Source organism: Ruegeria sp. BI7, from assembly GCF_056537925.1.
Map to the genome: position 1 here is coordinate 1,187,145 of NZ_JBQFSK010000001.1, position 57,459 is coordinate 1,244,603.

A 57,459-nucleotide genomic window follows, 5' to 3' on the forward strand; every position below is an offset into this window, starting at 1 on the left:
GTCTCTTCCGTACCTAGCCGTAGTGCAGACCATAGGCCGAATTTAACACGCGTGTAAATCACTCTGGGACGTTCAGGGCAGCAACACCGGAGTCCGGTCGCCACTGGCGTAACGGCGCAACACTGCAGGATAAAGTTTATGCTCCCAAACCAGCACACGAGCAGCCAAAGCGTCGGGCGTGTCACCGGCTTCGATGTTTACCCGCGCCTGCCCCAGGATCGGGCCGTCATCCAGCGCTGCCGTAACCTCGTGAACCGAACATCCATGTTCGGCATCCCCGGCCTCGATCGCGCGGGCATGGGTGTTGAGGCCTTTGTATTTCGGCAGCAGTGAGGGGTGGATATTCAGCATCCGCCCCTGAAAGCGGGAAACGAAATCACCGGTCAGAACACGCATGAACCCCGCAAGACAGACAATATCCGGTTGCGCCTCTTCCAACGGCTTCAGCAGCTCTGCTTCAAACGCAGCGCGGTCGCCCTTAAAGGGGCGGTGATCTACCGCAGCCGTCGGGATGCCACGGTCCGCGGCCTTTTTCAGCCCGCCGGCCGTAGCGTCATTCGACAGAACCAGACACGTGCGTGCCGGGTGATCGCCGACCATGCTGTCGACCAGCGACACCATGTTGGACCCACCCCCCGAAATCAGGATGGCGACGCGCTTGTGACTCACAACAGTTTGCCCGAATAGGCCATGCCGGGCGTGTCGGTCACGGTGCCGATGCGCGCAACCGTTTCTCCGGCCTCGGCCAGCAGAGCGGCCAGTTCATCGGCGCAGTCTTCGGCGCAGACAACGATCATGCCAATGCCGCAGTTGAAGGTCTTCAGCATCTCGGCCTCGACGATACCACCAGTTTCCGCCATCCAGCGGAAGACGGCCGGCAGGTCCCAGGCGTTCAGGTCGATCTCGGCACCCAGCCCCTCGGGCAGCACGCGCGGCAGGTTTTCGGTCAGACCGCCGCCGGTGATATGGGCCAGCGCGTGTACGCCCCCTGCCCGGATCGCCTGCAGAGCGGGTTTCACGTACAACCGCGTCGGCGTCAGCAGCGCCTCACCCAGCGACCCGTCGCCAAAGGGCGATGCCGCATCCCAGCCCAGACCCGAGATTTCAACCAGCTTGCGCACCAGCGAATAGCCGTTGGAATGCACCCCGTTCGAGGCCAACCCCAGTAGCACGTCGCCCCGCTGCACACCCGCAGGCAGGTGCGCGCCACGCTCCATCGCGCCAACCGAAAAGCCAGCCAGATCGAAATCGCCATCGGGATACATGCCCGGCATCTCAGCCGTCTCACCGCCGATCAGGGCGCAACCGGACTGCACACAACCCTCGGCAATACCTTCGATGATCCGCGCGGCGGTGTCGGTGTCCAGCTTGCCGGTGGCAAAATAGTCTAGGAAGAACAGTGGCTCGGCCCCCTGACAGATCAGGTCGTTGACGCACATTGCCACCAGGTCGATACCCACACCGTCGACCACACCGGTATCAATGGCAATCCGCAGTTTGGTGCCCACACCGTCGGTCGCGCCCACAAGAATCGGGTCCTGATATCCGGCGTCTTTCAGATCGAACAAGGCACCGAACCCGCCCAGACCGCTCATCACGCCCGAGCGGTTGGTGCGTTTGGCAGCAGGCTTGATCCGGTCGACCAGAGCGTTCCCCGCATCAATATCAACGCCTGCATCGGCATAGGTGATTCCGTTCTTGCCCGTCGTCATGGCCAGCCCCTTATGAATGGTTCCCGCGCGGGTTAGTCGATTGTTGGGCATCTTGCAACGGTCAGGCTTGACGCGGCCGTTCACCGTGATACTCAAAGCGCTCAGGCGGGCCTGTAGCTCAATTGGTTAGAGCAGAGCGCTCATAACGCTTTGGTTGCGGGTTCAAGTCCTGCCGGGCCTACCAAATCACCGCAAAACTGGTTTTCAGAAGGCAAGCAAGGGAACGCTGTTTCTGTGGTTGCTGCGTGATCCAAAGTCGGATCAGATCGAACCAGAACAACACGCATTACTGATAGACCAGAAATCACTTGCCCGGCCGGTCAATCGTATCAAGAAGCTAGATACCCCTAGAACCCAAAGATCCCGCGCCGACCTGAAGGATACTTAAATGGCCTACACTGAGCGCAGTTGGGGAAAAATACGATGCGGATTACCTTAAGAACTGAATTAACAGTGCCCGCGTTGCCCAAATCTGGGATGGCGAGCAACGCGGGCCATAGTCTGGTCAGGGGTTGCCCAGACTAAAGGGACAAAAAGGATACGCGGCAACGCAGGCGCTGGATCACTCGCTGCTTTCGATGCTCAGTAGGATTTCTAATTTGGAGGCTCACCAAAATAACCACCAAGATAGGCTATTACCGAGGCAATTACGCCAATCACGATCACAATAGATATCAATGCGCCGCTACTTCTTGAGTAATAACCGAGCGTCAAAAGCCCAACGACAAAAATGCCAACTAAAAAATATAATACAGTGTTGTCCATTGCTAATCCCCGACCGCGAAAAACATTTCGTCACTATAAGATAAAAAATCGCCTCAAGTTTAGTGGATACAAAACGCCATACTCGACTGCAGAGCCTTCACATGCATTCCCTAAAAAAAACCGCGTTGTTCGGAGATGTACCTTTACAAACAACGCGGCGACAGTTTGGGGTAGTGTAGGCTATTCGGAGCACGTCAGGGATTGGACCAAATGCCCCGGATTACGATGGCTCCCCATCATTGGGGGGAGGCAACGTCACTCTTTGGGATCAGCCGCTTCGGCTTTTTGGAAAACGGCTAACGTTACAAACAATCCACCAATCAGCAGCATGTGGCCCACCGCTGTGATTCCGAAAACGAAATAGCTGCCAATCATAAGTGAAAAAATTGCACTCCACATCCACGCCAACATCTGCATCAGCATATGCGCTGTAGATAGAGAGTATTTCTTGAGTGGGTTCTTGGTCTCATCCATTACCGAATCCCACGTCGATTTTACGTCGAAACTATTGGTCATGACTTCCTCCCATTACAAAAGGGATACGGGTCGATCGGTGCTTTAGACCAAAAATTTGCATCATCTTATCATCTGCAATATCTCATCAGCGTGATCTGTGATCGCGCGACTGACGTCTTTAAGTGCCGGCACCGGCCACTAGAATATCCTGCAAAGTGAAGAAGATATACTACGGCAATTACGCCAATATAACCGACTCGAGGTGTCGAATCCGCGTGAAATTCATCGTTTAACTTGCACGGGCACGCAGCGCGTTGAATGGATGCAAAACACGTCGCCGCTCAGCGTTAGCTACTCAGTAAACCGGCGGCCTTAACCCTGCCTGAAACCAGCTGACCAGAGAGACGATGGAATACACCGGCAGCCCCGTCGCCGTTTGAATATCGGCCGCGTAGGGGCACATGTTTGTGCATTCCAGCACCAGCGCGCCGAGGTCGGGATGGGCCTCTTTCATCGCCAGGGCGGCCTCGACATTGTCGGCGCGGGCTTTGTCCACGTCCAGCGTCAGTTCATTATCCAAGATCGCGCGTGTGAACTCCTGACCTCCTTCGGTCGAGCCGATGGGCGTGCCCTCAGGCACCTGTGCGCTGCGCAGGTGGGCCTCGGTCAGGGTCGAGGCTGAGATCGTCAGCACCCCCGCCCGTTTGCCCGCAGGCAATACCTTGTTCACCATTTCGACCTGCATCAGCGAGGATGTGACAACGGGCACCGGGACCGCCTGAGACAGCTCTTTCTGAAACAGCGACAGGAACCCGCAATTGGTGGTGATCCCGTCCACACCCTCGTCAACCAGCTCGCGCGCGGCATCGACAAAGGCGTCCAGCATCCCCTGCGCTCCACGACGCACCACCAGATCGGGCGAAGCGTTCCGCACAATGCGGTAGTGCACCGGAAACGGCCAGGTCAGCGCGTTGCCCATGTCGCCGGGAATGCGGGGAAAGCGTGCGTCCAGCATCAGGATACCCACCGATGCGCCATAAAGTGATTTGCCACCAGTTGCGATCATTCCTCAAACCTTTTCATTTCCGGACACGTTCTGCAGGGGTCTGTTCGCCATTCGAAACGCGGCGACGTGGGCAGAGTTTGCACAGACCGGATAAAGGTCAATAGGCAAAAACTGAGCGCTTGATATTCAAACGCTGTCGCCGCCATGCGCGTTGGTGGAAAAAGACGCCATCGCGGGCACAAGTTGGTCCAGAAACTCCCGCGCGATGGTCGACAAAGGACGCCCTTTGGCCGTGATGATCGCCAGTTCCAAAGTCACCGCAGGCTGGAATGGGCGGGTCTGATATCCGCGTTCAGTATCAAAGGCGACGGTAAAGGGGTCGATGACTGCAACCCCCATGCCCTGTTTGACAAAGCTCAGCAGGTTTTCGGACAGATGTGTATGAATTTGCGTGCGCCAAGTCCGGTGCGCCGCCTGAAAAACATCCCGTGTCCCACGATAGGTCTGATGCTCGGGGCCCATCACGATAAAGGGCTCGTTCTCTAGCAACTCAGGGGTCAGTACGTCGTATTGGGCCAAATGGCTGCCTTCGGGAAATGTGGCCACGGTTTCAAAGCGGAACACCTGAGCATTGAGCGTATCGTGCAGAATTGGCACCTCGACAATGCCGACCTCGAACAGGCCCGAGATCACCCATTCCTGAATCTTGGACGAGTATTGCGATTGAAAACTGACCGACAGATTGGGGCGGCTGGCGGCGAAGCGCGCGATTTCCCGTGGCATGAATCCAAACGACAGCATGTGCGGTGCGGCCACTTGCAGCTGACCGGGATGTTTATTCTGCAAATCCGTCACGGCCTGCGCCACGTGATCCAACCCGCGTACGACGGTGTCCACCTCGCGGTACAGCAAATCAGCTTCGGGGGTTGGTAACAGACGGCCCTTGTTGCGTTCAAACAGCGGCAGACGAGCTTCGCGTTCTAGCTGAGCCAGAAGATTACTGATCCCGGGTTGTGATATCCCCAGAACCGAAGCCGCCCCAGTCACCGTTCCCGTCTCCATAATCGCGTGAAACGCCTGCAATTGCCGAAACCTTAAAGACATTGACATTCCCACATCATTTTTTCTGATACCCTTGCCACAATATAGTATTTGAAATGATATAGCTATCGCGGCACGGTTCCCCCGAACGACCGGAGGACCAATGACCGACTTGAACCAAACCATCACAGGGTTTGACCTTTGGCACCTTGAGCTGCCTGTTACATCACGGCGTGATCATGGAATCGGCTCGGTCGAAGGCAGCTGCGAAATTGTGATCTTGCGCCTGACCTCAGAGGGCGGATCAGAAGGATTTGGCGAAGCGTCGCCATGGTCGGTTTTTACCGGTACACCCGAAGCAACTTACGCAGCGCTGGATCGTTATATCCGGCCGTTGGTTGTTGGGTCACGTGTGGCAGATCGGGCTGGGATCATGGCCAAGGCCGCCTATGCCGTCGCACATTGCACCGAGGCCAAGGCCGCACTGGAAACCGCCTTGCTGGATCTGACAGGGCGTATCAGCGGCGTGCCGGTCTGGGCACTGATGGGTGGCAAATGCCGGGACTCGATTCCGCTGAGTTGTTCGATCGCCAATCCTGATTTCGCGCAGGACATTGCGCTACTCGAGCAATTGCGCGAGGACGGGGTTCGCATCGTCAAGCTGAAGACCGGGTTCAAGGACCATGCGTTCGACATCATGCGGCTTGAACATCTGGCGCAACATTGCCCCGAGTTTTCTGTGCGCGTGGATTACAATCAAGGTCTGTCTATCGAGGATGCTCCTGCTCAGGTACGCGATGTTGCTCAATTCAAACCCGATTTCATCGAACAACCAGTGCGGGCGCATCACTATGGCATGATGGCCAAACTGCGAGGTCAGATCGACCTGCCCCTGCTGGCCGACGAAAGCGTGTTTGGCCCTGAGGATATGGAGCGTGCCGCGCGAGAAGGCATATGCGATGGCGTGTCGGTCAAGATCATGAAGTCCGGTGGGCTTAGCCGGGGTCAGATTGTGGCCCGCATCGCCGCGGCTCATGGGCTCAGCGCCTATGGTGGAGATATGTTCGAGGCTGGTCTGGCGCATCTGGCCGGAACCCACATGATCGCTGCAACACCTGAAATAAAGCTGGGGTGCGAGTTCTATCAGGCATCGTATTTCCTGAAAGAAGACATTCTGGAAGACCCCTTCGTGGTACAGAACGGACAAGTCATCGTGCCGGACATGCCCGGGATTGGTGGCCGACCGGACCTGGACAAGCTGAACCACTATGCCGTGGCCAAGGCGGTGGTAGCATGAGTGAGCGCAAGACCATTGCCATAATCGGTGCCGGTATTGTTGGCGTGTCCACAGCGGTCTGGCTGCAACGTGACGGGCATGACGTCATATTGATCGACAAGGCTGGACCTGGCGAGGGTACGTCGCACGGCAATGGCGGGGTTCTGGCATCCTGCTCGATCATTCCAGTCACAGTTCCGGGGCTGCTGCAAAAGGCCCCGAGGATGTTGTTTGATCCGTCCCAGCCACTGTTCTTGAAATGGGGATACGTGCCCAAGCTGTTGCCATGGCTACTGCGCTATCTGAAACATGCCAACGCGAGCGACGTTGAACGCATTGCTGCTGCGCTGACGCCTATTGTCGGCGATAGCCTGAATGACCATAAGACACTGGCGCACGGCACCGGGGCCGAGAAGTGGATTGTCCCGTCCGACTATCTGTTCCTTTACGAAAACCGGAAACATTTTGAGAGTGATGCACTTGGCTGGGACATCCGGCGCAAGCATGGTTTTGCGTGGGACGAATTAGAAGGCGAAGCCTTTCACGCTTATGACCCGATTTTCAGCAAAGACCTCGGGTTTGCCGCCCGGCTTGCCGATCATGGCCACATCACTGATCCGGGGCGCTATGTCAAAGATCTGGCCGCCCATGTCGAGGACAATGGAGGCAAAGTTATACGCGCTGCAGTCGAAGACGTGGTTCGGGACAACGGCAAAGTTACAGGTGTACGCGCAGGCGGTACAACCATCTCCTGCGACACAGCGATTATAACGGCGGGGGTCTGGTCCGGCCCCTTGGCTGACCAGCTGGGCATTTCTGTTCCTCTTGAAAGCGAACGCGGGTATCATCTTGAATTAGTGGAACCTTCCGCGATGCCGAAAAGCCCGGTTATGGTAGCGTCAGGCAAATTCGTCGCCACTCCGTTAGAGGGTCGCATCCGTCTGGCCGGGATTGTCGAGTTCGGCGGGTTGGACGCGCCGCCCTCGAAGGCGCCGTTCGAATTAATGCGCAAGAATGCCCGGGCGGCTTTTCCGGGTGTGACATGGAAGGATGAAGTGGAATGGATGGGGCACCGGCCCGCACCCGCAGATTCGATACCGGTGATCGGTGAAGTTCCGGGGATTGACGGCGCGTATATGGGTTTTGGCCACCATCACATCGGTCTGACGGGCGGGCCGAAAACAGGGCGTCTGTTGGCGCAAATGATCGCGGGCAGACTTCCGAACACGGATGTCAGCGTTTACGCCCCGTCGCGATACGCAAATTAGCAAAGCCGGTGAACAACACCGGCAGAATCAATACCAACTGGGAGACTAAAATGAAAAAACTGACGAGCCTTATGGCAGCAACCGCACTGACCGCTGCCGCAGCCCTGCCGGTCGCTGCCGAAAAATGGGACATGCCGATGGCCTATTCGGCGTCGAACTTCCATTCGGCCACAGGTGCTGAATTCGCCAAATGCGTGACCACCGGTACCGGCGGCGAGATCGAGATTGTCACCCACCCTTCGGGTTCCCTGTTCAAAGGGGCGGATATCAAACGCGCCATTCAGACCGGCCAGGCCCCTATTGGAGAGCGTCTGCTGTCCGGCCACCAGAACGAAAACGCGTTGTTTGGATTTGATTCAATCCCCTTCCTTGCCACGTCTTTCGACGACAGCGCCAAGCTTTGGGATGCTGCAAAACCCTCGATCGAGAACCTGTTGGCCGAACAGAACCTAACGTTGCTTTATGCAGTGCCGTGGCCGCCGCAGGGGCTGTACTTTAAGGACGAGGTGAACTCGGTCGCTGACATGAAAGGCATCAAGTTCCGCTCGTACAACAACGCCACGTCACGTCTGGCCGAGCTGACCGGAATGCTGCCGGTGACCATCGAAGCGGCCGAGATCAGCCAGGCCTTTGCCACTGGCGTTGCCGATTCCATGGTGTCTTCTGGCTCAACCGGGTATGACCGCAAAGTTTGGGAAAGCCTGGATTATTTCTACGAAGTAGATGCCTGGCTGCCGCGCAACTACGTGATGGTGAACTCGGATATCTGGGCGGGCGTGTCTGACGCGAACAAGAACGTCATCAAAGCCTGCGCCGAACTGGCGGAATATGCGGGGAACTGGCGGGCCAAGGAATATACCGGGTTCACCCTGCAAGGCTTGCGTGACGGCGGCATGACCGTTGGTCCGGCGTCCGAGCAGATGACCAACGAGTTGAAAGAAATCGGCGTCACCATGACCAATGAATGGCTGGAGGCCGCCGGGGACGAAGGCAAAGCCATCGTCGACGCCTTCCAAGCGCAACAATAACCAAATGGACGCGGGCGGCAGCGATCTGCCGCCCGTTCTCTATCCAACCAAAAGAAAAGCGGGGACAGTATGGCAGCGTTACGAGGGCTTCGGTCCGTACTGGATTTCATCTATCTGGCAGCAGGCGTACTGGCGGCGTTGAGCCTTATCGCCATTCTGGTTCTAATTGTGGTGCAGATGCTGGCCCGTTGGACCGGCGAGGTATTCCCTGGCGCGCCCGACTATGCTGGGTATGCGATGGCCGCGGCCTCATTCTTGGCTTTTGCCAATGCGCTGAACCGGGGCAGCCATATCCGCGTGTCGATCCTGTTGAATGCGGTGCCTGATAAATTCCGCCGGGTGCTGGAGATTTGGTGTTTTGGCATCGGCACGGCCGTCATGTGGTACTTCTGCTGGTACGCCTACCGCTTTGTTTATTGGAGCTGGAAGTTCAACGATATCAGCCAGGGACAGGACAAAACCGCGCTTTGGATACCGCAATCGACCATGTTAATCGGCGCGGTCATTCTGGCCATCGCCCTGACTGATCATCTGATTCACGTGATCTTCCGCGGCGATCACCGCATCACCCGCGATCTTGCCGATCAAAGCCACGGAGAATGAGAGCATGGAAAACGCATCAATCATCATCCTCTTCCTATTTGTTCTATTCACTCTGTTGGGCACCGGCGTCTGGGTCGGGCTGGCACTGATGGGCGTCGCCTGGGTCGGGATGGAGCTGTTCACCACCCGCCCCGTCGGCGACGTCATGATCACCACCATCTGGTCAGCCTCGTCCTCATGGACGCTGACGGCGCTGCCGATGTTTATCTGGATGGGTGAAATCCTGTATCGAACGCGATTGTCCGAAGACATGTTCAAGGGGCTTTCACCGTGGATGGCCCCCCTGCCCGGCGGTCTGGTGCATACCAATATCGTCGGCTGTACGGTCTTTGCCGCCGTGTCGGGCTCGTCCGCGGCGACGCTGACCACGGTTGGCAAGATGTCGATCCCAGAACTGCGCAAGCGCAATTATCCCGAACGCATGATCATCGGCACTCTGACGGGTGCTGCGACGCTGGGCCTGATGATCCCGCCTTCGCTGACGCTGATCGTTTATGGCGTCACCATCAATGAATCGATTACCAAACTGTTCTTTGCTGGCATCCTGCCGGGTCTGGTGCTGGCTTGCATGTTCATGGGCTATGTCGCGATCTATTCCAAAATCGGCAAGGACTGGAACCCGAACCAGGAAAACAAACTGACCTTTGCCGAGAAAATCAAGAACTCGCGCTTTTTGCTGCCAGTGATCCTGTTGATCGTCGTGGTCATCGGTTCGATGTATCTGGGATATGCCACCGCGACTGAGGCCGCCGCCTTTGGTGTGATCGGAGGGCTGTTGCTCGCAGCCGGCCAGGGTTCGTTGAACTGGAAGACGTTCACTGAAAGCCTGATGGGGGCCACTCGCACCAGCGCGATGATCGCATTGATCCTTGCGGGCGCGGCTTTCCTGTCGCTGTCGATGGGCTTTACCGGCCTGCCACGCGGTCTGGCCGATCTGATTGCTGGATGGGAACTGACGCGGTTCGAACTGCTGATGGTGCTGCTTGTGTTCTACATCATCCTTGGGTGTTTTCTGGACGGCATATCCTCAGTCGTGCTGACCATGGCTGTGGTCGAGCCTATGATCCGCGACGCCGGAATCGACCTGATCTGGTTCGGTATCTTTATCGTCGTCGTGGTCGAAATGGCGCAAATCACGCCGCCTATCGGGTTCAACCTGTTTGTGATGCAGGGCATGACCAATCATGAAATGAGCTATATCGCCCGTGCTGCGATTCCGATGTTCCTGATCATGGTTGTTATGGTTTTCGTCCTGATCTGGTTCCCGGATTTGGCCACCTGGCTACCGAATAACCTGCGGCAAGGCCCAACCGGGTAGCTTGTCGTTGAATCCGCTGCACATTGCTGCCCGCCACGGACCTTATGTTCTGTTGGCGGGCCTTTTGTCGGGGTTGCTGTTGCCGGGGTTGGCGCAACCGATTCGGTCGCTGTTGCCGCCGATGGTTGTGCTGTTGCTGTTCGTCACCGTGCTACGAATGGAGCCCGCGCGCATATTCGGATCACTGCGTGATCTGCCCCGCGTTGTCTTGGTAGTTCTTGGTCTACAGCTTGCGATGCCCCTGACAGTTCTGACGGTCGGTGCCTTGGGCGGGTGGCTCGACACCCCCGCCCTGTTTGCCTTGCTGGTCATGACCGCGGCTCCCTCCATCGCTGGCAGCCCAAATATGTGTCGGATGATGGGGCACCCATCTGAATACGCGCTCCGCCTTTTGGTGATCGGTACTGCGGTCCTGCCAATGACCATAGCCCCGGTGTTCTGGCTGGCGCCGCAACTGGGCGGTTTCGATACGGTGCTTTGGGCCGCATTAAAACTGCTAATCACAATCCTGCTGGTGACGCTGACCGCAGTCGCTATTCGCAAAACGCTGTTGCGAGACCCATCGCCCACAACAGAAAGTGCGCTCGAAGGCCTTGCCAACATCACATTGGCTCTCTTCGTCATCGGTCTGATGCCCTCAGTCAGCGAGGTCATCCTGACCGATCCGAAACGAGCGTTCCTCTGGATTACCTTCGCCTGCGCGGCCAATTTTGGCGTTCAGGTCGTCTGTTTTCGACTGACCCGGTTTCGTATGCCCACAGCCGCGTCGACGGCAGTGTCCCTGATCGCAGGCAACCGCAATATCGCGCTGTTCTTCGTGGCTTTAGCGCCCGAGGTTACTGCGCCGATCATGGTGTTCATCGGGGCCTATCAAATTCCGATGTACCTGACTCCGCTGGTGATGCTGCGCATGTACAGGGTCGTTAGCGACCGATGATAATGTCGGCGCAGAGGCCGCCCAGCCGCTCACTTTTGCTCAGACGCACCACGCCCCCATGGGCCCGCGCGATATCTGAAACGATGGCAAGGCCCAACCCCACTCCGGTACCCTGATTCTGATTGCGCGCCGGATCAAGGCGCGCGAACGGTTTGACCGCTTCGGATCGCTGTTCAGGTGGAATTCCTGGCCCGTCATCCTCGACCCGGATACGCAGGGATTTGGGTGTGATGGACAGGCTGACATCCGCGCGATTGCCATACCGCACGGCGTTTCCAATCAGGTTTTCCACGGCGCGCCGCAGGGCAGTGGGGCGCAGCATGACTGTTCCTTCCCCTTCGACCGAGATCAGGTCGACCTCATGCCCTGCACGACGCGCGTCTTTGACGATTTGCTCCAACAGCACCTTCGGATCGACAGATTCCGGAGCGCCCTCGGCCGCCCCGCGCGAAAACTCAAGGAACGCATCCAGCAGCAATTGCATCTCATCGACATCCTGCTGCAAAGGGGCTGCTTCATCCTCGGGCAACATCGAAAGGCCAAGTTTCAAACGCGTCAGCGGTGTGCGCAGATCGTGACTGACCCCCGACAGCATCATGGTGCGCTGCTCCATCTGGCGCTCGATACGGGCACGCATATCCAGAAAAGCACTACCCGCCGCGCGTACTTCGATGGCCCCACCGGGAGAATACGGCACCACCCTGCCCCGACCAAAGGCCTGCGCAGCCTCGGCCAGACGAGTGATCGGACGCAATTGATTGCGCATATACAGGAAAGAAATCGTGGTCATGACAACCGCAAAGAACACCATTGTCACGATCAACTGGTGTGGCGCCACCGGAGACAGACGACGGCGATCAAAGGTCAGCTGTAGAATGCCCAGATCCGTCTGCAGATACAGCCGCGCCTCTTGTCCGCTGGGCAAGGCAACCGCAATCAAATCTGGAAGCAAGGCCCGCAGATCGGCCTCGACCTGGGGTGCAATGAAATCGTACCAACGGCGGTGACCAACCTTTGGTTCGTCGTTAATGCCCAGAAACCGGGCCTTCATTTCAAGCGCTTGCAGGTCAAGCCGAACAGCCGCCATCGCCTGTTGTTGCGTTTCCGTCTCTTCCATGACTTCAGTGATCAACATCACTTCGCGCGAAGCAGCGCGTGTCATTTGCGCCGTGACGTCTTCCAGATGTTTTTGCAGGAACGCGACCCCCACCACCAGCAACACCACGACCACCGGCAGGACCAGGATCAGTGCAGCACGGGCATAGAGGCTGCGCGGCATATAGTGTTTGAGCCAAAGCGCGGACATGCGCTAAACCTAACGGGCTGTTACGACAAGAGAAAGAGGTCAGAATGCAGGCGCCTGACGATTTCAATCCGCCCGCCGGCCCGGCGGTCGAGCTGCAGCCGGGATTGCGGCGTATCCTGGCGCCAAATCCATCCCCAATGACATATCGCGGGACCAACACTTATCTGGTGGGCACCAACGAGCTTGCCGTGATCGACCCTGGTCCGCTCAGCAATGAACATCTGGATGCGATTCTGGCGGGACTACTACCCGGACAGCGGATCAGCCATATCATCGTTACCCACAGCCATCTGGATCACTCTCCGCTGGCCCAACCCTTGGCGGATCGTACAGGAGCACCGATCATGGCCTTTGGAGGGCCCGAGGCCGGGCGTAGCGCAGTTATGACTCAACTGGCCGAGAGCGGTTTAGTCGGCGGCGGTGAAGGCATCGACACCAGCTTTCGCCCCGACATCGAACTTGCGGATGGGGCTTTGATCTCAGGCGACGGCTGGCAGCTTGAGGTGATTCACACCCCCGGCCATCTGGGAAATCACATCGCGCTTGGCTGGGGTGACGTCTGTTTCACGGGTGATCACGTCATGGGTTGGGCCAGTTCACTGGTTTCGCCCCCAGACGGTGACCTGACGGATTTCATGGCGGCAAGCCATCGTCTGCACTCACGCGAGTGGGCCGTCTTTCACGCCGGGCATGGCGCGCCGATTGCCGATCCCGCAGCGCGGCTGGACTGGCTGATCAATCACCGCCTGACACGCGAAGCACAGATTCTGTCTGCGCTGGAAGATCACCCCGGTACGGCCCGAGAACTGGCCGAGCGAATTTACGTCGACACTCCGACCGCCCTTTTGCCTGCCGCTGAACGGAATGTTTTCGCCCATTTGATTGATCTGATTGGGAAATCTCAGGTCACTTCCGAAGGAAAGCTGTCAGCTGACACCCGTTTCATCAGACAAACCTAAGCCGCCGGAACTTTTTTTCGAAAACGTCGAATTCCCCTCTGGACGGCAAAAATCGGGATTGTTATACGGCCCTCAGTTCCGGCGTAGCTCAGCGGTAGAGCAGTTGACTGTTAATCAATTGGTCGTAGGTTCGATCCCTACCGCCGGAGCCAAATTCTCCCCACCTTAAATCCCCATCACCAACGGTCGTTTGCGGCGCAAGATATTTCGACGAAAAATCTTATGCGCCCTCTGGACGCCGCAGAAACTGGTTGCTATACGGCGCGGACCGTTCCGGCGTAGCTCAGCGGTAGAGCAGTTGACTGTTAATCAATTGGTCGTAGGTTCGATCCCTACCGCCGGAGCCATCTCCCACGTTTTTTAAAGATCAGCCCACCAAGGCGTCCTTGAAATCCGCGCGCAAGTTGCGTTTCAGAACCTTACCCGTTGCGTTCAGAGGCAAGGCATCCACAAACACCACCCTGTCCGGCACCTGCCATTTAGCGATTTTGCCGTCGTAAAATGTCAGCACCTCTTCTTCGCTTGGGTCCTCCCCCTCGGCGCGTACGGCCACCAGCAGTGGGCGCTCGTCCCACTTTGGATGCGGTACGCCAACCACGGCTGCGGTCGCCAATTTGGGATGCGCAACGGCGATGTTCTCTAACTCGACCGAACTGATCCACTCACCCCCGGACTTGATGATGTCCTTGGACCGGTCGCGGATGGTCATATAGCCGTCAGAGTCCACCGTTGCGACATCACCAGTGGCAAACCAGCCATCCCGCAGCAAATCTTCATCTTGCATCTGGAAATAACTGTCCAGAACCCACGGCCCGCGCACCAGTAGATCACCTTGGGTTTCGCCGTCATGCGGCAGATCATTGCCGTCATCGTCGACGATCTTCAGATCGACACCATAACATGGTCTTCCCTGGCTTTCTCGAATGGCGTGCTGCTCGTCTTCCGGCAGGTCAAAGTGCTTTGCCAGAGGGTGATTTGCGGTCCCCAACGGACTCATCTCGCTCATCCCCCAGGCGTGGATGGTGTCGACACCATAGGTTTCGCGGAAGGTTTCGATCATCGAAGGCGGGCACGCGGCCCCGCCGATCACCGTCCGCTGCAGGCTGGCCAGCTTGCTGCCAGACTGCTCGGCAAAAGCCAGCAGCCCTTGCCAGATCGTCGGCACGCCCATGGCCAGAGTGACGCCGTAAGTGTCGATCAGATTCACTAACGCCTCACCATGCAAACCCGGCCCCGGCAACACCATCCGCGATCCCGACATGGCGCAAGCATATGGGGACCCCCAGGCGTTTACATGGAACATCGGAACCACTGGCATGACCACATCCATCGCCGAAAACCCGATAACGTCGCGTGTGTTCGATCCGAAACTGTGCAGCACGGTGGAGCGATGCGAATACAACACCCCCTTTGGATTGCCGGTTGTGCCAGATGTGTAACACAGGCCGGATGCAGTGTTTTCGTCAAAGCTCGGCCATTCAAAACTGGCCTCACCGGTCTCGATCAGATCGTCATAAAATTGCACACCCGGTATCTGCGCAATTGCGTCATCGTTTCTTGGCCCCATCAGGACGAAATGTTGAACATCGGGCAAATGCTCGTGCAGGGCTGCGACCAAAGGAATAAAGGTTGCGTCGAAAAACAGAACCCGGTCCTGTGCATGGTTGATGATATAGGTAAGCTGTTCGGGAAACAGTCGCGGGTTGACGGTGTGGCAAACGAACCCCGCCCCGGAAGTGGCATAGTAGATCTCAAGATGCCGCCGGTTATTCCAAGCCAGCGTCGCAATCCGCGTCTGTGGTTCCAATCCCAACTTGGACAGTGCCGAGGCCAGTTTCCGCGCGTTTTTTGCCACTTGCGACCAACTGCTATGGCTAACTGTGCCATCGGTTTCAACCGAATAAATCTCAGTCTGACCGTGAAAGCGGTCGGCGTGATCAATTAGCGACGAGATCAGCAAGGGCTGCGTCATCATCTGTCCCAGCATGGGCGTTCTCCCTATGGCGGTGCCACTTTGTGCCCGCAATCACATCGGGCGATATGGCTTTTCCTTAGGCAGAGCCTGCCAAGCATTTAATTGTCTGACAATAAAAGAATGCGATTTGCCGTTGCGGCAGGTGGTAAAATCGAACCCTCAATCGCGGTGTTTTAGCGCATAAGCAACCAGCGAAGCGGTCGAGCCATCCTTGCCGTCAGCGCTAACTTCACCATCCACTATCGGACCCAGCGAGGTCGCCAATTCCTTGCCCAGTTCCACCCCCCATTGGTCGAACGAATTGATCCCCAGCAGAACCCCTTCGACGAAAACACGGTGTTCGTACATGGCGATGATTTGGCCTAGCACATACGGTGTGAGCTTCGGATAAATCAGGGTCGAGGACGGCCGGTTGCCCAGGAACACACGGTGACGGGCCTGACGTTCAAGCTCCTCACTGGCCAACCCTTGTTCGGCCATGCGCTGCCGCGCCTCATCCAACGACCGGCCGCGCATCAGCGCCTCGGATTGGGCCAGACAATTGGCCAGCAAAAGGCGGTGGTGGTGGGTAAGTTCGGGCTCGTGCCCTTCGGCGGCCACCATGAATTCGCAGGGGATCACATCGGTGCCCTGATGGATCAACTGGTAAAAGGCGTGCTGGCCATTGGTGCCCGGTTCACCCCAAACCACAGGCCCCGAAGGCATGGTCAAGGCGCTGCCGTTCATTGCAACGGATTTACCGTTCGACTCCATCTCAAGCTGTTGGAAATAGGCGGGAAGACGCAGCAGCCGTTGATCATAGGGCAGAACCGCGCGGCTGGTATATCCCAGAACCTGGCGGTGCCAGACCCCAACCAGAGCCAGCATTACCGGCATGTTCTCGATCCAGTCAGCAGCGCGGAAATGGACGTCCATCGCCTGTCCCCCGCGCAGAAAGGCATCAAACGCGTTCGAACCGACGGCGATCATCACCGGTAGCCCAACCGGCCCCCAGACCGAATAACGCCCCCCTACCCAATCGGCAAAACCAAATACGTGATCTTGGGCGATACCAAAGGCATCGGTCTTATCTACCGCACACGACACGGCTGCGAACTGTTTTCCACAATCGCCACCGCCATCCGTTAACCAGGCACGGGCGGTCCGGGCGTTGGTCATGGTTTCAATGGTGGTGAATGTCTTGGATGCGACAATCACCAGCGTCCGGGTCGGGTCAAGTGGGCGCAGCGTATCCGCGATATGCGCACCATCGACATTGGACACATAGTGCAGGTTTGGCCCGTCGTGATACGGGGCCAACGCGTGCGTGGCCATCACTGGCCCAAGATCCGAGCCGCCGATGCCGATATTCACGACGTCGGTAAAGCTGCCACCTGTCCCGGAAATCGCGCCGCCGCGCACCTCTTCGGCGAAAACCCGCATCCGGTGCAGCGTTTCCAGCACGTCAGGCATCACATCCAGACCGTCGACCTCAACTGGTCCGCCATCCAGATTACGCAACGCCGTGTGCAATACCGCGCGCCCTTCGGTTTCGTTGATCTTGGCACCCGAGAACATGGCGTCGCGCCGTTCCGCCAGACCCGCCGTATCGCACAGCCCGATCAAAGCGTCACGGATGTCCGCGTCAATACTGGTTTTCGAGTAATCAAAGAGCAGGTCACCGGTTGAGGCCGAATACCCCTGCGCCCGATTTGCATCCTTACTGAACAGACCCAGAATGGGCTGCCCCTTCCGTTCTGCTGCCAGTGCTTTGAGTGTCTCCAGTTGCATAGCGTCTACTCCGCCCAGTGTACGGTCATGCCACTCAGCACTGCTGCGATGGGGGCCTCTTCCGGTGGCAGGGACATGGACCGTTCCAAAGCATCCCGTTTCGCGTTCCCGAAAATAATCAGGTGTTTTGACAAGGCACCGTCCAAAACAGGCGCAGTCAGCGTGATACGGGGTTCCGGCTGAACCTCGGTCCGTGCCACCGCCAGAGGACGCGCGTGACTGTCCAACGCGGCCTCAAGCCCATCCATACCCGGGAACAGGGACGCGGTGTGCATATCCTCGCCCATTCCCAACACCAGCACCGACAAGGGCCGGATCGGAATGATTAGGCTTTCGATTTCCGGCAATACATCCTCGGGCTCCTTTCCCGGCACGTACAGAGGGATATATTGCGCCACCGACGCCCGATTGGTCAGCAACCGCTCGCGGATTAGGCGCTCGTTCGAGCGGTCGTGGTCACCCGGCACACAGCGTTCATCGGTAGGCAGAACCCGCACCCGGTCCCATTCCAAATCCGCCGCGCACAGAACATCAAACATCGGGCCGGGCGTCGTGCCTCCGGGGACTGCCAATGAGGCAAAGTCGTGATGCAGCAAGGCGGATTCCAGTTCACCTGCCAGCACGTTTGCAACGTCGATGGCCAGCATATCCCGGTCGGCGTATTCCTGTAAGTTCATGGGTTTATCCCTTGCCAGCGGCGACCGTCTCGTTTCATCAGCAGCTCGGCGTCGCCCGGGCCAGTGCTGCCGCTTTCATAAGGTTTGGGAACATCTCCGCGCGCCTGCCAGCCCGCGATGATCGGATCGGTCCAGGCCCATGCGGCCTCGACCTCATCTCCGCGCATAAACAGGGTTTGGTTGCCGCGGATCACGTCCATCACCAAACGCTCATAAGCGTCCGGCGGGTTCTGGTTTTCCGGCCCCAATGCCTCGGCAAAACTCATGTCCAGAGGCACGTCGACTAGGCGCATCCCACCCTGCCCCGGCTCCTTGATCGTCACCTTCAGCGTGATGCCTTCGTTCGGCTGCAGGCGGATCGACAAAACGTTGGCATGGCGCCCGGCATCTGCGCCAAAGATCGAATGCGGCGCGTCTTTGAACATCACATTGATCACCGAAGATCGCGCCACAAGCCTTTTGCCTGTGCGCAAATAAAACGGCGTACCCGCCCACCGCCAGTTACTGACGTGAGCCCGCAGCGCCACATAGCTTTCCGTGGTCGAACGTGGATTACCAACAGTATCCCGATAGCTGCGTCCACTCAGCCCACCTTCAAACTGACCTCGCACAATGTGGTGCGGCTCGACCGGGTCCAATGCGCGTATCACCTTGAGCTTTTCGTCCCGTACCGCGTCGGGGTCGAACTTGGCCGGCGGTTCCATCGCGATCAGGCAGAGCAGTTGCATCAGGTGGTTCTGCACCATGTCACGCATGGCGCCTGCGCGCTCATAATACTCTTCGCGCCCGTCAATGCCGACGGATTCGGCCACGGTGATCTGGATGTGGTCGACATACTGACTGTTCCACAATGGTTCGAAAAGCATGTTGCCAAACCGAACGGCCATCAGGTTCTGAACGGTTTCTTTGCCCAGATAATGGTCGATCCGGTAAATCTGCCCTTCGGAGAAATGTGCCGCTAGCGTCGCATTCAACGCCTGCGCGCTGCCCAGATCATGACCAAAGGGTTTTTCGACAACGATCCGTGTCTGGGTCGTGGCCAGATCATTAGCTTTGATCCGTTCGGCCAGCGGTCCGAACAGGCGCGGCCCAACTGAGAAATAGAACGCCCGTACCCGATCAATTGTGAGCTTCGCTGCAAGCTGACCCCACCCCTCATCCGTAAGCGCATCTAACGCGACATAATCAACCCGTTGCAAGAACGCATTCAATGCCTTGGCATCCGCACAATGCGCAGGCGCATGTTCGCGCAACGATTGCGCGACCACATCCCGAAACGCATCGCTGTCCAATTCCGATCTGGCGGCACCAATGATCTGAACATCCTCGGGCCATTGTCCGGCACAATAGCGACGGAACAGCGCCGGCAGGATTTTACGCTGCGCAAGATCGCCGGTACTGCCAAAAATGACCAGATCGAACGGGTCGACGGGGATGACGCGAGAAACCATGCGTTTGCCTTACCTTACCCCTGAGGGCATGTCCAATGTTAGCGCAAACAAAATTACACTTTTTCCCATCATCAAAACTCTGTCAGGTCGGCCGTGGCACCCTTAACTAATTCGGTCTGAAAGGCTAAGTCAGCAGCAGGACTGCAAAGAACCGGATACCGGAATGAAAGACAACGCCTCTCAGATTGCCAATATCGGCAAATTTCAGAACACATTGGTGACGGCTGACGGGCAAACGCGGGCCTCGGTTGCGCTTAGCAACCCTGAAACGCTTTGGTTCAATACCGGTACCTTGTGCAATATCGAATGTGTCAACTGCTATATCGCAAGCAGCCCGACCAACGATGCACTGGTCTATATCACCGCTGATGAGGTGCGGTACTATCTGGATCAAATCGAAGCTCGAAATTGGCCGGTTCGGGAAATCGGGTTCACTGGTGGCGAACCATTCATGAACCCAGAAATGATCGACATGACCCGCGCCGCGCTGGAGCGTGGGTATGAGGTTTTGATTCTCACCAATGCCATGCAACCAATGATGCGCCGAAAGATGCGTGAGGGTCTGCTGGAATTGCAGCGTGACTACGGCAACAAGCTAACCCTGCGAATCTCGGTCGATCACTACTGCTCCGATCTGCATGACGAAGAACGTGGCAAGGGCAGCTTCGCCAAGACCGTGACCGGGATGGAGTGGCTGCGTGACAACGGCTTAAACATGGCCGTGGCCGGGCGCACTGTCTGGGGTGACAGCGACGCGGAAAGCCGCGCTGGCTATGCTGCGTTTTTCAAGCAGCACGGCTTTGACATTGACGCCCAAAACCCGGGCCAGACGGTCCTGTTCCCCGAAATGGACGAAACCATCGAAGTGCCGGAAATCACCACAGCTTGCTGGGGTATTCTGGACAAATCACCCGACGCCGTGATGTGTGCCAGCGCCCGTATGGTGGTAAAGCGCAAGGGTGCGGAACGCCCCGCCGTTCTGGCCTGCACACTTTTACCTTATGCGCCCGAATTCGAAATGGGTCACACCCTGGCCGAGGCCGAGGCGGACGTACACCTCAACCATCCCCATTGCGCCAAATTCTGTGTTCTGGGCGGGGCCAGCTGTTCAGGCTGATCAGTTCAGTTCAGGCGATTCCCAGAATTTCGTGCCGGACGCCCCAGCCGAGACGCGCCAGCCTTTCTTGCCCAGTACGAAGAAGGACCGGCCATCAGTGAACCGCACGGTTTCCCCGCTGCGCTCGTCACCGTACATCGCCCCGGTTTCTGCTGTTGCGTCGTAACCATATTCGATAAATTTCGCCAGATCGGCGGGGGTTTCGAACAGGATCACGAACTTGGTTTCAAACCCACCAATACCCACTGCGGCACCCACTCCGCCAGTACCCATGTTCATATAAGTGTGCTGACCGGTATCCATTGAAACGGCCACCCCGCGCCCATACCCGGCCGAGACCGGAAACACCGTAACTTTGCGCGAGTCGAACACGGCGTAGCCCGCACTTACGTCATACAACACTTTTGCGTCGGGGTTTTCCGCTAATAACTGGGTAAGAACCTCGCTGGCCATCGCGTCCAGCTTGGCGCGCGTCTCTTCCGGGGTGGCCTCGTTCGTCACCAAATCCGTGGTCGAGTTGATGGTCCCCTCAACCGCGCTTGCACCTTTCTGAATGGTGTTGCCCACGGTTTCAGTCCCACGCCCTACAGCGTCGGCTGTGTTCGCAGCACCTTTTTTGATTTTATCAAAGACGCCTTCGGCGACGGCTGGTCCGCCAATTAACAGCGCAGCGGCGAAAAGCAAAGTTCGGGACATAAAGCGATTCCGTATGTGACCAATGGATTGGTCGACACCATAACCCAAGCACCAATAAATTTAACGCGTCTCAATCGTTACTGACAAAAAAACAGGCTGGATATTCAATTGACCCTGAATTCACCCACCATGTTGCGCCATTCACCGGGCGCGATCATCTTGCGATGCGTAAACCGGACCGAATGCAGCGGACCGTCAATCTCGCGCTGCCAGAAGTCGATGAAATCGAACAATTTCGGATGATCCGGCGCCAGATCGTAATCCTGCCAGATGAACGTGTTCAGAACGTGGATGTAATCGGGCATGCGGTAGAAGAATTCTGCCGTTGTCAGCCCGTACCCTTTGAGCATTAGTTCGGTTTCGCTTTGCTCCATGCAGACCTCCAATTTTGTTGCAAGGTCTCTTCAGGGTAACACGAAAACACCCTAACCCTTAGTTAACAATATGTTACTCAGGTGTTACGGGGTTTTTCGTATGCAAAATCGTTGCTTGCTTGCACCTTATGTGCCGGGTCTGATAAGGTGCATCCACAAGATATAGACCCAAAACAAAACACGGGCAGTTTACGTGAGCGATACGCCAGATATTCCTGAAAACATGGACGAAACCCCGCCCGAGCGCCCCGTTTATGACGGCCCGACGGTGTCCATCGAATCCGAGATGCGCACGTCCTACCTGGACTATGCGATGTCGGTCATCGTCAGCCGCGCGATCCCCGATCTGCGCGACGGGCTGAAGCCGGTGCATCGCCGCATTCTGTATGCAATGCACGAAACCGGGAACACACACGACAAGGCCTATCGCAAATCGGCCCGCCCGGTTGGCGACGTTATGGGTAAGTACCACCCGCACGGTGACAGCGCGATCTATGATGCGCTGGTGCGGATGGCGCAGGATTTCTCGATGTCGCTGCCGTTGCTGGATGGTCAGGGCAACTTTGGCTCGATGGACGGCGATAACCCGGCGGCCATGCGCTATACCGAAGTGCGCATGGACAAGCCCGCCGCGTCCCTGCTGGCCGATATCGAAAAAGAGACCGTCGATTTCCAGGACAATTATGACGGCAAGGACCGGGAACCGACCGTCCTGCCCGCCCGTTTCCCGAACATGTTGGTCAATGGAGCCGGTGGTATCGCCGTGGGCATGGCGACCAACATCCCACCGCACAACCTGGGTGAAGTAGTTGACGCCACACTGGCACTGATCGACGACCCGGACCTGACGTCCGAGCAGTTGATTGAATACGTACCCGGCCCCGACTTCCCGACCGGCGGCGTCATGCTGGGCCGCTCGGGTGCTCGCAAAGCCTATCTTGAAGGTCGCGGCAGCGTCATTATCCGTGCCAAGACCCGCGTGGAAGAACTGCGTAAGGATCGTTACGCTATCGTCGTTGATGAAATTCCCTATCAGGTGAACAAGGCCGCGATGATCGAAAAGATCGCCGAGGCGGTGCGTGAGAAGCGCATCGAAGGCGTGGCCCATGTACAGGACGAGTCCGACCGTAACGGTGTTCGAGTGGTAGTCGAACTGAAACGCGATGCGACGCCCGAGGTGGTGCTGAACCAGCTTTACCGCTTCTCGCCGATGCAAACGTCCTTTGGCTGTAACATGCTGGCGCTGAACGGTGGTCGGCCTGAACAACTGACCCTGCGCCGGTTCCTGACCTCGTTCATCGATTTCCGCGAGGATGTCGTTGCCCGCCGCACCGCCTATGACCTTCGCAAGGCGCGGGAGCGCAGCCACATCCTGTGTGGTCTGGCCGTGGCCGTTTCCAACGTGGACGAAGTGGTTGCCACCATCCGGTCATCCGCGGACGCAGCCGAGGCGCGTGAAAAGCTGATGACGCGCCGTTGGCCTGCCGCTGAGATCGAGGGTTATCTGCGACTGATCGATGATCCTCTGTCCAAGATGAACGACGACGGCACCTATAACCTGACCGAGGTTCAGGCCCGCGCCATCCTCGACCTGCGCCTCCAGCGCCTGACCCAACTGGGCGTCAAAGAGGTCACGGACGAGTTGGAAGAACTAGCAGGTAAGATCAAAGAATACCTGGATATTCTGTCCTCGCGCGAACGCATCATGTCGATCATCGGCGATGAGTTGCGCAGCGTGCGCGAACAGTTCGCCGTTCCCCGTCGCACCGAGATCGTCGACTGGTCCGGCGACATGGAAGACGAGGATCTGATCGAACGCGAAGATATGGTCGTAACCGTCACCTCTGGCGGGTACATCAAACGTACCCCGCTGGCCGATTTCCGCGCGCAGAAACGCGGCGGTAAGGGCCTGTCGGGCATGCAGACCAAGGAAGAGGATGTTGTTACCAACCTCTTCGTCGCGAACACGCACACACAGCTGCTGTTCTTCACCACCGACGGCATGGTCTATAAGCTCAAGACCTGGCGCCTGCCACAATCGGGCCGGACCGGTAAGGGCAAAGCCATCGTCAACATCCTGCCAATCCCGACAGGTGTTTCCATCGCGGCTATCATGCCCGTGGATGTCCCGGATGAAGAGTGGGAGAACCTGCAGATCGTCTTTGCCACCAGTGCCGGCGACGTGCGCCGCAATGCGCTGAGCGATTTCACCAACGTAAAACGCAACGGCAAGATCGCAATGGATCTGCCCGAGGGTGTGGAACTGGTAAACGCGCGCATCTGCTCGGAAGATGACGATGTGATGCTGGTCACCAACTCGGGTCGCGCGATCCGCTTCCAGACCACTGATGTTCGTGTCTTTAAGGGCCGCAAGTCGACCGGTGTGCGTGGCATCAGGCTAAGCAATGGCGACCGCGTGGTGTCGATGTCGGTGATCCGCCATTTCAAGGCTACGTCGGACGAACGCGCCGCCTATCTGAAAATGCGCCGCGCCGTGGCCGGCCTGACCGAAGAGGCCGAAACCAATGACGAGGATGGCGATGCGCTGGCGACCATCAGCCAGGAACGCTATGCCCAAATGTCGGCCGCTGAAAATCTGATTCTGACCATCACGGCAGGCGGTTCGGGTAAGCTAAGCTCCAGTCACGATTACCCGGTCCGCGGACGCGGAGGCATGGGGGTTGCGGCCATGGACAAGGCAATGCGCGGCGGAGAGCTGGTGGCCTCGTTCCCGGTTGAGATCGACGATCAGATCATGCTGGCCACCTCCAAAGGCCAATCAATCCGGGTTCCCGTCGAAGGCATCTCGTTCCGGTCGCGCAGCGCGGGCGGTGTGAAGGTGTTCAACACCGGTAAAGGCGAAGTGGTCGTCAGCGTCGCCTGGATCGCCGATCAAGGCGACGAAGAGGCCGAGGGATAAGATTACAACAAAGGCCCCAGAGCGCAGTGTTTTGGGGCCTTGGATTTGTTTTCGCCAATAATCTCTCAAAATGTGGCAATCAACGGTTTGCCCAATAGAACGATCAATTCGGCGCTGGTTTCTGTATTTCCTAAGAATCGCTATTCTATGGCCAAGGATATTTGAAACAGCAGTTTCAAGAGGTCGTTTTAATGCGAATTTTGTTCAAACAAAGTTTAGTTATCTTTTGGTTTCTCTGGTGGACATTCGCGTTTTTGACCGATTTCATCGGCGGGCTAGAGCTGCTGGGGGTGACTTCAACCCCTTGGTTTGACGGTCACAACTTTCCGTTTCTGCAAAAAACGCTGGCGCAGTTTGGTGCCTCTACTGCCGTTGATGTAATTTTATTTGTCGGGATCATACTGTGGCTATTTCTTTCGACGCTGCTATTTGCGTTCGCTTCATTTACCCCGTATTCCCAGACGGATCGCTGGCAGAAGAGGGTCGACGCAGCGTTTATCGTATCGCTAGGATTGTGGCTTGCTTTTTTTCTGGCGGATCAGACGGTCATGAATTTTGACTTGGAAGAAAACCATATGGTTCAGGGGGGCTTTCAACTTTTAAGCTATCTGACCATCTATCTACTGCCTGATTAGCAATGCTCGGTTCCTATGGGCTACTATAGGCAAAGAACTGGCAACGCGGCACACATGTGACAACGAGTTTGGCCGGAAACTGTGCGTTCAAAGATTGTAGAGCGTACCAAATTTCTGTTCCAAATACGCCAACAACGGTTCCGGTCCCGGTTCAATCCCGCTGGCGCGTTGGATAGTCTCGCGCGGGGTGAAGAGTCCGCCAAAACGCTGTAGGTTCTCGCACAGCCAACTGGTTGCGCCTGACGTGTCGCCCCTGGTCAGTTGCGCATCCAAATCAGGAACCGCAGCGCGCAACGCTTGATACAGACATCCGGCATAGACATTGCCCAATGAATAGGTCGGGAAATAACCAAACAATCCGACCGACCAGTGGACGTCCTGTAAACACCCGTTCGAAGGTCTGTCGACCTCATATCCAAAATCGGCCTTGAACCGGTCATTCCACGCTGCCTCCAGATCGCTGACCTGAAGGTCTCCGGCCATTAGGGCGCGTTCAAGGTTAAAGCGCAGCATGATGTGCAGGTTGTATTGCACCTCGTCCGCCTCGGTGCGGATATAGCCTTTGTGTACGCCGTTGACCGTGGCATAGAACGCATCGGCATCCGCGACATCGAAATCACCGAACGCGTCAACCATTTGATTGTAAAGCCACTCCGTGAACGCCCGAGATCGGCCCAGCTGGTTTTCATAAATCCGGCTTTGACTTTCATGCACGCCCATCGACACGCCCTGCCCCAGTGGTGTCAGCGCGTAGGTCGGGTTGATACCCTGTTCATAGGCAGCGTGGCCGACCTCATGAATGGTTGAGTAGAAACAGTTGAACGGGTCGGTCTCGCTGGTGCGAGTGGTGATGCGCACATCCAGGCCACTGCCCGAACTGAACGGATGCACTGCCTTGTCCACCCGCCCAGTATTCAGATCGTACCCGAACGTGGTCGCCAGTTTCTGCGACAATTGCATCTGTATCTGTTCGTCGAATTTTCCGGTCAGAGCGTGCGGCGCTGGTTTATCCAAAACGGCCGCGCGCAGGGCCACAAGACGAGGGCGCATCTGATCGAAAATCTCGGCGATTTGTGACCCGGTGGTATAGGGTTCGTAGTCTTCGACCATGGCGTCATAGACATCACCACCCTGCGCCAGTGCAGCGCCTTCTTCACGCTTGAGGGCAACGACCTCCTCGAGAACAGGCAAAAAGGCAGAAACATCTTCATCCGCACGGGCCTTCGCCCACGTGCCTTGCGCCGCTGAGGTCACGCGCGCAATGGCCTTGGCCAGATCGGCTGGCACTTTTGCCGTCCGCTCGTAAGTTCGACGGATATCGCGCAATTGGGCGCGGGCTACGTCGTCTTGTGGGTCGGCTTGCTCCAACCACTCAGCCACGCGCGGGTCAGAGCGGCGGGCGTGCAGAACCGCTTCGATCGCGGCCATTTCCTCCGCCCGTTGCGGGGCCGCGCCGCGCGGCATCACCGTTTCCTGGTCCCAGCCCAGCCGCCCGGCGATTTGCCCGAGGGCCGACGTTTCGCGTTGGAAGGCCATCAGGTCATCATAGGCAGTCATCAGGGTCATGCTCCGCGGATTGAGGTGGCGATTGGATATGCTGTCAGGAAACGTGCGCGCAGGATCAGGGTCCAAACAACAACGGCCATGAACTGGTGGAAGATGGCGATCTGCCAGGGGGCCGCGTAGATCACCGTCATAATCCCGACCACCACCTGCAGCGAAAGCGCCGCAAAAGCTGCATTGAACGCAAACCGCGTTTGCGGATGCGCGCTGGTGCTGCCGCGTCTCCAGACAATGATGCCGAAGATAAACAGAAGATAGCCAGCACAGCGGTGAATGAACTGCACCAGACCGGGGCTTTCAAAGAAATTGCGCCACATCGGTTCAAGCATCGTCGCGTCAGGCGGCAACAATTGACCACCGATCAGGGGCCAATCGGTATATGATCTTCCAGCGTCTATGCCTGCCACAAGGGCGCCTATGAGTATTTGTAGAAAGGCGAAATGCATCAGCCCGGTCGATAGCGAGAACAGTTTGCCCTCTTTCGCGCGGCGGGCCTGCATCAGGTCACGCTCCTCGCGTCCCAGCTCAAAGATGTACCACGCAAGGAACCCGAGGATAACGAAGGCCAGACCCAGATGGACTGCCAGGCGATAGCTGGCAACGGCCGTCATCCCCTCGCCCTGCGTCACGCCCGAGGCAACCATCCACCAGCCAACCGCGCCCTGAACACCGCCCAAAGCGCCTGGAATCAGCAATTTACCTGTCCACCCGGTCGGAATTTTCCGGGCCAGCAAGAAGCCAAAGAACCCAAGTGCCCAAACTAGACCGATCACCCGGCCCAGTTGACGGTGACCCCACTCCCACCAGTAAATGGATTTAAAGTCATCAAGCTCCATCCATTGGTTCTGAATGCGCCATTGATCGATCTGCTTGTACTTTTCGAACTCGGCCTGCCAATCGGCCTCGGTCATTGGCGGGATGGCCCCAGTGACCGGGCGCCATTCCGTTATCGACAGTCCGCTATCGGTCAGGCGTGTCAGGCCGCCTACGGCGATCATGACAACGACCAGCGCGAACAGGATCATCAGCCAGACGCGAATTGCCCCGCGTGCGCCGCCACGACCACGGTCAATCATGCCCGGTTGAACGGCCTGTTGTTTTTCTGTGTCTGAGACGTCTTCGAAGATGCTGCGCTTACCGCTCATGCTGTCCTCTTGTGCCTTGGATTTCGTCGCAAGCTAGGGTGAAGGGGGGCTAAGGTCCAGCCTCAGCCTTTATCCTTCCAACGGACCATCTGACGCATGATCCCGTGCAGCATCTGCACATCCGCGCGCGTCATCCGCATCCGAGACCACAGATTGCGCAAATTGGTCTTCATGCCTTCGGCCTTTTCGGGTGGATAGAAAAAGCCCGCCTCGTCCAGCCGGTTTTCGTAATGTTCGACCAGTTTTTCGACCTCGATCCCCGTGGCCCAGTCGCCTTTGCCCAGATCGGTGGCTTCGTGCACCACATCGCCTGTCTGGCGCATCCACTCATAGGCGGTCAACAACACGCATTGGCCAAGGTTCAGCGAGGCATATTCCGGGTTTACCGGAACCGAGATAATGGCATTTGCCTTGGCGATATCTTCGTTTTCCAATCCTGCCCGTTCCGGTCCGAACAAAACCGAGACCTTTTCACCAGCCGCCACTTTCTCGGCCGCGATCTGCATCGCGCGTTCGGGGCTGTAGACCGGTTTGGTCAGACCACGCTGGCGTGCGGTGGTTGCAAAGACAAAAGTGCTGTCGGCCAGCGCGCCCGCAAGGTCATCGAACAGCTGCGCTTCGTCCAGCAAGCGCCCCGCCCCGCTGGACATTGCCACCGCCTTGGGGTTTGGCCAGCCATCACGCGGTGCGACGATCCGCATCCGGTCCAGCCCGAAATTCCACATCGCCCGCGCGGCAGCGCCGATGTTTTCACCCATCTGAGGGCGGACGAGCACAAAGGACGGCTGGGATGTATCGCTGGGCATGGTTGTCTCCGGAAAACTTGGCTTGCTGTAATCGGCGCGATGGCGCAGGGCAAGGCATCCGATTGGTCAATTGCGCCTTAAACCGGCATAAAAGTTTGCTTCCCCGGCACAATCCGCTAAACCGCGCCAAAGACTGAAAGCTAAGGACGCGCCAATGGACACCCCCGAGCAGCCGCAGATTTACCTGATCACCCCTCCGACCATCTCATTGAGCACGTTCCCCGACCAGCTTAGCCGCGTTCTGGACGGTGCCGAGATTGCCTGCATCCGACTGGCTTTGGCAGGCAATGACGAAGACGCGATCTCGCGCGCTGCTGATGCTTGTCGCGAGGTGGCCCATACCCGTGACGTGGCGCTGGTCATCTCGAACCATGTTCTGCTGGCGCAACGGTTGGGGTTGGACGGGGTGCATCTGGACGACGCCGCACGTTCAGTGCGCGCCGCGCGCAAGGAGTTGGGCGCGGATGCCATTGTTGGCAGTTTTTGTGGCGCGTCCAGCCATGATGGCATGACCGCCGGCGAAGCTGGCGTAGATTATGTTGCCTTTGGCCCGGTCGGCGCGTCAACGCTGGGGGACGGAACCACGGCTGAAAAAGACCTGTTTCAGTGGTGGTCTGAGATGATCGAGGTTCCGGTTGTGGCCGAAGGTGGCCTGACGCCTGAGCTGATCCGCGACCTGACCCCTTGCACTGATTTCTTCGGTATCGGGGATGAGATCTGGTCGCAAGAAGACCCGCTTGCCGCGCTTACAACTCTTACCGACGCGATGTGAGCGTTAACCCTTGCACCCACCTCGGGGCTGCGGCATGACACGGGCATGACTCAGAACAGCGAAATCCTGTGTATCGGCTCGGTCCTGTGGGACATAATCGGGCGGTCCGCCAGCGCCATGCGTCAGGGCTCGGACGTGCCGGGGCGGATCACCCGCCTGCCTGGCGGAGTGGCCATGAACATCGCCATGACGCTGGTACGCTTCGGTATGACGCCGACCCTTCTGACAGCCATTGGTCGCGACCCCGAAGGCGACGAACTGGTCAACGCCTGTTCGCGGCTGGGCATGGTCACGGACCACATCTATCGTTCGCAGGATTTGCCGACAGACAGGTACATGGCCGTCGAAGGGGCCAACGGCCTGATCGCGGCAATTGCTGACGCGCATTCGCTTGAGGCCGCCGGGGCGAAAATCCTGCGCCCCTTGATGCATGGGCCGCTGGGGTATGAGAACACTCCGTTCCAGGGTCCCATCGCATTGGACGGCAATCTGACGCTGACCCTGTTAGAAGAAATCGCCCAAAGCCCCGCCTTTGCGCGTGCGGACCTGCGCGTGGCCCCGGCCTCGCCCGGCAAGGCCGAGCGTCTGCTGCCGTTCCTGAAACACGCCCGCGCCACGCTTTACGTGAACCTCGAAGAGGCCGGCATCTTGTGCCAGCGCGAATTCACCGATTCTGAAGGCGCCGCCAAGGGCCTGCTGGACCGTGGCGCGCTGCGGGTGCTGGTCACGGACGGCGGCAACTCGGCCACCATTGGCAGCGCTGACGAAATACTGACCCAAACACCGCCCTCCGTTCTGGTCACCCGTGTGACCGGTGCGGGCGATACTTTCATGGCGGCGCATATCGCGTCCGAGGCCAACGGTGCGTCCAATGACGAAGCCTTACGCCGCGCCCTGCATGCCGCCGCAACCTATGTTTCCGGAGAAACACCACTGTGATCGACATCCAATATTCCGCCGAGGTCCGCGCCGCCAAAGATGCAGGTCAGCCCATCGTTGCACTGGAAAGCACCATCATCACCCATGGTATGCCCTACCCTCAGAATATCGAGGTGGCGGCGCAGGTTCAGCAGGACGTCCGTGACGCTGGCGCGGTTCCTGCAACCATGGCCGTGATCAAAGGCAAACTGCATGTGGGCCTGGAAGACGACCAGTTGAAAGCCTTGGGGCAGGCCCAGGGCGTCGCCAAGATCTCACGCGCGGACATGGCGGCCTGTATGTCGACCAGCGGCACCGGGGCCACAACAGTGGCCGCCACGATGATCGCCGCGCGCTATGCCGGGATCGAGGTTTTTGCGACCGGTGGCATCGGTGGTGTGCATCAGGGGGCCGAGACCTCGTTTGACATCTCAGCCGATCTGCACGAATTGGCGCAGACACCCGTTACTGTTGTTGCAGCCGGTGCGAAAGCCATCCTGGATCTTGCTAAAACACTTGAAGTGCTCGAGACATTGGGCGTTCCGGTTATCGCGCATGGGCAGGATGAATTCCCGGCCTTTTGGTCCGCCAAGTCCCCCTATCCCGCGCCCTTGCGCATGGATAGTGCAGAAGACATCGCCAAGGCCCACGCCACCCGTCGCGCGCTTGGCCTGCCCGGGGGTCAGCTGGTTGCCAACCCGATCCCGGACGCCGATCAAATCCCGGCCGAGGAACTGGCCCCCATCATCGCTGCCGCCCAATCCGACGCGGATACGCACCGGATCACCGGCAAAGGCGTCACGCCATACCTGCTACAACGGATCTATGAACAGACCGGGGGCCGCTCGCTGACCGCAAACATTGCGCTGGTGCGCAACAATGCCCGTCTAGCCGCCGGTATCGCGATTGCTTTGACCAAATCCGCCTAGAGCTACCCTATTGTACCAAGACGCCGGACTGCTTAACTAAATCGGCAAACCAATCAGGATCGCAATGAACACACCGTTTGACGAAGAACCCCACCGCGGACCGGGCCTGTTTTCCCGGCTGCGCGCGTCTTTTCTGACGGGCATCGTTGTCATTGCGCCTGTCTGGCTGACAATCTGGTTGATTTGGTCCGTCGTGGGCTGGATCGACAGTGCTGTCCTGCCGCTGATCCCACAACAGTTCCAGCCCCAACAATATGTAGGCATCAACCTGCGCGGCGTCGGCGTCATCATCTTTCTGGTGTTCACTGTTCTGGTGGGCTGGGTCGCCAAGGGGATTCTGGGACGATCCTTTATTTCCTTCACCGAAAGCCTGGTAGAACGGATGCCGGTTGTCCGCTCGATCTATTCCGGGATCAAGCAAATATCCGAGACGGTCTTTGCCCAGACAGAAAGATCTTTTGAAAAAGCCTGCTTGGTGCAATATCCACGCCGCGGTATCTGGGCTATCGGCTTTGTATCGACCACTGCCAAAGGCGAGGTCACCCAGCGCGCCGAAACCGCGGGCGAATTGCTGAGCGTTTTCATCCCGACCACGCCAAACCCGACCTCGGGGTTTTTGCTGTTCTTTCCTGCCGAAGACGTCATTCTGCTGGACATGACTATCGAGGACGCGGCCAAGCTGGTGATTTCTGCCGGTCTGGTTTACCCCAACGGCAAAGATCCGACGCTACCGCCTGAGTGATCAGCCAAACATCTCGGGCAGGTTGACAGTACTTTTCCGCCCCAAATCGCCCTTGTTGTCCGAAAGGAACCGATGCGCAGCCGTGCGCCCGGCCTCTTTCAACTTGTGCAGAACAACCGGGTTCGGCACCGTCTTAGTTGCCACCGACAGATCGTTCATCAGCGCGTCATCGGCGATCATGTGAACCAGAACCCGGTTCATCTCACCCGCTTTCAATTTGCCTTCGGCCAACAAACGCTGCACGAAGCTGATCGCGCGCAATTCGCGGAACAGGGATGAGTTAAAGCTGATCTCGTTGATCCGGTTCTGGATTTGTTGCGGCGTTTTCGGCACCTCTTCCCGTTCCAGCGGGTTGATGTTCACGATCACCACATCATCTGGCAGATCGGTGTTGAACAAGGGGTACAGCGCCGGGTTCCCGGTATAGCCGCCATCCCAATACGCCTCGGTCCGGCCCGAATTGGGATCAAAAATCTCAACTGCCTGAAACAGGTTTGGCAGGCAGGCCGATGCTAAAATCGCATCGGTCGAGACCTCATCCCCGGTAAAAACACGGATCTTGCCACTGCGCACGCAGGTGGCGCAGACGAACAGGCGCGGTCCTTCATCGGCGCAAATTTCCTTGAAATTGAACCGGTCCACCACCGGTTCCAGCGGGTTGCGATAAAACGGACCATAAGCATAGGGCGACACCAGCCGCGACCATGCATCACCCACGGAAAACGGCAGGGAATACTCCATGGCATGCGCAATCTGAGCGGGCTCAAGTGCCTGCATCCAATTGGCAAGGCGCATATCGCCGACGGCCCCCATGCGCGCCCACAGCCCATCAAGGCTGGCCCGCGCGCCGTCACGTCCATCGCGTACCATGCCGGATTTGAACGCAGCCCCGTTCAGCGCCCCGGCCGAGGTGCCGGTGATTGCCGCGACCTCGATATCATCCTCGTCCAGCAACCGGTCCAAGACACCCCAGGTAAAGGCGCCATGCGCGCCGCCGCCCTGCAGTGCCAGATTGATGCGTTTCATTACCTGCCCCCTGACTTACAGAGCCGTCCAGCCCCCATCCACCGAGATTGCCGTTCCGGTGATCTGCGCGGCGGCATCCGAACACAAAAAGACCGTTGTACCGCCCAGTTGCTCGACCGTTGCAAAAGCTTTCGAAGGCTGTCGTTCCAGCATGACGTTCTTGATCACGTCCTCGCGGCTCATGCCGTATTCTTTCATAGTGTCGGGAATCTGCGCCTCGACCAGCGGCGTCAGCACGTAGCCCGGGCAAATCGCGTTACAGGTTATCGGTTCCTGCGCGGTCTCCAGCGCTACGGTTTTGGTCATCCCAACCACACCATGTTTGGCCGCGACATAGGCTGCTTTGAAAGGCGACGCCGTCAGCCCGTGGGCCGAGGCGATGTTCACAATGCGCCCCCACCCGGCCTGGCGCATCATCGGCAGAGCCGCTGCCATAGTGTGATAGGCCGAGTTCATGTTGATCGCGATGATTGCATCCCATTTGTCGACCGGGAACTGATCAATCGGTGAGACGTGTTGAATGCCTGCATTGTTCACGAGAATGTCGCAGGCACCCGCTTTTTCGATCAGGGCGCGGCATTCATCCCCCTTGGACATGTCCGCCTTGATGTAACGCGCGTTGGTTCCGGTTTCCTGCGCAATCTCGGCGGCCAGCGCGTGATCCTCATCCCGATCGGTGAACGAGTTCAATATTACGTTGGCCCCAGCCTTGGCCAATTCGCGGGCAACACCCAAACCGATCCCTGAATTCGACCCTGTGATGATCGCCGTTTTTCCCGCCACGCTCATGAGCTTTCTCCGTCAACATCTGCTTTGATCGCACAGTGCCATGCTGCAACTGCAAAGGAAACGGGGAAACATCTGGGTTCTGCATCCGGGGGCAAAACGCCTCAAAAAAAACGCCCGCACGAAGCGGGCGTTAAGTTATTGAGGCAGGTTTCATACAGGCAAGAAACCTATCGAGCAGTGCATCCTTTATAAGCAATTCCTTGCATCCGTCCAAGCTAAAAGTTTGAAAATAAGAAAAATCATCGATACGGTGAATCCCAACAAAATAAGGCCAGAGCAGGATTGTTTCCAAAATGCGCCCCAATTTTCTACGCCCCGTTCGCCCTGTGATCGCGGGAATCACCTTTATTTTTGCTGTCACAATCGCTCATGCAGAATCGGCCCATGGCATAGCTATGTACGGCGACCCTGCCCTACCACCGGATTTTGTGTCCCTGCCCTATGCCAATCCCGACGCGCCCAAAGGCGGCAAGGTTGTATTCGGAAACACCGGCGGCTTTAACAGTTTGAACCCGTTTGTGCAAAAAGGCAGCTCGCCATGGCAATTGCGATTTTGGACCCATGAAAGCCTGATGGGCCGGTCCTGGGACGAACCTTTCACTCTTTACGGGTTGTTAGCCGAATCAGTTGAGACTGCACCGGACCGCTCTTGGGTAGAATTTACCCTGCGTGAGAACGCCCGGTTTTCTGACGGAAACCCGGTGACCGTGGATGACGTGATTTGGTCATATGAAACTTTGGGCACCGAAGGTCATCTGCGTTACCGCGGTTTGTGGGGCAAGATCGACAGCATCGAACAAACCGGCCCCCGCACGGTGCGGATCACCTTTAACGAACCTGACCGGGAATTGGCACTGATCGCCGGGCTGCGTCCGATCCTGCAAAAAGCACAGTGGGAGGGGAAAGATTTCGCCAACGCCGCGCTGCAGGACCTTCCCATCGGGTCGGGGCCGTACGTGATCGATAGCTATGAGGCGGGCCGCTATGTGAATTTGCGGCGCAATCCAGACTATTGGGGGGCTGACATTCCGTTCCGGCGCGGGACCATGAACCTGGATGACATAAGGATCGAGTTTTTTGGCGACGGCACCGTCCTGTTCGAGGCGTTCAAGGCCGGTGAACTGACCGCGGTGCGCGAATTCAACGCCGACAAATGGAACACTCAGTACGATTTTCCTGCCGTTCAGCGCGGTGATGTGGTCAAGACCGAAATTCCGCACGGCAAACCCTCGGGCATGACCGGGTTTGTCATGAACACCCGCAAGGCCCCTTTCGATGATTGGCGAGTCCGCGAGGCGATGCTGCTGGCGTTCAATTTCGAATTTATCAACGATACGATCACCGGCAGCGCCCAACCACGGATCACTTCGTATTTCTCGGGCTCTGACCTGGGCATGCAACCCGGCCCGGCCACTGGGCGTGTCGCCGAGCTGCTGCAACTTTATGCCGACGACCTACCGCCCGGCGCGCTTGAAGGTTATGCCCTGCCCGTCGGCGACGGTTCGGCCCGGAATCGCGCCAATATTCGCAAGGCCAACAAGCTGCTGGCCGAAGCAGGCTGGACCATTCAGGACGGTGTGCTGCGCAACCAGAATGGTCAGGACTTTGCCATCACCGTTCTGCTGCAACAGGGCGATAGCGAAGGACAAACAGCCATCGAAATCTATACCCGCGCGCTTGAGCGTCTGGGCATCAAGGTCAATGTCGAACAGGTAGACAGCGCGCAATTTGTCGGCCGCAATGCCGAGTTTGATTTTGACATCACGTTCCTTCGCCGTGCGCTGTCTCTGTCTCCGGGCAATGAACAGCGTCTGTATTGGGGCAGCGAAAACGCGGATGTACAGGGCACGCGCAACCTGATGGGAGTCGCCTCACCCGCTGTGGATGGGCTGATTGACGCTATGCTGGCCTCGGAAAGTCACGAGGATTTCGTGGCCGCCACCCGCGCGCTTGATCGGGTTCTGACTGCTGGTCGCTATGTCATTCCGATCTGGAACTTCGACGTCGGGCGCATCGCCCATGCCAAAGAACTGAAGCAGCCTCAAACCCTGCCGATCTATGGCGACGGGCCCGAGTATATGCCGCAGGTTTGGTGGTACGAAGAGTGACCAAATAAGCCCCGCTGCCGCATTAATCCGCTGTAGGTTGTTTGGTGCTTTGGTGCTTTGGATCTGAAGATTTGGCCCCAAAGGACGGCTCTGCCATAACGCCGCAGCCTTCGGCGGATTTCGGCACATGGCGCAAACCACACAACATCTAGGGGTATTCGAACTAAGTTTCGCCACAATTTGCTGATCACCCAAATTCCAGCTTAAATAAAAAAAACACCCACAAGGGGCTTTACTGAACATATCTGTACGATATAGCCTATTGTCATTTAAACGTGCTGTTTGGCCGGATTAATTCTGATTATTTCGCTAGATAGCTTGTCATGCAGCGCGTCACTCTTGGATTTTGCGGACCGGCCTCCACTCACTCCAACCTTAGGTCCGTAGGCCCGTTGCGTATCGTGCGTAACGGGCCTTTTTGACGTTACGTCAGCGCCGCTCAGGTGCGACATTTTGTCATGCGCATCGACTCCCGCCATCTCCGTACCCTGATGAAAGGGCCGAGCAGCCGTGAAACCCGAATTACGGAAAGCTGACTGATGTTGAACTGGACTGACCTGCTGCAAGACTGGGATGCTATGTATTCCCGCGCTAAACGGCGTTTTCCGAATCTGCGCGATCAGGACAAGGTGCGGCTGAGCAAAGATCGAAAAGGGTTCGAAGCCTACCTGGCCGAACGCCACCACCTGACCGTAAATGAAGCCCACGAAGAACTTGAGGATTTTCTATTCACCGAAGGTCTGAACCGCGAGTTCAGCCGTTCCTTAAGCAAGTGACGTTACCCACAGGATCGTCGCATCTTCGTCACTAACGGAAATTACGTTGTGACCCATACTGGCGTCGTAGTAAGCGCTGTCGCCACGGCGCATTTCGACGGGTTCATAGAATTCGGTGTACAGCTTCACAACCCCGGTCAGCACATACAGGAATTCTTCGCCGTCATGGCGCACCCAGCCGTCAAATTCGTCCATTGAGCGCGCGCGCACGCGAGCCCGATAGGGCAGCATCTGCTTTTTCGTCAGGTTTTCGGCCAGCAACTCGTGCTCGTATGTTCCCGTCGGATGTTCAGCGCCTTCGCCCATGCGGGTGATTGCCATCCGACCGATCACCTGATCACGCTGTGGCGGGGTGAACAGCTGTGGCACCGAAATTTCCAACCCGGTCGCCAGCTTTTTCAGCGCGTCATAAGTGGGCGACATCTGCCCATTCTCGATCTTGCTGAGGGTCGAGCGCGCAAGCCCCGCCTGAGACGCCGCTTGTTCCAGCGTCCAGTTCCGCGCCTTGCGCAGTTGACGCACGCGCGCGCCCAGATCAAGTGGTTCGGGATCGGTGTGCTCACCCGAGTCACGTGCAATGCGGATCAGAGATGGCTGTTCATTAGTACTCATGCGTCAATCTATAGGACCAGCCTGCCCGGCTTGCAACGCGCCAAGCCCCGCGATAGCCAGTGGCCATGCTTTCTGTTTTCGATCAGGGGCCGCCTCCGGCCTGCCCCGCACCATTCAATCTGGCCGCGCACGTTCTGCGGCACGCGGATGACCACCCGGACAAAACCGCCTTGTCGGTTTTAGGCAATGACGGGGCGCGGGATTGGACCTATGGCGTATTGAAATCGGCCATTCTGGGCACCGCTACCGGGCTGTTGAAGACCGGATTGAATCCCGGGGACATTGCATTGATGCGACTGGGGAATACGGTTGATTTCCCCATCGCCTATCTTGGGGCCATAGCTGCCGGGGTCGTGCCGGTTCCCACCTCGTCACAGCTGACTGAGCCCGAAACCGCGCGCATTATTTCTGATCTGCAACCCACAGCCATTCTGCGCGACCCAGCCGTCGCCTGCGCCAATCATCCGTTGCAGATTACGCTGGACGATCTGTCGGGGATGCGCGCACTGCCCCCTGCCGAGTTCCAACTCGGCGACCCGGACCGGTTGGCCTATGTCGTCTATACCTCTGGCACTTCTGGCAAACCACGCGCTGTGGCCCATGCCCACCGCGCCATCTGGGCGCGCCAGATGATGGTGGATGGCTGGTACGGGTTGCGGGATACGGACCGCCTGTGTCATGCCGGGGCGTTCAACTGGACCTATACTCTGGGCACCGGGCTGATGGATCCCTGGACGATCGGCGCGACCGCGTTGATCCCCGAACCCGGCACCGACTCTGATGCCCTTCCAGAGCTGTTAAGACAACATCGGGCAACGATCTTTGCCGCCGCGCCCGGCGTGTTTCGCAAATTGCTTAAATCCGCCGGTGATCTGCATTTACCGGACCTGCGTCACGGCCTGTGCGCAGGCGAAAAGCTGTCGCGGCACCTGCATGCGCAATGGAGCGACCTGACCGGGACAGAATTGTACGAAGCCTTCGGTATGTCCGAATGTTCGACCTTCATCTCGTCCAGCCCTGCCCATCCGGCCCGGGGCGAGTCGTTGGGGCAACCTCAACCGGGTCGCCGGGTGGCGATATTGGGGCCGGACGGACCGGTTCCGCGTGGCCAAGAAGGTACCATTGCCATCCACCGATCCGACCCCGGTCTGATGCTAACCTATCTGAATGCACCTGACGAGGCCAAGGCCCGCATGCAGGGCGACTGGTTTCTGACCGGTGATCAAGGGGCCATGGCGGTTGATGGGCAGATCACCTATCTGGGCCGCGACGACGATATGATGAACGCGGGTGGCTATCGCGTGTCCCCGGTCGAGGTTGAGGCCGCCCTAACCAAATACCCCGGCATCACGCAAGTGGGTGCGGCGGCGGTTGAGGTCAAACAGGACACATATGTGATAGCAGCCTTCTATACCGGGCCGGAAAAGCTGGACGAAGACACCCTGCGCACCTATGTCGAGGCAAATCTGGCGCGCTACAAACAGCCACGCGCGTTCATTCACCTGCCCGAGCTGCCAACCGGTGGTAATGGCAAACTCCTGCGTCGGGCGCTCCCGGCCTATTTCAAGGCGAATACACCATGACCCAGACCGTCAAACTCGACATCATGTCCGACCCGATCTGCCCATGGTGCTATATCGGCAAAACCCATCTGGACAAAGCTCTGGCCGCTATTCCGGACCACCCGTTCGTTATCGAATGGCATCCGTTTCAGTTAAACCCCGACATGCCGAACGAAGGCATGGATCGCCGCGAATATCTGGAGCGCAAGTTCGGCGGCAAAGACGGTGCCGTGCGCGCCTATGCCCCGGTGGTTGAGCATGCGCAGAATGCCGGGCTGAGCATCGACTTCGAAGGGATGAAACGCACACCTAACACGTTGGACGCGCACCGCCTGATCCACTGGGCCGGGATCGAGGGCAAGCAAGACGCAGCCGTAAACGCTCTGTTCGATGCGTATTTCGTGCAAGGACGTGATATTGGCGACCACGAAGTGTTGGCCGATATCGCCGACTGTATCGGCATGGACGCAGCTGTGGTATCGAAACTGCTGAAATCCGACGCTGATCGCGAGGATATCCGCACCCGCGACACCCATTCGCGACAGATGGGGGTAAATTCTGTTCCTACCTTCATTGTGGCCAACCAGCACGCGGTTCCGGGCGCACAACCCCCTGAAATGTGGGAAAAAGTAATCGGTGAGATTATGTCTCAGCTTGAGGCTTCCCCTGCAAAATAGCACAGGTCCCTGTGCAGCCTGCCCCCTAGCGCCTCCTGAAAAGCCGTGATAGCGCAATCAGGTCAGGAGGGCGCCATGGCCAATCGCATGTCTTCGGGAGAGTTCATCGCACTTGTCGCAATGATGTTTGCGACGATTGCGTTTTCGATCGACTCGATGCTGCCTGCTTTGCCCGAGATCGGCGCGCAGCTGAGCCCCGATGATATCAACGACGCTCAGTTGATCCTGACCTCATTTGTTCTGGGCATGGGCATCGGTACATTCTTTGTGGGTCCATTGTCCGATGCGTTTGGGCGCAAGCCAGTGATCTATGTCGGCTCGGCGTTTTACATCTTGTCGGCAGCCGTGGCCTGGGCCAGTTCTTCGTTGGAACTTCTACTGTTCGCGCGGGTAGCGCAGGGCATCGGCTGCGCCGCGCCGCGTGTGGTCGCCATGGCGATCATCCGAGACTTGTACTCGGGCCGGGAAATGGCGCGGATCGTCTCTATCGCCATGATGATCTTTACGCTGGTGCCCGCCGTCGCCCCGATGCTGGGGGCCGGAATGATCGCCATCGCGGGATGGCGTGGCATCTTTGTTTCGTTCATCCTGTTCTCGGTGATCACCGTGATCTGGCTGGGCCTGCGCCTACCAGAATCGCTGAGGCCGGAAAACCGTCGCCCACTGCGCCTGCCCTTGATGACCGCGGCCGCACGCGAGATGTTCGCCCATCCCACGGTGCGCGTATCAATCTTTGTGCAATCCCTTTGCCTTGGCATGTTATTCACCATGCTGACCATGGTGCAGCCAGTTTATGATGTGATCCATGACAGCGCCGACAGCTTCCCGTTTTGGTTTGGCTTTGTGGCTTTGATGGCGGGGTCCGCCAGCCTGTTGAACGCCGCGCTTGTGATCCGCGTGGGGATGCGGCGGCTGGTGACATGGGCCCTTGGCGCGCAGATCGCCATCACGATTGGCGTCATCACGCTGAACATGATGCCGCTTTCGGCCAATCTGAACTTTGCGGTGTTCGTCTTCTGGCAGACCTCGATCTTTTTCATGGCTGGCATGACGATGGGCAACCTGAACGCCATTGCGATGGAGCCAATGGGCCATATTGCCGGTATGGCAGCGTCGGTCATCGGCGCGTTTTCGACCGTTCTGGCCGCCGCTATCGCCGCCCCGATCGGTCAAATGTTCGATGGCTCGCTATATCCGCTGACCACCGGCATTCTGGTGATGAGCGTGACCGGTTTCGGGCTTATGCTGCATATGGGCCGGATCGAAAACAGACTACCTGCCTGACCTGTGCAGCCCGGGTGAATCACGCTAATCTTTCCCCGACCCGAGGGGAGATTTTCAATGAGCGACTATTACGATCTGGGCACATATTCCTGTCCAGTCAGCACGACCTCAGCCGAGGCGCAGCTTTGGTTCGATCGGGGGCTGGTTTGGACCTATGGCTATAACCATGACGAGGCCGTTGTCTGTTTCCAGCGCGCTGCCGAGCATGACCCGGATTGCGCTATGGCCTATTGGGGCATCGCCTACGCAGCCGGCCCGAATTACAACCTGCCTTGGGATTTACGCGACGAGCGTGGTCAGCAGAAAGCGCTTGCGCAAGCCTATGACGCGACACAGCAAGCGGTAGCCCTGTTGGACACCTGCACCCCCGTTGAACAGGCACTGATCCGCGCCCTGCCCGCTCGTTACCCTCAGCGCGATCCGATCCCGGATATGAACAGCTGGAACCACGATTTTGCAAATGCCATGCGCGCAGCCTTTGCCGACCAACCCGATCACTTGGACCTGCATACAATTTATGTTGAGGCACTGCTGAACCTCACCCCCTGGCAAATGTGGGATCTGAAGACCGGAAAACCGGCCGAAGGTGCCGCCACGCTTGAGGCGCAGAAGGTTCTTGAGGACGCGATGGCAAATGACCCCGCAGCCATGTCGCACCCGGGTTTGCTGCACCTCTATGTCCACCTGATGGAGATGTCACCGACGCCCGAAAAGGCATTAAAAGCCGGGGATGTTCTGCGCACGCTGGTGCCGGATGCAGGCCATCTGGTGCATATGCCCACCCATATCGATGTGCTGTGCGGGAGCTACCACAACGTCGTTTATTGGAACGAACAGGCCACCATAGCCGATCTAAAATATTACGAGCGCGAAGGCGCGTTCAATATCTACACTGGCTACCGTCAGCACAATTACCATTTCGCCATCTATGGCGCGTTGTTCCTAGGCCAGATGGAACCGGCACTACGCGCCAATCAGGGCCTGTGGGACACAACCCCCGAAGAGATGTTGCGCATCGAAAGCCCGCCCATGGCGGATTACTTCGAAAGCTACATGTCCATGGGGCCGCATATCCTGATCCGCTTTGGCCGATGGGACGAGGCAAAGGCGCTGGAACTGCCCGCAGACCCCGACCTCTATCGCACGTTAACTGCCACCATCCACTATGCTCGCGCCATCGCCCATGCTGCAACCGGTGACGTCGCCGAAGCCGAAGCTGAGGAACAACTGTTCCTGTCGGCCAAGGCCTGCGTGCCCGAAACACGCCTGCTACACAACAACCGCGTCGTTGACCTGCTTGAAATCGCGCGGGAAATGCTGAGTGGAGAGATTGAGTATCGCAAGGGCAACTACGATATCGCCTACGCCCATCTGCGACGCTCGGTCGAGTTGGATGACACGCTGCCCTATGACGAACCATGGGGCTGGATGCAGCCAACCCGCCATGCATTAGGGGCGTTGTTGTTTGAACAAGGTCACGAAACCGAGGCTGAAGCGGTCTATCGCGAAGACCTTGGCTTGGGCGGCACCCTCAGCCGTGCTTCGATCCATCCGGACAATGTTTGGAGCCTCAAAGGTCTGCATGACTGCCTGAAGGCGCGCGGCGAAAGTGTTGAAATCGCTCAAATCAAACAACGTCTTGATTTGGCTCTGGCACGTGCCGACCGCGCGGTCGGAGCATCCTGTTTCTGCGCCCAAGCCGCGATGAGGGCCGCCGAATGAAATACGCGCTACTGCTGGCTGCCGTGATCTGCGGCCCTGCCGTTGCCGACCGTCAATCTTTTCCGCCGGTCGATCAAGCCGACCGTGATCCGTCTCTGGTGACTTTTCGTGAGGCGTTATTGGCTCAAGTGTCCGCTCGGGATATCGACGCGGTGGTCTCGGCGGCTTGCCCCGACATCTACCTAAGCCATGGCGGCGACGGCGGCCCCGAGGAATTACGTTCCAATCTGACCCTCGACCCGAAAGCCCTGTCGGAAGAACAGCGTGAAAACGCGGATGCGTTACGCGCGCAATACTGGTCTGACCTGGAAACCACTTTGTCTCAGCCCGGTTACTTCGACGAAGAAGGCGAGTTCTGGATGCCGCATCAATGGCAGATCACCCTGCCCGCCTCGCTGGACCCAGAGTTGGCGTTCTTTGTCAAAGGTTCCGATGTATCTCTACGTCAAAGACCGGATCGCAACTCGTCCATTATAAGCCTGATCAGCCACGAAATCGCGATTATACGTGACTATCAAGACGGTGCCGAATATCAGCGCGTCCTGCTGACGGACGGCACGCAAGGTTATATGCACGCCGATTTTCTTTGGCCCATGACCGGCCACCGTGCCGCGTTCGTCAAGTCAGACACGGGCGACTGGCAGTTGTGTACTTTTGTCAGCGGAGACTAGACCTTCGCCTTTTTCTTCTCGGCCACAACCTTTTCCGCCAGATCACGAGCGATGGCAAAGGCACCCTTGATCTTGTCACTGTCCTTTTTCCAGTCGCGTCGCACGACGATCTTGTTGTCCTTGACCTTGGCCAGCCCGCGCTGGTTCTGGATGAACTCGACCAACCCCTGAGGCGAGGCAAACTTGTCATTGTGGAACTGGATCGTCGCACCCTTTGGTCCGCCGTCCAATTTGGCAATGCCCGCACGTTTGCACATCGCTTTGATACGCACGACCAGCATCAGGGTGTTCACCTCTTTTGGCAGCGAACCAAAGCGGTCAATCAACTCGGCCGCAAAACCTTCAAGTTCAACCTTGGTCGAAAGCGAGGACAAGCGGCGGTACAGCCCCAGGCGCACATCCAGATCGGGCACATAATCCTCGGGGATCAGAACCGGGACGCCCAGATTGATTTGCGGGGCCCACTGGTCGTCTGCGTCCGATAGACCCTCCATCTCACCGGCTTTGATTTTGGCAATCGCCTCTTCCAACATGGATTGGTACAGCTCGTAGCCCACGTCTCGCATCTGGCCCGACTGTTCCTCGCCCAGCAGATTGCCGGCACCGCGAATGTCCAGATCCTGCGATGCCAGCGTGAACCCCGCCCCCAGTGTATCAAGAGAGCCTAGAACCCGCAGGCGTTTCTCGGCGGTGGCCGTCAATCGCTGGCGCGGTTTGGTGGTCAGATAGGCATAGGCGCGGGCCTTTGATCGCCCCACCCGTCCGCGGATCTGATAAAGCTGCGCCAGACCGAACATATCCGCGCGATGCACGACCATTGTGTTGGCCGTCGGAATATCCAGCCCACTTTCCACAATCGTCGTTGCCAACAGCACATCATACTTCCCGTCATAGAAGGCATTCATGCGGTCATCGAGTTCGCCCGCCGCCATTTGCCCATGCGCGACAACGTAAGTCAGTTCCGGTAGTTGGTCCTTCAGGAATTCCTCAATCTCGGGCAGGTCCGAGATACGCGGGACGACATAGAAACTTTGCCCGCCGCGATAATGTTCGCGCAGCAGCGCCTCGCGCACCGTGACCGCATCGAATTCGCTGACATAGGTGCGGATGGCCAGACGGTCGATGGGCGGCGTGCCGATGATTGACAAATCACGCACACCTGTCAGCGACAATTGCAGCGTCCGCGGTATCGGCGTCGCGGTCAGGGTCAGCACATGAATGTCCGAGCGCAGTTGTTTGAGGCGCTCTTTGTGACCCACCCCGAAATGCTGTTCCTCATCGATGATCAGCAGCCCGAGGTTGTTGAACCGAATCCCCTTGGCCAGCAGCGCATGGGTGCCGACCACGATGTCCACTGTGCCTCGCGCCAACCCATCGCGGGTTTGTTGCGCCTCTTTCGCCGATACAAAACGCGACAGCTGCCGAACCTCAAGCGGGAATCCCCGGAACCGTTCCTTAAACGATGCCGCGTGCTGTCGGGCCAGCAGCGTCGTAGGGGCCACAACGGCCACCTGCACGCCCGACATCGCGGCGACAAAGGCAGCACGCATGGCGACCTCGGTCTTGCCAAAGCCGACATCGCCGCAAATCAGACGATCCATTGGCGCGCCCGAGTGCATATCTTCCATCACATCGGAAATCGCGCGCAGCTGATCATCAGTTTCCTGATACGGAAAACGCGCGCTGAACTCCTCCCACGCATGGGGCGGCGGGTCCATCACCGGAGCTTTACGCAACGCCCGCTCAGCAGCGATGCGGATCAGCTTGTCCGCCATCTCGCGAATGCGCTCTTTCAGCTTGGCCTTTTTGGCCTGCCATGCACCGCCGCCCAAACGATCCAGAAGACCTTCGTCGTGACCGTATTTCGACAGCAGCTCGATGTTTTCGACCGGCAGGTACAGCTTGGACTGTTCGGCATATTCCAACAAAAGGCACTCATGGGCTGCGCCCGCCGCCGTCACGACCTCCATCCCCATGTAGCGGCCAATCCCGTGGTCCACATGCACCACAAGATCGCCGGGTGATAGCGATTGGGTTTCGGTCAGGAAGTTCTCGGCCTTTCGGCGTTTCTTGGGTTGGCGGATCAGGCGGTCGCCCAGAACATCTTGTTCAGCGATCACCGTCAGATCCGACGTTTCGAACCCATGCTCCAACGCCCATACAGCCAGGTGCAGCCCGCGTTTACCGACGCGAGTGCCGTCGGAAACGGGGATCGCCTCAGCCAGACCTTCGTCTTCGATCAATCCGGTCAGGCGTTCACGCGCACCTTCGGAATAAGACGCGATCAGGACCGGCCCTTTGTCCATCTTGTCTGTGATATGACTGGCCAGCGCGCCAAAAAGGCTGATGCTTTCCTGCTGTCGTTCGGGTGCAAAATTCCGCCCGATCCGTCCACCAGCGTCGATCACGCCGGGGCCGCTGGCCTGCGGCAACGGACTGAATTGCAAAACGCGCCGATCACCCACCGCCTGCTCCCATGCAGCATCGTCCAGATACAACAATCCGGGCGGCGTAGGTTTATAAACCGTGTCCATGCGCGAGCGGTTTTCCAGTGCCAACCGCCGAGTTTCGTACTGATCCTCAATCGATTCCCACCGGGCCAAGCGCGTGGGCGTGACCTGATCGTCCAACGAGATCGTGGCACCAGGCAGATAGTCGAACAGCGTTTCAAGCTTTTCGTGAAAAAACGGCAACCAGTGTTCCACGCCTTGATGCTTGCGGCCAGCGCTGACCGCCTCGTACAGCGGATCATCGGTGCCCGCCGCGCCGAATTCGATGCGATAGTTCTGGCGGAATCGTGTGATGGCGGCGTCATCCAGAATGACCTCGGACACCGGGGCCAGTTCAACCACGTCCAGCTTTTCAGTCGTGCGCTGCGACACTGGGTCAAACCGGCGCGCACCGTCCAGCACATCACCGAACAGGTCCAGCCGAACCGGGCCGGATTCGCCCGGAGGGAAGATGTCGATTATGCCGCCGCGGATCGCGTAGTCTCCGGGCTCCATAACCGTCGGGCTTTGCGTGAAACCCATGCGCACCAAAAAGTTCCGCAATGCTGTTTCGTCGACACGGTGGTTGACCCGGGCAGTAAACGCGGCCTCACGCAGCACTTCGCGCGCTGGCACTCGTTGGGTCGCGGCGTTTAGCGTGGTCAGCAACACAAACCGTTCGGGCATCTGATGCACCAGCGCGGCCAGTGTTGCGACCCGCGCCGCAGCGATATCCGCGTTCGGCGACACCCGGTCATACGGAAGGCAATCCCAGCCGGGGAAGACGAACACCGGCATGTCCGGGGCGAAAAAGGCAAGTGCTGCGCGCATTGCCTCCATCCGCTTGTCATCTCGCGCGACGTGGCAAACCGGCCCGGCGGATCGCGTGATCTCGTTCAGGACAAGCTGTGCGTCAAACCCCTCAGGGGCGCCGCCGACTGTTACGTGGTTCGGAGCCGTCATTGCCTCGCCTTTCCGAATTTCCTACCCCAGAACACCAATCGAAAAGTTCTGATACATGCCCCAAAGCGACGTGATCAAGATCGAGATCATGCCGATAATCTGCGTATAAATCCGGCAGCGGGTCAAAATCTTACCGGTAAATTCCAATGTCCCGTCGCCGGCCTGCAGCTTTCGCGCCGCCGAAATGTTGATCAGCATCACAATACAGACCGGGAATAACAACAAGAACACAGCCTGCGCGAATTCAACCCCGTAAACGAACCCAAGCATCGCCAGACCGGTAAAGATGAAACAGCTCAACCCGAGAATGGCCAGCCCCGATACCTCAACGATATACAGTATCCGGTTTCTGTTGATCCGCACGATGTCCAGAAAATCACGCTCGGCTTCACCGCCGACACGGCGCGCGCGCACCAGCAGATCATAGGGCACACCCAGCGTCCAGTGGCTTGTGGACGACCACAGCACGGCCAGCCCGATCCAATACCACAGATTCGAAAAGCTGCGCATGTCGATAATTTCGAAAAGCGTAGAGAATAAGTCCAAGCGTCAGCCCTTTGTTCACTGTCCTTAGGGGCCTTCACTGCGCAGGCGCGACCATCGTTACCCTTGAGACCACGTGGAATTCATGCCACCCAATGCGGGAATATTCAAGGAGAGCGCGACATGAAGCCGACCATCGCCCCCTATCCCCTGACCCGTTTCCGCCGGGCGCGCCAATCTCAGGCCGTGCGCGGCCTTGTTCGGGAAAATACGCTGACCACAGATGATTTGATCTGGCCGGTTTTTGTGCGCGACGGCGAGGGTGTGGAGGAGCCCGTGCCCTCGATGCCCGGTGTGATGCGCCGGTCGGTGGACCTGATAGCCAAGGCCGCGGTTGAGGCGCAGGCGTTGGGAATCCCAGCGATCTGCATCTTTCCCTATACCGACGCCAACCTGAAAACCGAGGATTGCGCCGAGGCCTGGAACCCTGACAATCTGTCCAACCGGGCCATCCGCGCCATCAAGGCCGCAGCCCCGGATATCGCGGTAATGACCGATGTGGCACTGGACCCGTACAACATCAACGGTCACGACGGCTATGTCATCGATGGCGAAATTGTGAACGACAAGACGATCGAGGCGTTGGTCAGGATGACGTTGGCTCAGGCTGAGGCAGGTGCCGATATCATCGGTCCGTCCGACATGATGGATGGGCGGATCGGTGAAATGCGCCGGGCGTTGGAATCTGCTGGGCACCAGAACGTGATGATCCTCAGCTATGCCGCGAAATACGCCAGCGCCTTTTACGGACCCTTCCGTGATGCGGTCGGTGCTTCGGGTGCGCTTACGGGCGACAAGAAGACCTATCAGATGGATCCGGCCAATTCGAACGAAGCCCTGCGCCTGATCGAACGCGACCTGACCGAAGGTGCGGATATGGTGATGATCAAGCCCGGCATGCCCTATCTGGATATCTGCCGACGGGTAAAGGACACCTTTGGCGCGCCGACATATGCCTATCAGGTGTCGGGTGAATACGCGATGATACAGGCCGCGGCACGGAACGGTTGGATCGATGGTGACAGGGTGATGCTGGAAAGCCTGTTGGCCTTCAAGCGCGCTGGCTGCGACGGCATCCTCACCTATTTCGCCCCACAGGTCGCGCGCGCCTTGCAAGGCTAATGCCCCCAATTGTCGCAATTTTTCGCCGATTGTGATTCGCTGTCACTCAGCTTTCCCGTGACACGCGACGGCAATCGGCGTATTCTTGCACATAAGATCGGGAACACCCGACATATCAGGCAGTCATACAGAGAAAAAAAGACATGAGCAGTTCCAATGCACCCCAACTAAGCCGTCGCGGCTTTGCCTTTGGCATGGCCGGTTTGACGGTAACCGCAGCTTGTGGCAACGGCGTGGGTAACACCAACGCCGCCACCATCGACGCACGCGTCGATGCCACACTAACCGAAATGTATGCGAAATATCCCAACACGGTTGAGATCGCAAACAAAGCCAACGGCATGTTGATCATGCCCCTGATCACCGACGCCGGATTAATCTTCTTTGGTGGCGCCTACGGCCAAGGCGCCTTGCGCATTCAAGGCGCAACGGTTGATTACTATTCTGCAATTTCCGGAACCGCCGGCCTGCAAATCGGCGCGCAACAATATGCACATGTCCTGTTCTTCATGACCCAGGACGCACTGAACGATTTCCGCCGTTCCAGCGGATGGACTGCCGGTGCCGATATTGGCTATGTGGTTGATGCAACTGGAAACTCCCTGTCCACTGACACAACGACTCTGCGTTCGCCTGTGCTGGCGGTGGTATTCGGCCAAGCCGGTTTGAAATTCGGCGCCACTGTCGAAGGCACCAAATACACGCGGATCATTCCTTAAACATCGGACTACCACTCCCCCCTCATTAGTCCCCGCCACAGGTTCCCAGCTGCGGCGGGGTTTTTCATTTATAGCGCTGTAAACACGAATATTCCCGGGCTGTTCCTCTTTCGGTCGATCCAGCCATCATCTAGTCTGACCTCAATCGGAATAGGATCAGGATTGTAGGCCGCAGATGGGATTTGTTTTTCGCTGGCTCGTACGCATTACAACGGGTCTGGTCCTGCTGGCTTTGGCCGCTGTGGCATTGGTGTATTTCCTGGCGAGCCAGTCCCTGCCGGATTACGATCAAACGGTCGAGGTTCGGGGGCTGAACGCCCCGGTCGAGATCATCCGCGATACCGCCAATGTTCCTCATGTCCTGGCCGAAAATGACCCGGATGTGTTCTTCGGTCTGGGCTATGCCCATGCGCAGGACCGTCTGTGGCAGATGACGGTCATGCGCCGTACCGCCCAGGGGCGCCTGTCGGAAATTTTCGGCGCGCGTACCGTCCACATCGACAAGCTGCTGCGCCGACTGGACCTTTACGGTCTGGCCCACCGCTCGGTCGAGGCCCAGGACGATTACACCAAAGCCGCCTTGCGCGCCTATGCCGCCGGGGTGAACGCGCGGCTGGATGAGATCAACGAAGCCGCCCTTGGCCGTGGTGCGCCCGAGATGTTTTTGTTCAACGCGCCCGTTTCGCCCTGGCAACCGGGCGATAGCATTGCGGTGATCAAGCTGATGGGTCTGCAACTGTCCGGCCATCTTGAGGACGAAGTGCTGCGTGCCCGTACTTCATTAATGTTGAACGATCCGGCGCGGTTGACCGATATCCTGCCGAATGTGCCGGGGGCCGGTATTGCTGCCCTGCCAGAATATGCCGCTTTGTTTCCAGGGCTGCCCCGTTACGCCCGCGGCACGCCTATGCCCGACACGCCGCTGTCGCCTTTTCCGAAACGAGGATTGGCCGGAGCGTCCAATGCCTGGACCGCCGCGCCCTCACGCTCGGCCAGTGGAGGAACGTTGTTGGCCAATGACCCTCATCTAGGGTTCACTGCCCCCGGTGTCTGGTATCTGGCGCGGCTGGAGTTGGCCAAAGGTGGCGTGATTGGTGCAACTATTCCCGGCGTTCCTGCCATCATGACCGGGCGCAGTGATCGTTTGGGCTGGGGTCTGACGTCGTCCTACCTGGACGATCAGGACGTACATATCGAGCAGTTGAACCCCGACAACACCGAGGAATACCTGTCGCCGGATGGCTTCAAAAAGTTCCGCACCCGCCCCTCGATTATCGAGATCAAGGACGAGACCCCCATCACCCTGACCCTGCGTTGGACGGAAAATGGCCCGGTCCTGCCTGGAAGTCACTACAATCTGGAAACGATCACGCCTCCGGGTCATGTCGCCTCGTTGTCTTGGACGGCGCTCAGCCCGCGCGACACGTCGATGACGGCGTCTATGGCCCTGATGAATGCCGACACTGTTCGCGAGGCCATTGATGTGGGCGAGCTGTTCATTTCGCCCTCGCAAAACCTGTCGCTGGTCGACAAGGACACGATCGGTCTGAAATTGATTGGCGCAATGCCCAAACGCGACCTGCGCAACCAAAGCCGTGGCCGCATCCCAACACCCGGTTGGCTGGCCGAAAACCTCTGGCAAGGTCGCCTGCCCTATGCCGACAATCCCGAATTCGTGGCCCCCGCAGGTGGTATTCTGGGCAACACAAACAACAAGATCATCGACCGCCCCTTCCCCTTGCATGTCTCGTATGAATGGGGCGACACCCAGCGCGTTCATCGCTGGGAACGCCTGATGCAATCGCGCGAGGTTCACACGCGCGACAGCTTTATCGAGGCGCAACTGGATACCGTCAGCTTTACTGCCCGCTCATTGCTGCCGCTGATCGGCGCGGATCTTTGGTTTACCGGCGCATCCGCCCCCGAAGGCACCCCGGAACGTCAGCGCCAGATCGCCCTGTCCTTGCTGGCCGAATGGAACGGTGAGATGAACGAGCACCTGCCCGAACCGCTGATCTATGCCGCGTGGCTAAGGGCGCTGCAAATACGTCTGATCTCGGACGAGCTGGGCCCACTGGCCGCCGAATACAAACATGTCGAGCCGCTGTTCATCGAGCGCGTCTACCGCGACATCGATGGCGCGTCGGTCTGGTGTGACGTCCGTCAAAGCGCGCCCTCTGAGACCTGCACCGACATGGCGCGGCTGGCGCTGGACGATGCGCTGATCTGGATCGCTGAAAACTATGGAACCGCACTGCAGTCCCTGCGCTGGGGCGATGCGCATCAGGCAACACACGATCACCCGGTTTTGGGCTCGGTTCCGGTTTTACGGTTCTTCGTCAATATCCGGCAATCCACAAGCGGCGGCGACAATACCCTACTGCGCGGGCGTACCTCGGGCGAAGGTAAGGACCCGTTTCAGAACGTACATGGCGCAGGTTATCGCGGTGTTTATGACTTTGCGGACCCGGACAGCTCGGTCTTTATTACGGCAACCGGCCAGTCGGGCCATTTCCTATCGCGCTATTATGATGATCAGGCTCAACTATGGCGGCGAGGCGAGTATATCCCGATGTCACTGGACCTGGATTTGGCGCGCGCCGCGGCCGTCGGAGTAACCACCCTGATCCCGCGCTGAATTCCGCTGTTTCGGCAAGACCTTGCCCCCTGCTACCCGCCCCCGTGGACGCCGAGTGCCGTTTTCGCATACGATCTGTCAGCGGATTATGTGGGACCGGGGGCACAAATGGCGAGTATTCGGGATAGGCTGAACAACCTTGCGCGCGACTATGCAATCGCCTGGAGTTCGGGTGATCATAATGCAGTCGCCAGCTTTTTTGCCGCCGACGGGCAGATATCCATGAACCGGGCTGAACCGCTGAAAGGCCGCGCCGCGATCGCCGAAATGGCCCGTGGATTTCAATCAGACTTTCCCGATCTTGAGCTACGCTGCGATATGATGCGATGGGCTGGGCCCCACGCTATCTTTGTTTGGACCTTCGAAGGCCACCATACCAAAACCGGCAATCTCGTCGTCACACGGGGCTGGGAAGAATGGGACCTGACCGAAGACCACAAAGTTCTATCCTCGCAAGGCTGGTTCGACGTCGAGGATATGCAGCGTCAGATTGATGGGGGTTGATTGCTAAATCCCGGCGAATTGCGCCGCCTGCCTGTCCGTCCACAATACAGTGATTTCGAACCCGTCTTCGGTCTGCTTTTCGGACCGCACGACATCCTGTCGAAACAGCCAGGCGCGCCTGTTGCCCTCGGCAAATCCCAAAGACAGTATCTCTTCGTGTCGCGCACCCTGCAGCTTGGTTGCAATCTCGGTCAGCAGAGGGTCTACCCCTTCGCCGGTTACCGCCGAAATGGCGAATATCGACGGATCACGTTTGGCTCGTTTAAACGCGGCCTCGCGTTCGTCGTCATTCAGTAAGTCGATCTTATTCCACACCTCCAGCCGGGGGCGTTCTTCGTCGACGCCCAGCGAGGTCAAAATCGCCTCGACATCCTGCGCCTGCGCGTCGGTTTCCTCATGGCTGATGTCGCGTACGTGGACAACGATATCGGCGCCCAGAACTTCTTCGAGTGTCGCCCGGAAAGCCGCGACCAGTTCGGTTGGCAGGTTCGAGATGAAACCCACCGTGTCCGACAGGATCACCTCAGGACCGTCGGGCAACTCAACGCGGCGCATGGTCGGGTCCAGCGTGGCAAACAGCATGTCCTTGGCCATCACCTCGGCCCCGGTCAGGCGATTGAACAGTGTGGATTTCCCGGCGTTTGTATAGCCCACCAAGGCCACAATCGGATACGGCACCTTGGCACGGGCAGCGCGGTGCAGTGTGCGGGTTTTGACAACTTTTTGCAGCTGCCGCCGCAGACGCACCAGTTGTTCATCAATCGCACGGCGGTCGGCCTCGATCTGGGTTTCACCGGGACCGCCCACAAACCCCAATCCGCCCCGCTGACGCTCCAAGTGCGTCCAGGCTCGCACCAACCGCGTTCGTTGATAGCTGAGCGCCGCCATCTCGACCTGCAACACACCTTCGCGGGTGCGGGCGCGGTCGCTGAAAATCTCAAGGATCAGGCCGGTTCGGTCGAGGATTTTAACCTTCCAAGCCTTCTCAAGGTTGCGCTGTTGCACGGGTGACACCGGCCCGTCGATCAGAACCAGTTCGATTTCATTGTCATGAAGCCGCTCGGCCAGTTCCTCGATCTTGCCACTGCCGAACAGCAAACCCGGCTGGGCGCGTTGTAAGCGCACAATTTCAGACCCGATCACATCCAGATCAGGCAAAGCGGCAGCCAGCGCCACCGCCTCTCCCAGCGCCGGTTCAGGAACGCGGCGCTGTTCATCAGATTTGATTTCCGGATGCAGCACCCAAGCCCGGGTGCGCGTCCTATCGTGTTCCATCAAGAGGCGTCTTCGCCCTCATACAAGCTGATCGGTTGCGACGGCATGATGGTCGAAATCGCATGCTTGTAGACCAACTGCGACTGTCCGTCGCGGCGCAGCAGGACACAGAAATTATCGAACCAGGTGATCACACCCTGCAATTTCACACCGTTGATCAGGAATATTGTGACCGGGACCTTTGCTTTCCGTACATTGTTCAGGAACGCGTCCTGCAGATTCTGTCTGTCCGAAGCCATATTTTATTATCTCGCCATTGTTCTTGCTACGCGCTGCGGACCAACGCGCTCCCTCCGCAGGAGTATGGAGTGCTGCGCACAGATATTCCAGATGAAAAATCAGTCAATTCTGGAATGCCGAAGCTTAATCGCGCCAAAGGGTTGGCGTAATCAAGGCAATGATCGCAAGTGTTTCCAGCCGCCCGATCACCATTGCCGCACACATTGTCAGTTTGGCTCCAAGTGACAGGTCCACAAGTCGGATGGGAATATCCGTGGCCAGTTCAATCACCGGACCCGTCGTGCTAAGCGCCGCAACGGTCAGGACCATGGCCTGTTCGAACCCTGCCCCCATCATCGCCAGCAGCAGATTGAACAAGGCGGCCGTCAGTGCGAACATCATCAAAAAGATCCAGGCGATAAAGGCTCCGTCGCTTTGAATGCGTCGATTGCCACCCCCTACGCCGCTGACCGATGAGGGGTAAATCAGCCGGTCAATCTCACGCGCACCGTTCAGGTACAAAGCAAATACCCGCAGCAGTTTGACGCCGCCCGCTGTGGTTGCGACTCCCCCGCCGATCAGGGCCAGCCCCATAAGGATCAGGCCGGGCGTCCCCAGCCCCGACAATTGCTGTGCGTCATTCCAGTTGGCGCTTTCGAACCCGGCCGTCGTCAAGAAAGCCAGTGCCGTGAACACCATACCCCAGAACACATACACCGCATCAATCGGGCTCAGTGTCCCGCCGATTTCATTGACGCCCGCCCACACACGAAAAAACAAAAGCGTTGCAACGGCGATGACGATCAGCAGACCGATCCGAAACTCTGGGTCCTTGTCCAGCCGCGAATATCCGGTGGTAGCGGTATCCGTGGAAAAGGTCAGTCGGGACAGGGCAAAGAACAGGAACAAGAATATGATCGCCTCGCCCGTGAAACCAGCCTGTGCGCCCTCAAGCCCACCGACCGGAGAGATTCCGGACGTAGCCATTGTGGACATCGCATGACAGATGGCGGTCAGCCCTTGTTCGCCTGCGATCAGCAGCAACAGCCAGATCACCGCCGTCAGACCTGTATAAACTGGCGTCAGCGTGCGAGTCACTCGGATCAATCGTCCACGCGGATCGACCTTTTCACTTTGTGCAACACCAGAGACTGGACGGCCGGGTTGCCCACGTGCGGTCACCTCGAACCCGCCCAACGACAGCGGTGCAAGAATCGCGGCGGCCGAAACCCACATCAGCAAGCCGCCCATCCAACCCACCAGCGCCCGCCAAAGGTGCAGCGGGGCCGTAAGGCGATCAGGGTCTGGGAAAATGTCAGCGCCCGTGGTTGTCAGCGCACTGACCATGTCGAAATAGGCGTTCAAGAAAGTGGTATTGCCCAACGCATCGTGCAGCGGAATGGCAAGAAACAAGGGCAGTACCGTAAAACACCCCAACAACACGGCCAACTGCCCCAACGTGCCCCTTCGCGGCACCCGGTTCGATGACGCCAACCCGACCGAGGCCACCACGAACAGTCCCAACAAACCGGAATAGAAGAACGACCGCGACGTGTCATGATCATCTAGCGCCAGCGCATAGATCGCCGGCACCCACATCGACAGCGAAAACACCGCCCAGATCAGCAGGAACAGCGGCAAGCGCCGCACCAAACCGATCTGCTGTGTTCGCGCGCGCATCATCAGAAGAAATCGATCGAAACCTGCAACAACCGCTCGACCTCGGGCACATCCTTGGCCATGGCAAAGATCGCCACGACATCTTTTTCCTCGATCCGCAGACTGCCAGTGGGGCGCAGCACCTCATCCCCCTTGCGTACGGCACCCACCAGAACGCCTTCGGGGAAATCAATGTCGCGCAGTTTTTGACCGGCCAGCGGCGAGGTCGACAGCACCTCGGCCTCGATCACCTCGGCCTCGGCATCCCCAATGGAATAGACCTGCCGCACCCGCCCGTGGCGAATGTGACGCAGGATTGAGCTGACGGTCGTTGCGCGCGGGTTGATATAGGCATCGATCCCCAGCGGGCCCATCAGCGCCACCATAGTGGGGTCATTGATCAACGCAATCGCCAGCGCACAGCCTTCGGCTTTGGCGCGCACCGCGGCCAGCATGTTGGCCCGGTCATCATCGGTAACCGCCAGCATCGCATCGGCCCGTTCGATGCCCGCCTCGCGCAACAGTGCGGCATCCAGCCCGTCGCCATTCAGAACAATCGTTCGTTCCAATGCTTCAGCGGCATGTTCGGCACAGCTGCGATCCCGTTCGATGATTTTGGCGCGCACTCGGCTTTCACGCTCTTCCAGCGTGCGCGCAACCTCAAGCCCGACGTTACCGCCACCGACGATCACGACGCGGTCCTGTTTCTTTTGGGTCTTGCCAAAGACCTCCATCGTGCGATCAACGTCCTGAACATTGCTGAAGACATAACATTCATCGCCAACGAACAACTGGTCCTCGGATTCCGGAGCAAACAGGCTGCCGTCGCGCCGAACCCCCACGACAATAGAGCTGAGTGTTGAAAACAGATCTGTCAGTTGCCGTAGCGGCGTATTGACAATGGGACAGTCTTCTTCGATGCGGATGCCCAGCAACTGGGCTTTACCATCCATGAACATTTCCGTGTCAAAGGCCGAAGGTGCGGACAGGCGGCGCATGGCGGCGGCGGCCACCTCGCGCTCAGGGCTGATCACCACGTCGATGGGCAGGTGATCGCGACGAAACAGGTCCGAGTGGATGGCCTGAAGATAGGATTTCGAGCGCAAGCGCGCGATCTTGCGCTGGATCGAGAAAATGGAGTGCGCCATCTGACAGGTGACCATATTCACCTCATCCGAATGGGTCGCGGCAATGATCATGTCGGCGTCACGGGCGCCTGCCCGCTCTAGCACGTCCGGATAACTGGCAAACCCTGCAATCCCCTGCACATCCAGCGTTTCGGTCGCGCGACGCACCAGGTCAGGGTTGTTGTCCACCACCGTCACATCGTTCAGCTCGCCCGAAAGGTGCCGTGCAATCTGCCAGCCGACCTGACCCGCACCGCAAATGATGACCTTCATGTTTTTGGCCCTTCTGCCTGAAATCTTTGAATGACAGATGCCCCCAAAGCGGTCAATTGAATTGTCATACCGGCAAAGCTAAGGCAAGATAAGCCTATGAAATCAGTACTTCGTTTGATTATTCCATTGATGGTCCTGTCCGCATGCGAAGGCCCCCTTTCACTGTATTATCGTGAAGGTGAGAGCGTTACGCGCCTTCAAGCCGAGACCACTCAATGCCAGGTTAAGGCGCTGGAAGAGGTTCCGGTGGCCACTCAGATACGTCAAAGCCCGCCCACGTATTGGCCCGGGCGCACCTATTGTGATGGGCGGGGACGCTGTTACCGCTCGCCCGGCTGGTGGCAGCCCGGTCAGGTTTACAGCGTCGATGCAAATCAAGGATTGCGCAATCAGGTCGAGGCCCAGTGCATGGCCAAAAAAGGGTTTCGCCCGATCAGCCTGCCGCCTTGCAAGCAGAACGTGAAATCACGGGTGCCCGCCGTGGCCACCACGACATTGCCACCGATAGGCACCCAATCGTGCTATGTGAAATTCGA

At 58.1% G+C, this 57,459-nt stretch carries 51 protein-coding genes and 3 tRNA genes (1 of these 54 cut by a window edge); 29 read left to right on the forward strand and 25 right to left on the reverse strand.

What is annotated here, in order from left to right:
• Nucleotides 1-72: 72 nt before the first annotated feature.
• A complete protein-coding gene (purN, locus tag ACR0JB_RS05920; RefSeq protein ID WP_170410014.1) occupies nt 73-669 on the reverse strand; it encodes a phosphoribosylglycinamide formyltransferase in 597 nt (198 codons plus the stop codon).
• On the reverse strand, nt 666-1,712 hold the full coding sequence (gene purM / locus ACR0JB_RS05925) for a phosphoribosylformylglycinamidine cyclo-ligase (protein WP_170394254.1): 1,047 nt from the start codon (nt 1,710-1,712) through the stop codon (nt 666-668). Before purM ends, purN begins: the two co-directional genes overlap by 4 nt.
• Nucleotides 1,713-1,819: 107 nt before the next feature.
• Between purM and ACR0JB_RS05930 the strand changes: the two genes are divergently transcribed.
• Nucleotides 1,820-1,896 (forward strand) — tRNA-Ile (locus ACR0JB_RS05930).
• A 410-nt stretch (nt 1,897-2,306) separates the two neighbouring features.
• Here ACR0JB_RS05930 and ACR0JB_RS05935 read toward each other — a convergent pair.
• The 4 genes from ACR0JB_RS05935 to ACR0JB_RS05950 all read right to left on the reverse strand — a co-directional run bounded on the left by ACR0JB_RS05935 (nt 2,307) and on the right by ACR0JB_RS05950 (nt 5,043).
• Nucleotides 2,307-2,477: a hypothetical protein gene (locus tag ACR0JB_RS05935; RefSeq protein WP_170348840.1), complete on the reverse strand. Its 171-nt coding sequence runs from the start codon at nt 2,475-2,477 to the stop codon at nt 2,307-2,309.
• A 255-nt stretch (nt 2,478-2,732) separates the two neighbouring features.
• A complete protein-coding gene (locus ACR0JB_RS05940; protein WP_170348841.1) occupies nt 2,733-2,993 on the reverse strand; it encodes a hypothetical protein in 261 nt (86 codons plus the stop codon).
• A 295-nt stretch (nt 2,994-3,288) separates the two neighbouring features.
• On the reverse strand, nt 3,289-3,999 hold the full coding sequence (locus tag ACR0JB_RS05945; protein ID WP_170394256.1) for an aspartate/glutamate racemase family protein: 711 nt from the start codon (nt 3,997-3,999) through the stop codon (nt 3,289-3,291).
• A 126-nt stretch (nt 4,000-4,125) separates the two neighbouring features.
• Nucleotides 4,126-5,043, reverse strand: a complete 918-nt coding sequence (locus ACR0JB_RS05950) for a LysR family transcriptional regulator (RefSeq protein WP_170375503.1) — start codon at nt 5,041-5,043, stop codon at nt 4,126-4,128.
• 100 nt (nt 5,044-5,143) lie between these two features.
• Between ACR0JB_RS05950 and ACR0JB_RS05955 the strand changes: the two genes are divergently transcribed.
• From ACR0JB_RS05955 to ACR0JB_RS05980, 6 genes are all read left to right on the forward strand, one after another.
• Nucleotides 5,144-6,277: an enolase C-terminal domain-like protein gene (locus ACR0JB_RS05955; RefSeq protein ID WP_170394258.1), complete on the forward strand. Its 1,134-nt coding sequence runs from the start codon at nt 5,144-5,146 to the stop codon at nt 6,275-6,277.
• Complete coding sequence (locus ACR0JB_RS05960; protein ID WP_170394260.1) at nt 6,274-7,524, forward strand: NAD(P)/FAD-dependent oxidoreductase; 1,251 nt, start codon at nt 6,274-6,276, stop codon at nt 7,522-7,524. The genes ACR0JB_RS05955 and ACR0JB_RS05960 overlap by 4 nt, the downstream gene beginning before the upstream one ends.
• A gap of 50 nt (nt 7,525-7,574) precedes the next feature.
• Complete coding sequence (locus tag ACR0JB_RS05965; RefSeq protein WP_170348846.1) at nt 7,575-8,552, forward strand: TRAP transporter substrate-binding protein; 978 nt, start codon at nt 7,575-7,577, stop codon at nt 8,550-8,552.
• Nucleotides 8,553-8,621: 69 nt separating this feature from the next.
• Nucleotides 8,622-9,155 (forward strand): TRAP transporter small permease, encoded by a 534-nt coding sequence (locus tag ACR0JB_RS05970; RefSeq protein WP_170375509.1) that lies wholly within the window; start codon nt 8,622-8,624, stop codon nt 9,153-9,155.
• Between the two features lie 4 nt (nt 9,156-9,159).
• Nucleotides 9,160-10,473 (forward strand): TRAP transporter large permease, encoded by a 1,314-nt coding sequence (locus ACR0JB_RS05975; protein WP_170348848.1) that lies wholly within the window; start codon nt 9,160-9,162, stop codon nt 10,471-10,473.
• Between the two features lie 7 nt (nt 10,474-10,480).
• Nucleotides 10,481-11,410 (forward strand): hypothetical protein, encoded by a 930-nt coding sequence (locus ACR0JB_RS05980; RefSeq protein WP_480789749.1) that lies wholly within the window; start codon nt 10,481-10,483, stop codon nt 11,408-11,410.
• Here ACR0JB_RS05980 and ACR0JB_RS05985 read toward each other — a convergent pair.
• Nucleotides 11,397-12,716 carry an ATP-binding protein gene (locus ACR0JB_RS05985; RefSeq protein ID WP_170394266.1) on the reverse strand — a complete coding sequence of 440 codons (1,320 nt, stop codon included), beginning with the start codon at nt 12,714-12,716 and terminating at the stop codon, nt 11,397-11,399. The genes ACR0JB_RS05980 and ACR0JB_RS05985 overlap by 14 nt on opposite strands.
• Nucleotides 12,717-12,760: 44 nt before the next feature.
• On the opposite strand from ACR0JB_RS05985, the gene ACR0JB_RS05990 reads away from it, so the two are divergent.
• From ACR0JB_RS05990 to ACR0JB_RS06000, 3 genes are all read left to right on the forward strand, one after another.
• Nucleotides 12,761-13,675, forward strand: a complete 915-nt coding sequence (locus ACR0JB_RS05990) for an MBL fold metallo-hydrolase (RefSeq protein ID WP_480789750.1) — start codon at nt 12,761-12,763, stop codon at nt 13,673-13,675.
• 77 nt (nt 13,676-13,752) lie between these two features.
• Nucleotides 13,753-13,827, forward strand: a tRNA-Asn gene (locus ACR0JB_RS05995).
• Between the two features lie 120 nt (nt 13,828-13,947).
• A tRNA-Asn gene (locus ACR0JB_RS06000) sits at nt 13,948-14,022 on the forward strand.
• Between the two features lie 20 nt (nt 14,023-14,042).
• On the opposite strand, the gene ACR0JB_RS06005 is transcribed toward ACR0JB_RS06000, so the two are convergent.
• The 4 genes from ACR0JB_RS06005 to zwf form a co-directional block, all read right to left on the reverse strand.
• Nucleotides 14,043-15,662 carry a long-chain-fatty-acid--CoA ligase gene (locus tag ACR0JB_RS06005; RefSeq protein WP_170395929.1) on the reverse strand — a complete coding sequence of 540 codons (1,620 nt, stop codon included), beginning with the start codon at nt 15,660-15,662 and terminating at the stop codon, nt 14,043-14,045.
• A gap of 147 nt (nt 15,663-15,809) precedes the next feature.
• Complete coding sequence (gene pgi, locus ACR0JB_RS06010) at nt 15,810-17,420, reverse strand: glucose-6-phosphate isomerase (protein ID WP_170395931.1); 1,611 nt, start codon at nt 17,418-17,420, stop codon at nt 15,810-15,812.
• Between the two features lie 5 nt (nt 17,421-17,425).
• Nucleotides 17,426-18,097, reverse strand: coding sequence for a 6-phosphogluconolactonase (pgl, locus tag ACR0JB_RS06015; RefSeq protein ID WP_170395933.1), 672 nt, complete (start codon nt 18,095-18,097; stop codon nt 17,426-17,428).
• The gene (gene zwf / locus ACR0JB_RS06020) at nt 18,094-19,548 is read right to left on the reverse strand and encodes a glucose-6-phosphate dehydrogenase (RefSeq protein WP_170358685.1); all 1,455 of its coding nucleotides are present in this window, start codon (nt 19,546-19,548) and stop codon (nt 18,094-18,096) included. The genes pgl and zwf overlap by 4 nt, the downstream gene beginning before the upstream one ends.
• Nucleotides 19,549-19,711: 163 nt before the next feature.
• Here zwf and ACR0JB_RS06025 point away from each other — a divergent pair, with 163 nt between their 5' ends.
• Nucleotides 19,712-20,665, forward strand: coding sequence for a radical SAM protein (locus tag ACR0JB_RS06025; RefSeq protein ID WP_170395934.1), 954 nt, complete (start codon nt 19,712-19,714; stop codon nt 20,663-20,665).
• Here the strand turns inward: ACR0JB_RS06025 and ACR0JB_RS06030 are convergent, their stop codons facing one another.
• The gene (locus ACR0JB_RS06030; protein WP_170505700.1) at nt 20,666-21,361 is read right to left on the reverse strand and encodes a lipid-binding SYLF domain-containing protein; all 696 of its coding nucleotides are present in this window, start codon (nt 21,359-21,361) and stop codon (nt 20,666-20,668) included.
• Between the two features lie 104 nt (nt 21,362-21,465).
• Entirely contained in the window at nt 21,466-21,735 is a 270-nt protein-coding gene (locus ACR0JB_RS06035; protein ID WP_058280415.1) for an usg protein, read from the reverse strand.
• A 193-nt stretch (nt 21,736-21,928) separates the two neighbouring features.
• Here ACR0JB_RS06035 and gyrA point away from each other — a divergent pair, with 193 nt between their 5' ends.
• Complete coding sequence (gene gyrA, locus ACR0JB_RS06040; protein ID WP_170505697.1) at nt 21,929-24,655, forward strand: DNA gyrase subunit A; 2,727 nt, start codon at nt 21,929-21,931, stop codon at nt 24,653-24,655.
• 161 nt (nt 24,656-24,816) lie between these two features.
• Nucleotides 24,817-25,290 carry a hypothetical protein gene (locus tag ACR0JB_RS06045; RefSeq protein ID WP_170577692.1) on the forward strand — a complete coding sequence of 158 codons (474 nt, stop codon included), beginning with the start codon at nt 24,817-24,819 and terminating at the stop codon, nt 25,288-25,290.
• A gap of 87 nt (nt 25,291-25,377) precedes the next feature.
• Here the strand turns inward: ACR0JB_RS06045 and ACR0JB_RS06050 are convergent, their stop codons facing one another.
• The 3 genes from ACR0JB_RS06050 to ACR0JB_RS06060 all read right to left on the reverse strand — a co-directional run bounded on the left by ACR0JB_RS06050 (nt 25,378) and on the right by ACR0JB_RS06060 (nt 28,804).
• Entirely contained in the window at nt 25,378-26,847 is a 1,470-nt protein-coding gene (locus tag ACR0JB_RS06050; RefSeq protein ID WP_170395942.1) for a carboxypeptidase M32, read from the reverse strand.
• 5 nt (nt 26,848-26,852) lie between these two features.
• Entirely contained in the window at nt 26,853-27,998 is a 1,146-nt protein-coding gene (gene ctaA / locus ACR0JB_RS06055; protein WP_170395944.1) for a heme A synthase, read from the reverse strand.
• A gap of 62 nt (nt 27,999-28,060) precedes the next feature.
• Nucleotides 28,061-28,804, reverse strand: coding sequence for an RNA methyltransferase (locus tag ACR0JB_RS06060; protein ID WP_170395946.1), 744 nt, complete (start codon nt 28,802-28,804; stop codon nt 28,061-28,063).
• A gap of 154 nt (nt 28,805-28,958) precedes the next feature.
• On the opposite strand from ACR0JB_RS06060, the gene ACR0JB_RS06065 reads away from it, so the two are divergent.
• From ACR0JB_RS06065 to ACR0JB_RS06080, 4 genes are all read left to right on the forward strand, one after another.
• Nucleotides 28,959-29,576, forward strand: coding sequence for a thiamine phosphate synthase (locus ACR0JB_RS06065; RefSeq protein WP_170395948.1), 618 nt, complete (start codon nt 28,959-28,961; stop codon nt 29,574-29,576).
• 45 nt (nt 29,577-29,621) lie between these two features.
• A complete protein-coding gene (locus ACR0JB_RS06070) occupies nt 29,622-30,515 on the forward strand; it encodes a PfkB family carbohydrate kinase (RefSeq protein WP_170395950.1) in 894 nt (297 codons plus the stop codon).
• Complete coding sequence (locus tag ACR0JB_RS06075) at nt 30,512-31,423, forward strand: pseudouridine-5'-phosphate glycosidase (protein WP_170348864.1); 912 nt, start codon at nt 30,512-30,514, stop codon at nt 31,421-31,423. Before ACR0JB_RS06070 ends, ACR0JB_RS06075 begins: the two co-directional genes overlap by 4 nt.
• Nucleotides 31,424-31,487: 64 nt before the next feature.
• Complete coding sequence (locus ACR0JB_RS06080) at nt 31,488-32,165, forward strand: DUF502 domain-containing protein (RefSeq protein ID WP_170348865.1); 678 nt, start codon at nt 31,488-31,490, stop codon at nt 32,163-32,165.
• Here the strand turns inward: ACR0JB_RS06080 and ACR0JB_RS06085 are convergent, their stop codons facing one another.
• Together ACR0JB_RS06085 and ACR0JB_RS06090 are read right to left on the reverse strand one after the other, a co-directional pair.
• On the reverse strand, nt 32,166-33,191 hold the full coding sequence (locus ACR0JB_RS06085; RefSeq protein ID WP_170505691.1) for a patatin-like phospholipase family protein: 1,026 nt from the start codon (nt 33,189-33,191) through the stop codon (nt 32,166-32,168).
• Between the two features lie 15 nt (nt 33,192-33,206).
• Nucleotides 33,207-33,980, reverse strand: a complete 774-nt coding sequence (locus tag ACR0JB_RS06090; RefSeq protein ID WP_170505688.1) for a 3-hydroxybutyrate dehydrogenase — start codon at nt 33,978-33,980, stop codon at nt 33,207-33,209.
• A gap of 293 nt (nt 33,981-34,273) precedes the next feature.
• Between ACR0JB_RS06090 and ACR0JB_RS06095 the strand changes: the two genes are divergently transcribed.
• Together ACR0JB_RS06095 and ACR0JB_RS06100 are read left to right on the forward strand one after the other, a co-directional pair.
• Nucleotides 34,274-36,088: an extracellular solute-binding protein gene (locus ACR0JB_RS06095; protein ID WP_170577690.1), complete on the forward strand. Its 1,815-nt coding sequence runs from the start codon at nt 34,274-34,276 to the stop codon at nt 36,086-36,088.
• Nucleotides 36,089-36,627: 539 nt separating this feature from the next.
• Nucleotides 36,628-36,864: a hypothetical protein gene (locus tag ACR0JB_RS06100; RefSeq protein WP_170348869.1), complete on the forward strand. Its 237-nt coding sequence runs from the start codon at nt 36,628-36,630 to the stop codon at nt 36,862-36,864.
• Here ACR0JB_RS06100 and ACR0JB_RS06105 read toward each other — a convergent pair.
• Complete coding sequence (locus tag ACR0JB_RS06105) at nt 36,853-37,476, reverse strand: helix-turn-helix domain-containing protein (RefSeq protein ID WP_170348870.1); 624 nt, start codon at nt 37,474-37,476, stop codon at nt 36,853-36,855. The genes ACR0JB_RS06100 and ACR0JB_RS06105 overlap by 12 nt on opposite strands.
• 65 nt (nt 37,477-37,541) lie before the next feature.
• On the opposite strand from ACR0JB_RS06105, the gene ACR0JB_RS06110 reads away from it, so the two are divergent.
• The 5 genes from ACR0JB_RS06110 (at nt 37,542) to ACR0JB_RS06130 (ending at nt 43,392) form a co-directional block, all read left to right on the forward strand.
• Nucleotides 37,542-39,059 (forward strand): class I adenylate-forming enzyme family protein, encoded by a 1,518-nt coding sequence (locus tag ACR0JB_RS06110; RefSeq protein ID WP_170395956.1) that lies wholly within the window; start codon nt 37,542-37,544, stop codon nt 39,057-39,059.
• On the forward strand, nt 39,056-39,715 hold the full coding sequence (locus tag ACR0JB_RS06115; protein WP_480789751.1) for a DsbA family oxidoreductase: 660 nt from the start codon (nt 39,056-39,058) through the stop codon (nt 39,713-39,715). The genes ACR0JB_RS06110 and ACR0JB_RS06115 overlap by 4 nt, the downstream gene beginning before the upstream one ends.
• Before the next feature lie 75 nt (nt 39,716-39,790).
• Entirely contained in the window at nt 39,791-40,999 is a 1,209-nt protein-coding gene (locus tag ACR0JB_RS06120) for a multidrug effflux MFS transporter (protein WP_170395960.1), read from the forward strand.
• A 57-nt stretch (nt 41,000-41,056) separates the two neighbouring features.
• Nucleotides 41,057-42,721 (forward strand): tetratricopeptide repeat protein, encoded by a 1,665-nt coding sequence (locus ACR0JB_RS06125; RefSeq protein WP_170395962.1) that lies wholly within the window; start codon nt 41,057-41,059, stop codon nt 42,719-42,721.
• Nucleotides 42,718-43,392, forward strand: coding sequence for an SH3 domain-containing protein (locus ACR0JB_RS06130; protein ID WP_480789752.1), 675 nt, complete (start codon nt 42,718-42,720; stop codon nt 43,390-43,392). Before ACR0JB_RS06125 ends, ACR0JB_RS06130 begins: the two co-directional genes overlap by 4 nt.
• Here the strand turns inward: ACR0JB_RS06130 and mfd are convergent.
• Both mfd and ACR0JB_RS06140 read right to left on the reverse strand, forming a co-directional pair.
• On the reverse strand, nt 43,389-46,844 hold the full coding sequence (gene mfd / locus ACR0JB_RS06135) for a transcription-repair coupling factor (RefSeq protein ID WP_170395966.1): 3,456 nt from the start codon (nt 46,842-46,844) through the stop codon (nt 43,389-43,391). The two genes, ACR0JB_RS06130 and mfd, sit on opposite strands and share 4 nt — an antisense overlap.
• Nucleotides 46,845-46,865: 21 nt before the next feature.
• Entirely contained in the window at nt 46,866-47,390 is a 525-nt protein-coding gene (locus tag ACR0JB_RS06140; RefSeq protein ID WP_170375562.1) for a component of SufBCD complex, read from the reverse strand.
• 120 nt (nt 47,391-47,510) lie between these two features.
• Between ACR0JB_RS06140 and hemB the strand changes: the two genes are divergently transcribed.
• The 4 genes from hemB (at nt 47,511) to ACR0JB_RS06160 (ending at nt 52,370) form a co-directional block, all read left to right on the forward strand.
• Nucleotides 47,511-48,509, forward strand: a complete 999-nt coding sequence (gene hemB, locus ACR0JB_RS06145; protein ID WP_170395968.1) for a porphobilinogen synthase — start codon at nt 47,511-47,513, stop codon at nt 48,507-48,509.
• 143 nt (nt 48,510-48,652) lie between these two features.
• The gene (locus ACR0JB_RS06150; protein WP_170358718.1) at nt 48,653-49,228 is read left to right on the forward strand and encodes a lipid-binding SYLF domain-containing protein; all 576 of its coding nucleotides are present in this window, start codon (nt 48,653-48,655) and stop codon (nt 49,226-49,228) included.
• 175 nt (nt 49,229-49,403) lie between these two features.
• Nucleotides 49,404-51,866 (forward strand): penicillin acylase family protein, encoded by a 2,463-nt coding sequence (locus ACR0JB_RS06155; protein WP_170395970.1) that lies wholly within the window; start codon nt 49,404-49,406, stop codon nt 51,864-51,866.
• 108 nt (nt 51,867-51,974) lie between these two features.
• The gene (locus ACR0JB_RS06160) at nt 51,975-52,370 is read left to right on the forward strand and encodes an SgcJ/EcaC family oxidoreductase (RefSeq protein ID WP_170348881.1); all 396 of its coding nucleotides are present in this window, start codon (nt 51,975-51,977) and stop codon (nt 52,368-52,370) included.
• Between the two features lie 3 nt (nt 52,371-52,373).
• Here ACR0JB_RS06160 and hflX read toward each other — a convergent pair whose 3' ends face one another.
• From hflX to trkA, 4 genes are all read right to left on the reverse strand, one after another.
• Nucleotides 52,374-53,645: a GTPase HflX gene (gene hflX, locus ACR0JB_RS06165; RefSeq protein WP_170395972.1), complete on the reverse strand. Its 1,272-nt coding sequence runs from the start codon at nt 53,643-53,645 to the stop codon at nt 52,374-52,376.
• Nucleotides 53,645-53,884 (reverse strand): RNA chaperone Hfq, encoded by a 240-nt coding sequence (gene hfq, locus ACR0JB_RS06170; RefSeq protein ID WP_010440340.1) that lies wholly within the window; start codon nt 53,882-53,884, stop codon nt 53,645-53,647. Before hfq ends, hflX begins: the two co-directional genes overlap by 1 nt.
• A gap of 124 nt (nt 53,885-54,008) precedes the next feature.
• On the reverse strand, nt 54,009-55,547 hold the full coding sequence (locus tag ACR0JB_RS06175) for a TrkH family potassium uptake protein (protein ID WP_480789753.1): 1,539 nt from the start codon (nt 55,545-55,547) through the stop codon (nt 54,009-54,011).
• Entirely contained in the window at nt 55,547-56,923 is a 1,377-nt protein-coding gene (gene trkA / locus ACR0JB_RS06180) for a Trk system potassium transporter TrkA (RefSeq protein ID WP_170375566.1), read from the reverse strand. Before trkA ends, ACR0JB_RS06175 begins: the two co-directional genes overlap by 1 nt.
• 96 nt (nt 56,924-57,019) lie before the next feature.
• On the opposite strand from trkA, the gene ACR0JB_RS06185 reads away from it, so the two are divergent.
• Nucleotides 57,020-57,459 carry the 5' portion of a hypothetical protein gene (locus tag ACR0JB_RS06185; protein WP_170395977.1) on the forward strand. It continues 43 nt past the right edge of the window, so the window shows 440 of its 483 coding nt (coding positions 1-440); its start codon is at nt 57,020-57,022; its stop codon lies off the right edge, out of view.

What these genes read in the sequence shown, in the direction of transcription:
- ACR0JB_RS06065 (WP_170395948.1), top strand. Translation starts at nt 28,959, where the DNA reads ATGGACACCCCCGAGCAGCCGCAGATTTACCTGATCACCCCTCCGACC.
- ACR0JB_RS06175 (WP_480789753.1), bottom strand. Translation starts at nt 55,547, where the DNA reads ATGATGCGCGCGCGAACACAGCAGATCGGTTTGGTGCGGCGCTTGCCG.
- ACR0JB_RS06155 (WP_170395970.1), top strand. Translation starts at nt 49,404, where the DNA reads ATGGGATTTGTTTTTCGCTGGCTCGTACGCATTACAACGGGTCTGGTC.
- hemB (WP_170395968.1), top strand. Translation starts at nt 47,511, where the DNA reads ATGAAGCCGACCATCGCCCCCTATCCCCTGACCCGTTTCCGCCGGGCG.
- ACR0JB_RS06005 (WP_170395929.1), bottom strand. Translation starts at nt 15,662, where the DNA reads ATGCTGGGACAGATGATGACGCAGCCCTTGCTGATCTCGTCGCTAATT.
- ACR0JB_RS06120 (WP_170395960.1), top strand. Translation starts at nt 39,791, where the DNA reads ATGGCCAATCGCATGTCTTCGGGAGAGTTCATCGCACTTGTCGCAATG.
- ACR0JB_RS06100 (WP_170348869.1), top strand. Translation starts at nt 36,628, where the DNA reads ATGTTGAACTGGACTGACCTGCTGCAAGACTGGGATGCTATGTATTCC.
- purM (WP_170394254.1), bottom strand. Translation starts at nt 1,712, where the DNA reads ATGACGACGGGCAAGAACGGAATCACCTATGCCGATGCAGGCGTTGAT.
- ACR0JB_RS06025 (WP_170395934.1), top strand. Translation starts at nt 19,712, where the DNA reads ATGAAAGACAACGCCTCTCAGATTGCCAATATCGGCAAATTTCAGAAC.
- ACR0JB_RS06085 (WP_170505691.1), bottom strand. Translation starts at nt 33,191, where the DNA reads ATGAAACGCATCAATCTGGCACTGCAGGGCGGCGGCGCGCATGGCGCC.
- ACR0JB_RS05945 (WP_170394256.1), bottom strand. Translation starts at nt 3,999, where the DNA reads ATGATCGCAACTGGTGGCAAATCACTTTATGGCGCATCGGTGGGTATC.
- ACR0JB_RS05975 (WP_170348848.1), top strand. Translation starts at nt 9,160, where the DNA reads ATGGAAAACGCATCAATCATCATCCTCTTCCTATTTGTTCTATTCACT.
- mfd (WP_170395966.1), bottom strand. Translation starts at nt 46,844, where the DNA reads ATGACGGCTCCGAACCACGTAACAGTCGGCGGCGCCCCTGAGGGGTTT.
- ACR0JB_RS06050 (WP_170395942.1), bottom strand. Translation starts at nt 26,847, where the DNA reads ATGACTGCCTATGATGACCTGATGGCCTTCCAACGCGAAACGTCGGCC.
- pgl (WP_170395933.1), bottom strand. Translation starts at nt 18,097, where the DNA reads ATGAACTTACAGGAATACGCCGACCGGGATATGCTGGCCATCGACGTT.
- ACR0JB_RS06035 (WP_058280415.1), bottom strand. Translation starts at nt 21,735, where the DNA reads ATGGAGCAAAGCGAAACCGAACTAATGCTCAAAGGGTACGGGCTGACA.
- ACR0JB_RS06105 (WP_170348870.1), bottom strand. Translation starts at nt 37,476, where the DNA reads ATGAGTACTAATGAACAGCCATCTCTGATCCGCATTGCACGTGACTCG.
- ACR0JB_RS05970 (WP_170375509.1), top strand. Translation starts at nt 8,622, where the DNA reads ATGGCAGCGTTACGAGGGCTTCGGTCCGTACTGGATTTCATCTATCTG.
- ACR0JB_RS06090 (WP_170505688.1), bottom strand. Translation starts at nt 33,980, where the DNA reads ATGAGCGTGGCGGGAAAAACGGCGATCATCACAGGGTCGAATTCAGGG.
- ACR0JB_RS06110 (WP_170395956.1), top strand. Translation starts at nt 37,542, where the DNA reads ATGCTTTCTGTTTTCGATCAGGGGCCGCCTCCGGCCTGCCCCGCACCA.
- ACR0JB_RS06060 (WP_170395946.1), bottom strand. Translation starts at nt 28,804, where the DNA reads ATGCCCAGCGATACATCCCAGCCGTCCTTTGTGCTCGTCCGCCCTCAG.
- ACR0JB_RS05950 (WP_170375503.1), bottom strand. Translation starts at nt 5,043, where the DNA reads ATGTCTTTAAGGTTTCGGCAATTGCAGGCGTTTCACGCGATTATGGAG.
- ACR0JB_RS06150 (WP_170358718.1), top strand. Translation starts at nt 48,653, where the DNA reads ATGAGCAGTTCCAATGCACCCCAACTAAGCCGTCGCGGCTTTGCCTTT.
- ACR0JB_RS05960 (WP_170394260.1), top strand. Translation starts at nt 6,274, where the DNA reads ATGAGTGAGCGCAAGACCATTGCCATAATCGGTGCCGGTATTGTTGGC.
- hflX (WP_170395972.1), bottom strand. Translation starts at nt 53,645, where the DNA reads ATGGAACACGATAGGACGCGCACCCGGGCTTGGGTGCTGCATCCGGAA.
- ACR0JB_RS05940 (WP_170348841.1), bottom strand. Translation starts at nt 2,993, where the DNA reads ATGACCAATAGTTTCGACGTAAAATCGACGTGGGATTCGGTAATGGAT.
- ACR0JB_RS06095 (WP_170577690.1), top strand. Translation starts at nt 34,274, where the DNA reads ATGCGCCCCAATTTTCTACGCCCCGTTCGCCCTGTGATCGCGGGAATC.
- ACR0JB_RS05955 (WP_170394258.1), top strand. Translation starts at nt 5,144, where the DNA reads ATGACCGACTTGAACCAAACCATCACAGGGTTTGACCTTTGGCACCTT.
- ACR0JB_RS06070 (WP_170395950.1), top strand. Translation starts at nt 29,622, where the DNA reads ATGACTCAGAACAGCGAAATCCTGTGTATCGGCTCGGTCCTGTGGGAC.
- trkA (WP_170375566.1), bottom strand. Translation starts at nt 56,923, where the DNA reads ATGAAGGTCATCATTTGCGGTGCGGGTCAGGTCGGCTGGCAGATTGCA.
- ACR0JB_RS05985 (WP_170394266.1), bottom strand. Translation starts at nt 12,716, where the DNA reads ATGTCCGCGCTTTGGCTCAAACACTATATGCCGCGCAGCCTCTATGCC.
- ACR0JB_RS05990 (WP_480789750.1), top strand. Translation starts at nt 12,761, where the DNA reads ATGCAGGCGCCTGACGATTTCAATCCGCCCGCCGGCCCGGCGGTCGAG.
- zwf (WP_170358685.1), bottom strand. Translation starts at nt 19,548, where the DNA reads ATGGTTTCTCGCGTCATCCCCGTCGACCCGTTCGATCTGGTCATTTTT.
- ctaA (WP_170395944.1), bottom strand. Translation starts at nt 27,998, where the DNA reads ATGAGCGGTAAGCGCAGCATCTTCGAAGACGTCTCAGACACAGAAAAA.
- ACR0JB_RS05935 (WP_170348840.1), bottom strand. Translation starts at nt 2,477, where the DNA reads ATGGACAACACTGTATTATATTTTTTAGTTGGCATTTTTGTCGTTGGG.
- pgi (WP_170395931.1), bottom strand. Translation starts at nt 17,420, where the DNA reads ATGCAACTGGAGACACTCAAAGCACTGGCAGCAGAACGGAAGGGGCAG.
- ACR0JB_RS06130 (WP_480789752.1), top strand. Translation starts at nt 42,718, where the DNA reads ATGAAATACGCGCTACTGCTGGCTGCCGTGATCTGCGGCCCTGCCGTT.
- ACR0JB_RS06030 (WP_170505700.1), bottom strand. Translation starts at nt 21,361, where the DNA reads ATGTCCCGAACTTTGCTTTTCGCCGCTGCGCTGTTAATTGGCGGACCA.
- hfq (WP_010440340.1), bottom strand. Translation starts at nt 53,884, where the DNA reads ATGGCTTCGGACAGACAGAATCTGCAGGACGCGTTCCTGAACAATGTA.
- ACR0JB_RS06125 (WP_170395962.1), top strand. Translation starts at nt 41,057, where the DNA reads ATGAGCGACTATTACGATCTGGGCACATATTCCTGTCCAGTCAGCACG.
- ACR0JB_RS06080 (WP_170348865.1), top strand. Translation starts at nt 31,488, where the DNA reads ATGAACACACCGTTTGACGAAGAACCCCACCGCGGACCGGGCCTGTTT.
- ACR0JB_RS05965 (WP_170348846.1), top strand. Translation starts at nt 7,575, where the DNA reads ATGAAAAAACTGACGAGCCTTATGGCAGCAACCGCACTGACCGCTGCC.
- ACR0JB_RS06160 (WP_170348881.1), top strand. Translation starts at nt 51,975, where the DNA reads ATGGCGAGTATTCGGGATAGGCTGAACAACCTTGCGCGCGACTATGCA.
- ACR0JB_RS06115 (WP_480789751.1), top strand. Translation starts at nt 39,056, where the DNA reads ATGACCCAGACCGTCAAACTCGACATCATGTCCGACCCGATCTGCCCA.